At 41.5% G+C, this 57,671-nt stretch carries 56 protein-coding genes and 1 pseudogene (2 of these 57 only partly in view); 12 read left to right on the forward strand and 45 right to left on the reverse strand.

Features of this window, described 5'->3' with window-relative positions; genetic code table 11:
• The 4 genes in view from DW152_RS05405 to DW152_RS05420 are tightly spaced (at most 26 nt apart) and all read right to left on the reverse strand, a layout consistent with a single transcriptional unit that may run on beyond the window.
• On the reverse strand, positions 1-123 hold the start of the coding sequence (locus tag DW152_RS05405; RefSeq protein ID WP_021860414.1) for an ATP synthase subunit C. 312 nt of this gene lie to the left of the window's left edge; 123 of the gene's 435 nt are visible here — the first part of the coding sequence; it begins with the start codon at positions 121-123; the stop codon falls past the left edge of the window.
• 26 nt (positions 124-149) lie between these two features.
• Entirely contained in the window at positions 150-2,090 is a 1,941-nt protein-coding gene (locus tag DW152_RS05410; protein ID WP_021860415.1) for a V-type ATP synthase subunit I, read from the reverse strand.
• Positions 2,087-3,136 carry a V0D/AC39 family V-type ATPase subunit gene (locus DW152_RS05415; RefSeq protein WP_021860416.1) on the reverse strand — a complete coding sequence of 350 codons (1,050 nt, stop codon included), beginning with the start codon at positions 3,134-3,136 and terminating at the stop codon, positions 2,087-2,089. The genes DW152_RS05410 and DW152_RS05415 overlap by 4 nt, the downstream gene beginning before the upstream one ends.
• 3 nt (positions 3,137-3,139) lie before the next feature.
• The gene (locus tag DW152_RS05420) at positions 3,140-3,451 is read right to left on the reverse strand and encodes a hypothetical protein (protein ID WP_021860417.1); all 312 of its coding nucleotides are present in this window, start codon (positions 3,449-3,451) and stop codon (positions 3,140-3,142) included.
• Between the two features lie 175 nt (positions 3,452-3,626).
• On the opposite strand from DW152_RS05420, the gene trmB reads away from it, so the two are divergent.
• The 4 genes from trmB (at position 3,627) to DW152_RS05440 (ending at position 7,046) form a co-directional block, all read left to right on the forward strand.
• Entirely contained in the window at positions 3,627-4,307 is a 681-nt protein-coding gene (gene trmB, locus DW152_RS05425) for a tRNA (guanosine(46)-N7)-methyltransferase TrmB (protein ID WP_021860418.1), read from the forward strand.
• A 250-nt stretch (positions 4,308-4,557) separates the two neighbouring features.
• Positions 4,558-4,881, forward strand: coding sequence for a thioredoxin family protein (locus DW152_RS05430; protein WP_021860419.1), 324 nt, complete (start codon positions 4,558-4,560; stop codon positions 4,879-4,881).
• Positions 4,882-5,066: 185 nt separating this feature from the next.
• Positions 5,067-6,107 carry a DUF1002 domain-containing protein gene (locus DW152_RS05435; protein WP_021860420.1) on the forward strand — a complete coding sequence of 347 codons (1,041 nt, stop codon included), beginning with the start codon at positions 5,067-5,069 and terminating at the stop codon, positions 6,105-6,107.
• 42 nt (positions 6,108-6,149) lie between these two features.
• Positions 6,150-7,046: a ribokinase gene (locus DW152_RS05440; RefSeq protein ID WP_021860421.1), complete on the forward strand. Its 897-nt coding sequence runs from the start codon at positions 6,150-6,152 to the stop codon at positions 7,044-7,046.
• A 567-nt stretch (positions 7,047-7,613) separates the two neighbouring features.
• On the opposite strand, the gene glgB is transcribed toward DW152_RS05440, so the two are convergent.
• Together glgB and DW152_RS05455 are read right to left on the reverse strand one after the other, a co-directional pair.
• Complete coding sequence (gene glgB, locus DW152_RS05450; RefSeq protein ID WP_117537471.1) at positions 7,614-9,524, reverse strand: 1,4-alpha-glucan branching protein GlgB; 1,911 nt, start codon at positions 9,522-9,524, stop codon at positions 7,614-7,616.
• A 137-nt stretch (positions 9,525-9,661) separates the two neighbouring features.
• Positions 9,662-12,817: a hypothetical protein gene (locus DW152_RS05455; protein ID WP_118288160.1), complete on the reverse strand. Its 3,156-nt coding sequence runs from the start codon at positions 12,815-12,817 to the stop codon at positions 9,662-9,664.
• Between the two features lie 1,276 nt (positions 12,818-14,093).
• Between DW152_RS05455 and DW152_RS05460 the strand changes: the two genes are divergently transcribed.
• Positions 14,094-14,651, forward strand: a complete 558-nt coding sequence (locus DW152_RS05460) for a biotin transporter BioY (protein ID WP_021860424.1) — start codon at positions 14,094-14,096, stop codon at positions 14,649-14,651.
• Between the two features lie 255 nt (positions 14,652-14,906).
• On the opposite strand, the gene DW152_RS05465 is transcribed toward DW152_RS05460, so the two are convergent.
• From DW152_RS05465 to DW152_RS05515, 11 genes are all read right to left on the reverse strand, one after another.
• Entirely contained in the window at positions 14,907-16,820 is a 1,914-nt protein-coding gene (locus DW152_RS05465) for a beta-propeller domain-containing protein (protein ID WP_118288128.1), read from the reverse strand.
• Positions 16,821-16,838: 18 nt separating this feature from the next.
• The gene (locus DW152_RS05470; RefSeq protein WP_021860426.1) at positions 16,839-17,333 is read right to left on the reverse strand and encodes an RNA polymerase sigma factor; all 495 of its coding nucleotides are present in this window, start codon (positions 17,331-17,333) and stop codon (positions 16,839-16,841) included.
• A gap of 182 nt (positions 17,334-17,515) precedes the next feature.
• Entirely contained in the window at positions 17,516-19,795 is a 2,280-nt protein-coding gene (locus DW152_RS05475) for a hydratase (RefSeq protein WP_118288129.1), read from the reverse strand.
• A 153-nt stretch (positions 19,796-19,948) separates the two neighbouring features.
• The gene (locus DW152_RS05480) at positions 19,949-21,061 is read right to left on the reverse strand and encodes an ABC transporter ATP-binding protein (RefSeq protein WP_118288130.1); all 1,113 of its coding nucleotides are present in this window, start codon (positions 21,059-21,061) and stop codon (positions 19,949-19,951) included.
• Between the two features lie 27 nt (positions 21,062-21,088).
• Complete coding sequence (rsmI, locus tag DW152_RS05485) at positions 21,089-21,925, reverse strand: 16S rRNA (cytidine(1402)-2'-O)-methyltransferase (RefSeq protein ID WP_021860429.1); 837 nt, start codon at positions 21,923-21,925, stop codon at positions 21,089-21,091.
• A gap of 119 nt (positions 21,926-22,044) precedes the next feature.
• Positions 22,045-22,785, reverse strand: coding sequence for a tRNA1(Val) (adenine(37)-N6)-methyltransferase (locus DW152_RS05490; protein WP_021860430.1), 741 nt, complete (start codon positions 22,783-22,785; stop codon positions 22,045-22,047).
• Positions 22,775-23,686 (reverse strand): PSP1 domain-containing protein, encoded by a 912-nt coding sequence (locus tag DW152_RS05495; protein ID WP_021860431.1) that lies wholly within the window; start codon positions 23,684-23,686, stop codon positions 22,775-22,777. The genes DW152_RS05490 and DW152_RS05495 overlap by 11 nt, the downstream gene beginning before the upstream one ends.
• A gap of 4 nt (positions 23,687-23,690) precedes the next feature.
• Positions 23,691-24,680: a DNA polymerase III subunit delta' gene (gene holB / locus DW152_RS05500; RefSeq protein WP_118288131.1), complete on the reverse strand. Its 990-nt coding sequence runs from the start codon at positions 24,678-24,680 to the stop codon at positions 23,691-23,693.
• Entirely contained in the window at positions 24,667-25,254 is a 588-nt protein-coding gene (locus DW152_RS05505) for a guanylate kinase (RefSeq protein WP_118288132.1), read from the reverse strand. Before DW152_RS05505 ends, holB begins: the two co-directional genes overlap by 14 nt.
• A 190-nt stretch (positions 25,255-25,444) precedes the next feature.
• Positions 25,445-26,374 (reverse strand): hypothetical protein, encoded by a 930-nt coding sequence (locus DW152_RS05510; RefSeq protein WP_199663810.1) that lies wholly within the window; start codon positions 26,372-26,374, stop codon positions 25,445-25,447.
• Positions 26,375-26,512: 138 nt separating this feature from the next.
• The gene (locus DW152_RS05515; protein ID WP_118288133.1) at positions 26,513-27,205 is read right to left on the reverse strand and encodes a 5'-methylthioadenosine/adenosylhomocysteine nucleosidase; all 693 of its coding nucleotides are present in this window, start codon (positions 27,203-27,205) and stop codon (positions 26,513-26,515) included.
• A gap of 217 nt (positions 27,206-27,422) precedes the next feature.
• On the opposite strand from DW152_RS05515, the gene DW152_RS05520 reads away from it, so the two are divergent.
• A complete protein-coding gene (locus DW152_RS05520) occupies positions 27,423-27,668 on the forward strand; it encodes a TIGR03905 family TSCPD domain-containing protein (protein ID WP_021860436.1) in 246 nt (81 codons plus the stop codon).
• A gap of 119 nt (positions 27,669-27,787) precedes the next feature.
• Here DW152_RS05520 and DW152_RS05525 read toward each other — a convergent pair whose 3' ends face one another.
• The 3 genes from DW152_RS05525 to DW152_RS05535 form a co-directional block, all read right to left on the reverse strand.
• Entirely contained in the window at positions 27,788-28,396 is a 609-nt protein-coding gene (locus DW152_RS05525; protein WP_243059811.1) for a DUF4143 domain-containing protein, read from the reverse strand.
• Positions 28,397-28,788: 392 nt separating this feature from the next.
• A complete protein-coding gene (locus DW152_RS05530) occupies positions 28,789-29,295 on the reverse strand; it encodes a DUF6147 family protein (RefSeq protein WP_118288162.1) in 507 nt (168 codons plus the stop codon).
• 93 nt (positions 29,296-29,388) lie between these two features.
• A complete protein-coding gene (locus tag DW152_RS05535) occupies positions 29,389-30,432 on the reverse strand; it encodes a DUF4367 domain-containing protein (protein ID WP_118288134.1) in 1,044 nt (347 codons plus the stop codon).
• A 188-nt stretch (positions 30,433-30,620) separates the two neighbouring features.
• On the opposite strand from DW152_RS05535, the gene DW152_RS05540 reads away from it, so the two are divergent.
• Positions 30,621-31,694: an undecaprenyldiphospho-muramoylpentapeptide beta-N-acetylglucosaminyltransferase gene (locus DW152_RS05540; protein WP_118288135.1), complete on the forward strand. Its 1,074-nt coding sequence runs from the start codon at positions 30,621-30,623 to the stop codon at positions 31,692-31,694.
• Positions 31,695-31,780: 86 nt separating this feature from the next.
• Here DW152_RS05540 and DW152_RS05545 read toward each other — a convergent pair whose 3' ends face one another.
• Both DW152_RS05545 and DW152_RS05550 read right to left on the reverse strand, forming a co-directional pair.
• The gene (locus DW152_RS05545) at positions 31,781-32,326 is read right to left on the reverse strand and encodes an RNA polymerase sigma factor (RefSeq protein ID WP_118288136.1); all 546 of its coding nucleotides are present in this window, start codon (positions 32,324-32,326) and stop codon (positions 31,781-31,783) included.
• 109 nt (positions 32,327-32,435) lie between these two features.
• A complete protein-coding gene (locus tag DW152_RS05550; RefSeq protein ID WP_118288137.1) occupies positions 32,436-32,843 on the reverse strand; it encodes an HIT family protein in 408 nt (135 codons plus the stop codon).
• 86 nt (positions 32,844-32,929) lie between these two features.
• On the opposite strand from DW152_RS05550, the gene DW152_RS05555 reads away from it, so the two are divergent.
• Positions 32,930-33,682 (forward strand): sensor histidine kinase, encoded by a 753-nt coding sequence (locus DW152_RS05555; protein WP_021860443.1) that lies wholly within the window; start codon positions 32,930-32,932, stop codon positions 33,680-33,682.
• On the opposite strand, the gene DW152_RS05560 is transcribed toward DW152_RS05555, so the two are convergent.
• From DW152_RS05560 to DW152_RS05610, 11 genes and pseudogenes are all read right to left on the reverse strand, one after another.
• Positions 33,632-34,246, reverse strand: coding sequence for a rhomboid family intramembrane serine protease (locus tag DW152_RS05560; RefSeq protein ID WP_118288138.1), 615 nt, complete (start codon positions 34,244-34,246; stop codon positions 33,632-33,634). The two genes, DW152_RS05555 and DW152_RS05560, sit on opposite strands and share 51 nt — an antisense overlap.
• A 104-nt stretch (positions 34,247-34,350) precedes the next feature.
• A complete protein-coding gene (locus DW152_RS05565; protein ID WP_118288139.1) occupies positions 34,351-35,118 on the reverse strand; it encodes a DUF6382 domain-containing protein in 768 nt (255 codons plus the stop codon).
• Positions 35,096-35,521 carry a TadE family protein gene (locus DW152_RS05570; protein WP_021860446.1) on the reverse strand — a complete coding sequence of 142 codons (426 nt, stop codon included), beginning with the start codon at positions 35,519-35,521 and terminating at the stop codon, positions 35,096-35,098. The genes DW152_RS05565 and DW152_RS05570 overlap by 23 nt, the downstream gene beginning before the upstream one ends.
• Positions 35,522-35,557: 36 nt before the next feature.
• Complete coding sequence (locus DW152_RS05575) at positions 35,558-36,031, reverse strand: hypothetical protein (RefSeq protein WP_021860447.1); 474 nt, start codon at positions 36,029-36,031, stop codon at positions 35,558-35,560.
• Positions 36,019-36,717, reverse strand: coding sequence for a pilus assembly protein (locus DW152_RS05580; RefSeq protein WP_243059813.1), 699 nt, complete (start codon positions 36,715-36,717; stop codon positions 36,019-36,021). Before DW152_RS05580 ends, DW152_RS05575 begins: the two co-directional genes overlap by 13 nt.
• A 187-nt stretch (positions 36,718-36,904) precedes the next feature.
• Positions 36,905-38,287 (reverse strand): DUF5702 domain-containing protein, encoded by a 1,383-nt coding sequence (locus tag DW152_RS05585; protein WP_243059815.1) that lies wholly within the window; start codon positions 38,285-38,287, stop codon positions 36,905-36,907.
• 9 nt (positions 38,288-38,296) lie between these two features.
• Complete coding sequence (locus DW152_RS05590; RefSeq protein WP_021860450.1) at positions 38,297-38,473, reverse strand: Flp1 family type IVb pilin; 177 nt, start codon at positions 38,471-38,473, stop codon at positions 38,297-38,299.
• A gap of 77 nt (positions 38,474-38,550) precedes the next feature.
• Positions 38,551-39,735, reverse strand: coding sequence for a hypothetical protein (locus DW152_RS05595; protein WP_242992919.1), 1,185 nt, complete (start codon positions 39,733-39,735; stop codon positions 38,551-38,553).
• Between the two features lie 20 nt (positions 39,736-39,755).
• Positions 39,756-40,157 carry a type II secretion system F family protein gene (locus DW152_RS13805; protein ID WP_442873190.1) on the reverse strand — a complete coding sequence of 134 codons (402 nt, stop codon included), beginning with the start codon at positions 40,155-40,157 and terminating at the stop codon, positions 39,756-39,758.
• A 316-nt stretch (positions 40,158-40,473) separates the two neighbouring features.
• Positions 40,474-41,670 (reverse strand): annotated as a pseudogene (locus DW152_RS05605) (CpaF family protein); the annotation flags it as partial.
• Complete coding sequence (locus DW152_RS05610) at positions 41,663-42,580, reverse strand: hypothetical protein (RefSeq protein WP_118288143.1); 918 nt, start codon at positions 42,578-42,580, stop codon at positions 41,663-41,665. The gene DW152_RS05610 and the pseudogene DW152_RS05605, both read right to left, overlap by 8 nt.
• A 330-nt stretch (positions 42,581-42,910) precedes the next feature.
• Here DW152_RS05610 and DW152_RS05615 point away from each other — a divergent pair, with 330 nt between their 5' ends.
• Positions 42,911-43,642, forward strand: a complete 732-nt coding sequence (locus tag DW152_RS05615) for a 4'-phosphopantetheinyl transferase family protein (protein WP_118288144.1) — start codon at positions 42,911-42,913, stop codon at positions 43,640-43,642.
• On the opposite strand, the gene DW152_RS05620 is transcribed toward DW152_RS05615, so the two are convergent.
• The 7 genes from DW152_RS05620 to DW152_RS05650 all read right to left on the reverse strand — a co-directional run bounded on the left by DW152_RS05620 (position 43,627) and on the right by DW152_RS05650 (position 49,322).
• Complete coding sequence (locus tag DW152_RS05620; RefSeq protein WP_021859863.1) at positions 43,627-43,836, reverse strand: pro-sigmaK processing inhibitor BofA family protein; 210 nt, start codon at positions 43,834-43,836, stop codon at positions 43,627-43,629. The genes DW152_RS05615 and DW152_RS05620 overlap by 16 nt on opposite strands.
• 133 nt (positions 43,837-43,969) lie before the next feature.
• A complete protein-coding gene (locus tag DW152_RS05625) occupies positions 43,970-44,458 on the reverse strand; it encodes a deoxycytidylate deaminase (RefSeq protein ID WP_021859862.1) in 489 nt (162 codons plus the stop codon).
• A gap of 17 nt (positions 44,459-44,475) precedes the next feature.
• Complete coding sequence (gene upp / locus DW152_RS05630) at positions 44,476-45,105, reverse strand: uracil phosphoribosyltransferase (RefSeq protein ID WP_021859861.1); 630 nt, start codon at positions 45,103-45,105, stop codon at positions 44,476-44,478.
• Between the two features lie 63 nt (positions 45,106-45,168).
• A complete protein-coding gene (locus DW152_RS05635) occupies positions 45,169-46,221 on the reverse strand; it encodes an L-threonylcarbamoyladenylate synthase (protein ID WP_318532596.1) in 1,053 nt (350 codons plus the stop codon).
• 11 nt (positions 46,222-46,232) lie between these two features.
• Positions 46,233-46,973, reverse strand: a complete 741-nt coding sequence (locus tag DW152_RS05640) for an N-acetylmuramoyl-L-alanine amidase (RefSeq protein ID WP_318532597.1) — start codon at positions 46,971-46,973, stop codon at positions 46,233-46,235.
• Between the two features lie 79 nt (positions 46,974-47,052).
• On the reverse strand, positions 47,053-49,005 hold the full coding sequence (locus DW152_RS05645; protein ID WP_243059819.1) for a glycosyl hydrolase family 18 protein: 1,953 nt from the start codon (positions 49,003-49,005) through the stop codon (positions 47,053-47,055).
• A gap of 68 nt (positions 49,006-49,073) precedes the next feature.
• On the reverse strand, positions 49,074-49,322 hold the full coding sequence (locus tag DW152_RS05650) for a hypothetical protein (protein ID WP_021859857.1): 249 nt from the start codon (positions 49,320-49,322) through the stop codon (positions 49,074-49,076).
• Between the two features lie 433 nt (positions 49,323-49,755).
• Here DW152_RS05650 and DW152_RS05655 point away from each other — a divergent pair, with 433 nt between their 5' ends.
• Complete coding sequence (locus tag DW152_RS05655; RefSeq protein ID WP_186856085.1) at positions 49,756-50,580, forward strand: adaptor protein MecA; 825 nt, start codon at positions 49,756-49,758, stop codon at positions 50,578-50,580.
• A 94-nt stretch (positions 50,581-50,674) separates the two neighbouring features.
• Here the strand turns inward: DW152_RS05655 and DW152_RS05660 are convergent, their stop codons facing one another.
• Entirely contained in the window at positions 50,675-50,881 is a 207-nt protein-coding gene (locus DW152_RS05660) for a DUF1858 domain-containing protein (protein ID WP_117537434.1), read from the reverse strand.
• A 510-nt stretch (positions 50,882-51,391) separates the two neighbouring features.
• Positions 51,392-52,258: a C40 family peptidase gene (locus DW152_RS05665; protein ID WP_118288147.1), complete on the reverse strand. Its 867-nt coding sequence runs from the start codon at positions 52,256-52,258 to the stop codon at positions 51,392-51,394.
• A gap of 270 nt (positions 52,259-52,528) precedes the next feature.
• Here DW152_RS05665 and DW152_RS05670 point away from each other — a divergent pair, with 270 nt between their 5' ends.
• Positions 52,529-52,930, forward strand: coding sequence for a Fur family transcriptional regulator (locus tag DW152_RS05670; RefSeq protein ID WP_021859853.1), 402 nt, complete (start codon positions 52,529-52,531; stop codon positions 52,928-52,930).
• Between the two features lie 126 nt (positions 52,931-53,056).
• Entirely contained in the window at positions 53,057-53,599 is a 543-nt protein-coding gene (locus tag DW152_RS05675; RefSeq protein WP_021859852.1) for an NADH peroxidase, read from the forward strand.
• Between the two features lie 159 nt (positions 53,600-53,758).
• Here DW152_RS05675 and DW152_RS05680 read toward each other — a convergent pair whose 3' ends face one another.
• From DW152_RS05680 to DW152_RS05690, 3 genes are all read right to left on the reverse strand, one after another.
• Positions 53,759-55,747, reverse strand: a complete 1,989-nt coding sequence (locus DW152_RS05680) for a right-handed parallel beta-helix repeat-containing protein (protein ID WP_118288148.1) — start codon at positions 55,745-55,747, stop codon at positions 53,759-53,761.
• An 83-nt stretch (positions 55,748-55,830) separates the two neighbouring features.
• Positions 55,831-56,991, reverse strand: a complete 1,161-nt coding sequence (locus DW152_RS05685; RefSeq protein ID WP_118288149.1) for an AI-2E family transporter — start codon at positions 56,989-56,991, stop codon at positions 55,831-55,833.
• 135 nt (positions 56,992-57,126) lie between these two features.
• Positions 57,127-57,671, reverse strand: the 3' end of a protein-coding gene (locus tag DW152_RS05690; protein WP_118288166.1) for a cation-translocating P-type ATPase. Its footprint extends 2,014 nt past the window's final position; the window shows 545 of its 2,559 coding nt (coding positions 2,015-2,559); the start codon falls outside the window, past its right edge; its stop codon occupies positions 57,127-57,129.

Genomic DNA, 57,671 nt, shown 5'->3' on the forward strand with positions numbered 1-57,671 from the left:
ATTTGCTCCGATTGCTTTTTTATAGCGTTTTTTCGACTGCTCGCCAAGCAGATAATACCCAAATGGTATGATGATACTCAGAATCAAAGTTGCGATCAGCAGTAATTTTACAGTCAGTGTCATAATAATATCCTCCTATTTTCCAGATCTTAATGTTCTTTTTTATGTTGATCAAATGGTTTAAACTCTCTTCCGGTTCCTTTATAAAAACGGCTGAACATTTCATAATATTCCAGCCTGAGTACCTGGATTCCTACAATCAGTCCCTCTAACAGGCACACGATCACATTGCCGAGAATCACGCCAAAGATATTCACGCTTCCGCTCTCCGCTCCAGACAACATCAGTACAACTTCCATGATCGCCGCATGGCTGACTGCAAATGCACCGATTCGCACATAAGACAATGTATTGGAAAAATAACTCAGCATCGTTTCAAATAATTCAAAAAATCCCTGCACAAGAAACATCACTTTTCCCTCTTCGAGTTTCTTGTGATTATGCTCCACAAGATTCGTCAGAGGTTCTTTAAATACAAACAGGATGACCGGTATGCCAAGACAGATTGCCAGTAAAATATTACTCGGCGTCTTATGTCCTGTCATATACAGAACGATTGTCAGAATGATACATCCGTAAAATATAAATCCCGCCAGCCCGTTATTGGAAAATAACAGATTGCCTCTATCATGTGCTTTTATCGCATTGATCATCTGGAACAGGATCACCAGCAGGTTCAGTCCCATGCCAAAGGCAACCGCCACAATAAATACCGTATTCAGCTGCCCGATAAATGGCAGATTTGTCATAGCTTCTACCGGTTTCAACCATAGTGCCGGTATCACATCTTCAAAACCAAATACACTTCCAAACATAAATCCAAATGCCATTGAGAAAATACCTGCAACCGATATAATTCCCGCGAGATTTATCTTCTTCGTCAAATACAGGATTCCACCAATTGCAAACAGGCAGAAGCCCTGTCCCACATCTCCGAACATCGCGCCGAAAATAAATGTATAAGTAAGTGCCACGAACATTGTCGGATCCATCTCATCATTCGCCGGAAGCCCATACATCTGTACAAACATCTCAAACGGTTTGAAAAGCTTCGGATTCTTAAGTTTTGTCGGCGGTTCACCGAAGAACTTCTCTCTGTCTTCTTCCACTACAACAAATATCTTATCATCCTTTTTCGTCTCTTCCAGGAATTTAGCGACATCTTCTTCGCCCATCCATCCGCACAGGATGTAATACTCTTCCTTGTTGTCGCCTTCCTCAATTCGCGCTGCCATCTTACGCACATCAAAGATATTGCACAATTCTTCCAGACGCTTCTGCGCTCCTAACAGTTCTGCCGCATGCTTTTCAACCAGCACACGGATACTTTGCTTAATCTTCTTGATCTTCTTTTTCGTTTTACCAATCTCTTTCTGTAATTCCTCACATGCCTGTGTCGGCGTTCCAATAAAATCTGGTGACAGGCTGATCCGCTCAAAATGAAGTGAATTAAATACAGAGTCTATTTTGCTCGCTTCTGGATTGGATGTAAAATAACATCCATAGACATAATTCTCATCCCTTGCTCCCTCTATAAATACTGCATTCAGATCATCAAATAAATATTTTTCAAGCCGATTAAAATAATCTACCAAAATCCGTCCAAACCGCACCTTCATATAGCGGTAACGCATAACTTTGTACAGATCCAGATCCAGCGGTTGAAACGGTGTCAATACATCCAGTCTTTCCCGTAAACTTTCTACTTTCTTTTTTAATAATTCTTTCTGTTCCTGCAGTTCCAGAAAATCATGATTCACTTCCCGGATCATTGCAAGCATCTCCTCCTGCGATGTCACTGCTTTCGGACAGATCTTGTCATCCTTGATCATTGCCGTAAACTGCTCCGCCTTCGCGAGCGGTTCCCGGTAAGGATTCAAATCTACAAATGGCTGCAGATTGTCCGTTGTCTTAAGCTCAGCCACTGCATTTTCCAACTGCATCTCATACTTAGAAAGATACTGGTCGCAGACACGGTCAATGTCTGTCTTCGGCCCGCTTATGCTTAAGAATTTCATCTTGACGATCATCGAATCACCCCTTTCATATATGCTAAAGTCTCTGTTGTTGTTAATCCGTAGCGAATACACTCAAACGCTGTCGTCAACTTTTTAATTTCTTCTTCTTTTAAAAACAGATATGTGCTGATCGATGCGATCGAATACGGCTCTCGCCTTCGGTCTGACAGGTACAACTGACGCAGGCAGTCCTGATAGATCTGCTCCATCGTCTTCTGTTCCTTCCCGATCTCATATTTCTTCGCATAATATGTTTCGTCCAGCCGATTTTGAAATTCCTCCACACTCGGTGTGTCTACCAGCATCTTAAAATCTTCCAGATTCAGCCGGTAATGGATTGGAATCGTAAGTGCATAAATATCCGGCGGCAGTAAATGATAATATTTCTTCGCACGGTATATCCACTGGATATTCAAAAGGTCAATCTTTGTTCCGCAGTCTCGCGTATAGATCTCCAGCTCTTTCTTCTTAAGCAGTCTGCGCTGTTTTCTCCAAAGTGTCGTAAAATAATAGAGATCCAGTGCAAGATCATAGTCAAACAACGTCGCTGCACCTGAATCTTTTATCTTAATGAGCGGTTCATAATACTCCGTACCCTGTAAATTATCTACCAGCTCGTCAATATTTCTGGACGTAATCATCTTGTCAATCGAGATCTGTGAATACCGGTCAAAAAAGTCTTTCTTGTATTCCAGATCAAATGGTTTTTCATAATGATTAAATACGATACGAAGACAGTAATTGATCAAATCCACTTCATACCGTTTCCAGTAAACTTTCAAAAACTTCTTCTGTTCCATTCCCGCAAACCGGAACAGTCTGGACCAGTCTGCATACAAAGACTGATACAGCACTTTCTCAACATTCCTTCGATGATAAAGTTTTACCTCCAGCCGGTTCATATACTCTGCATATGCCGGCTTTTCTTTCAGATACTCAATTACTTCCGGAACTGTCTTTTTGGATGCGACTTCCTCAAGCTCCTCTTCCGACAGAAGTTTCGCCTGCATCCCGTGGACTTTCGTGACAATTCCGCTGTAAGCCATAACATTTCCCATGTTCTATACCTCTGTGATATGTTCTAATATCTCTCTGGCATACGCCTCATGATTTTCTTCATATTCTTTTCGCAGTTCTTCCAGAAGCTTCTGGTTCTTCTCCCTCTGCTCCTCCATAACTGCATCCATTTTTTCTTTTGCCTGCGCACGAATTCTGGAAAGCTCTTCCTGTGTAGCCTGCTCTGTTTCCCGATCAAACACGTCTCGTTCATTTTGTATCTGATGTTCAATCTCCGCCTTCTGTTTTTCGGCATGTTCAACAATATCTTCTGCTGTTTTTTCAATTTCGCTCAACTGCTCTACTACAGAATCCATAATCCGCCTCCATTCTTTTTCCATATTTTTATGTATATGTTATATAATACTCTTATTTTTAGAAAAATCCATAGCAAATTTGACATTTTAAAGGACAAAAGTTAAACTGGAAAAGCACATGCAATATACATGAAAAAATGTATTTAATAAGGATAATATCAGAAAGGAACATTCTATGCGATTAAGAAATATACCCCGTGCGGAGAGCGTACTTGCCAATTCAGAAATGGTAATCAAAGATGAGCGACACTTCCGTGGCAAATGGAACAGCGAAATTTTTCACAATAATCATCCACTTCATATTGAAGTCGGTATGGGAAAAGGTCAGTTTATTCTGACATTGGCAGAGCAGAACCCAGATATCAACTATATCGGTATCGAACGTTATTCCAGCGTCCTTCTACGTGCTGTCGAGAAGCTGGAGGTAACATCCGATTCTTCATCCGAAGAAACAATCACACTCCATCTTCCGAATCTACGCTTTATCTGTATGGATGCCACAGATCTTCCGGAAGTTTTTGCTGAAAATGAAGTATCCCGGATCTATCTGAATTTCTCCGATCCATGGCCGAAAGCCCGCCATGCAAGAAGACGTCTGACATCTGCAGAATTTTTTGCCCGCTATGACAAGATCCTCATTCCGGATGGCACTGTCGAATTTAAAACAGACAACCGAGATCTCTTTGATTTCTCCACCGAACAGTTGGAAACATCCGACATCTGGAAAATGACCGCATGTACCTATGACCTGCATCATGATCCTGCCATGAACGAAGGCAATGTCATGACAGAATACGAGGAGAAATTCTCTTCCATGAAACATCCGATCAACAAACTGATTGCGGCAAGGAAATAAGCATATGCCTCTTGCACGTTCATCATACGCATTTTTTACTTTGTATCATATAATAAAGTAACAATAGTCTGTGCAGAGGTACACATTCATGAAACCGAAACGAAGACGACGGCACTCCTGTTTTTGTTTTACCAACATTTGCAACAGGCGCTGTCACAGACCATTCTCATGTCTTTTACATTCTTTCTGCGAAGTATGCCGGTACCTGAATACAGACACGGACTGCCATACGAAGAAAAGAGGCTGATTTATGAAGCATGTCACTCCAGCAAATTTTCCTGCTGTTATACACAATTCCGGCGTGCCGGTCGTTGTGATGTTTTACGCATCCTGGTGCACAAAATGTGCAATGATGAAACCAATTGCAGAAGAAATATCCGGCAAATACCATGCGCAGTATTTATTTATAGAAGTAGACATTGACGAATCACCACTCTTAGCCAAAACTTATACGGATGATCTCGTCCCGACATTTGTCTGCTTTAAAAACGGTACAGTTCTCGCCTCTTTCGGCGGACTGATTTCCTCTTCTATATTAGAAGAACGCCTAAAGGAAATCTTCAGAAAGAGTTAAGACGGATTTTCTTTGCAAACCAAAACGATTATGATACTATAATGATGCCAGCTCCCATATAATAATGGAAAAGATTGCAAAATCAATACATTTCTGCAGTCTTCTGGCATCATTTTTATTTAAACTCATTAAAAATACATCTGGTAATACCAGTCATAAAAGGAGGTACGGCAACAGCCATTATTATGAAAAAATTTAAAAAAATCATTCCACTTGCTCTGGCAGTTACACTTACATGTGCAAGTCTTCCGATGATCGCCAACGCAGACAGTTCCAAAGTTGTTACGATCGGGACAAACCTGTCAGACGACCAGAAGAAGTCTATGTATGAATATTTCGGAACAAGCAAAGACAGTGTAGAAACGATCGAAGTTACCAATCAGGACGAACGTAAATATATGGAAGGAATTGCATCTGAAGCTCAGATTGGTCACAAGACTTACAGCTGTTCTTATGTAGAACCAACTACAAGCGGCGGTATCCAGGTGAAGGTCGCAAACCTTACATTTGTAACCAGTTCCATGATTGCCAGCACTCTGACAACTTCCGGCGTAGAAAACTGCAACGTTGTTGCGGCATCTCCGATCGAAGTATCCGGAACTGGTGCTTTAACCGGAATCATGATGGCTTATGAGACTGCAAGCGGTGAGAAATTGGACGAAGGGCAGAAAGAAGCCGCTACAGAAGAGCTTGTAACTACCGGTGAACTTGCTGACGATATCGGGCAGGACAAGGCAACGGATCTGATGAACGATGTCAAAGAAAATGTCATTGCAAATGATATCAGCGACGAAGATAAGATTGCAGATACAGTCGATGAAAAAGCGAAAGATCTGGACGTTAATCTCACCGACGAGCAGAAAGATAAGATCGTATCCCTGATGGAGAAGATTTCCCAGTATGATTACGATGTCAAATCTCTTCAGCAGACGCTGAACAACCTGGAAGGCAAGAGCGAAGGTTTCTTCACAAAACTAGTCAATAACATCAAAGGATTTTTCGGCGGAAATGACAGCAATTCCGGTGGAATCATCAGCCAGACCAAAGATGATATTCTCGGAAGTGATGTTGTCAGCAACAGCACACTGGACGATATCAAAGACAAAGTTCAGAATGCAGATACTGAAGGCTGGTGGGATAAAGTCGTGAACTTTTTCAAAGGACTGACCGGAAGTGATTCAGATTCCTCAGACAGCAATTCTTCGGACGACAGTTCCTCCAACTAAAGTCACTGTACTTTCGATATTTTACAGACGGAGGATACAGGTATGAAAATACTGAATTTCGGGTCATTAAATATTGATCACGTATATAAAGTACCGCACTTTGTGAAGAAAGGGGAAACCCTTTCTTCCGAAGATTTAAAACAATATCCGGGTGGAAAAGGACTGAACCAGTCTATCGCCCTTGCAAAAGCCGGCATGTCAGTCTGGCATGCCGGAGTCATCGGAGCTGATGGACAATTTCTCTCTGACATTTTAACTGCTGCCGGAGTACATACAGAACTTCTGCATACCGACACAAAAACGCCAACCGGGCATGCAATCATCCAGAATGATGTGCAGGGAGACAATTGTATTCTTCTCTATGGCGGAACAAACCAGCAAATCACAACAATATATGCAGATGAAGTTCTCTCTCATTTTGGCTCAGGAGATTACCTGGTTCTCCAGAATGAGATCAATCAGCTCTCTTATATCATTATCAATGCGAAAGCCAGAGGCATGAAGATCATCTTGAATCCATCTCCAATGGATGCGAAGATTTTTGAACTTCCGCTGCATCTCATTGATCTGTTTTTTGTAAATGAGATTGAAGCTGCCGGGCTGATTAAGAGCAAACTGTCGGATGCTGATATTTCCGACAACGAAAAGCTTGCTTCCAGACTGCAGGAGCTTTTCCCTGAGAACGATTTTGTACTGACACTCGGCGAAGAAGGTTCTATGTATCTCTCTTCCGACACACAGATTTATCAGCCAGCCTTTAAAATAAAAGCTGTAGACACAACCGCTGCCGGAGATACATTTACCGGGTTCTTTTTATCCGGACTGTTACACGGCAAAAATATTCCTGCTTCGCTGGAACTGGCGTCAAAAGCATCTGCCATTACCTGCTCCAGAGCGGGGGCGGCTGTCTCTATCCCGACGATGGAGGAAGTGAAATAGCTAAGCGGTGACTCTATTCGAGTTTCTTTTACTTTTCAGAACCCTTCCCCGCTCATTCGCAAATTCGCGCGTCCCTCGCGCTTTTCCGCTGCTTCGCAGCTCTTTTGCTCATGTTCGGGGCGGTGACTCTATTCGAGTTTCTTTTACTTTTCAGAACCATCCCCGCTCATTCGCAAAATCGCGCGTTCCTCGCGCTTTTCCGCTGCTTCGCAGCTCTTTTGCTCATGTTCGGGGCGGTGACTCTATTCGAGTTTCTTTTACTTTTCAGAACCATCCCCGCTCATTCGCAAAATCGCGCGTTCCTCGCGCTTTTCCGCTGCTTCGCAGCTCTTTTGCTCATGTTCGGGGCGGTGACTCTATTCGAGTTTCTTTTACTTTTCAGAACCATCCCCGCTCATTCGCAAAATCGCGCGTTCCTCGCGCTTTTCCGCTGCTTCGCAGCTCTTTTGCTCATGTTCGGGGCGGTGACTCTATTCGAGTCACCTGTATAAAAAGAAGAACCGGATACTCACATGTAAACATGTGTATCCGGTTCTTCTTTTTATACTTGGTTCTGAATAGTTACTCTTAAAATTCAAAAACTGCTACGCCGTATGGTGGAAGTGAATATGCGAATGAATATGGTCTTCCGTCGCATTCCTGCTTCTGTGCTTTGTATACCTGCGGGCGTTTCTCACCCGTTCCACCGTATTTCTCTTCATCGCTGTTCAGCAGCAACTTATACTGTTTTCTCTTCGGAACACCGACACGATAATCTGCTCTTTCCATCGGTGTGAAGTTACATACGAACAACAGATTCTTCTTGCCATCTTTGGAATGACGCATGAAGCTGAAAATACTTCTGTATGTGTCATCAGCATTGATCCACTCAAAGCCACCAAATTCATGATCTGCCTCATACATCGCTTTTTTATTCTTATACAAATGCAGAAGATCACGTACCCAGTTCTGAATCGCCTGATGTTCCGGCTCTGCAAGAAGATACCAGTCCAACTCTCTCTCCTCACTCCACTCACGGAGCTGTGCAAATTCCTGTCCCATAAACAACAGTTTCTTACCGACATGTCCCATCATAAATGCATATCCGACTTTCAGATTCGCATATTTATCAAATCCAAGTCCCGGCATCTTATTCAACATTGAACACTTCAGATGTACAACTTCATCATGCGACAGAACCAGAATATAGTTCTCACTATATGCATAACTCATTGCAAATGTCATCAGATTATGATTATCTTTTCTGAAATACGGATCCAATTTCATATATTCTGTAAAATCATGCATCCAGCCCATGTTCCATTTCAAGCTGAATCCCAGTCCGTCATCTTCCACATCCCCGGTTACCTTCGGCCATGCAGTAGATTCCTCAGCAATCATCATTGCACCTGGATTACGGCCAAGCACAACCGAATTAAGATGCTTAAAGAAATCAATCGCTTCAAGATTCTTATTCTCTCCGTACTTATTCGGCACCCACTCTCCTGCATTCTTTCCATAATCCAGATATAACATGGACGCAACCGCATCTACGCGAAGACCGTCTATATGGAAGTATTCCACCCAGAACAGCGCATTGGCAATCAGGAAGTTCCGCACTTCATTCTTTCCATAATCGAAAATCTTCGTTCCCCAGTCCGGATGTTCTCCCATCCTCGGATCTGCATATTCAAACGTTGGGGTTCCATCAAAATCAGCAAGTCCGTGTGCATCTTTCGGAAAATGTGCCGGCACCCAGTCAAGAATGATACCGATATTATGCTGATGCAGATGGTTGACCATCCATGCAAAATCCTGCGGGGTTCCATATCTGGAAGTTGGTGCATAATACCCTGTCACCTGATATCCCCATGAACCGTCAAACGGATGCTCCGCAATACCAATCAGCTCCACATGCGTATAACCCATGTCTTTTACATATTTGACTATCTCTTTACCGAAATCCCGGTATGTATAAAATCCATCGTCCTCACACCCCGGATGTTTCTTCCACGAACCGATATGCGCTTCATACACAGACACTGGTTCTTTCTTATGATCCCAGTCTTCCCTGCGCTTCATCCACTGCGTATCCGACCATTTCAGCTCACTGATATCATGCACTCTCGATGCAGTTCCCGGTCGTAACTCTGCATAGTTTGCAAATGGATCTGCCTTGAAAATGTAGTCTCCCGTATAAGTCTCAATACAATACTTATACATCATATCTTCCTGTACCTTTGGTATAAAGCACGTATAAATTCCCAACGGCTCTTCCCGCTTCATCGGATTCGCCTGTGTATCCCATTCGTTAAATTCACCGACAACGGATACCGACTTCGCATGCGGTGCCCACACAGCAAAATACACACCCTGACGGTGTCCATCCTTTACTCGGTGCGATCCCAGCTTCTTATATATCTCGTAATGGTTCCCCTGTCCAAAAAGATACTGATCCAGCTCCCCGATCTCATATGTTTTTTTCTTTCTTTCAGCCATAATTCCACCTTCCCATACTCTTATGGTAATATATTTATTATACGTTAGAACAAGGTAAAAAGAAAGAGTTTTGACAAACATTATCTGTCAAAACTCTTTTTTCTCATTTATAGTTTGAATTTATTTTTATTGTCAAACTAAATTCTGAAATCCTCTTCTTTAAGGATGATCCGGTCTGCGTGATCCGTTCCTTTTCCAAAGACTCTTCTTGCAAGATGTTTTACATTTGCTTTCTGTGAATGAGCGATTGCTTCATCCATAATCTCTTTAACCTCGGCAACTGTTACGGCATGATCCTCTCTCTGCATTACATCGATTCGGCTGTACAATGCAAGGATTCCCATTTCATCCAGTTTATATCCATTTTCCTTCGCATATGTCTGACCGAATGTTACCAGCTCATCATTGATAAATACCGGCAGCTCCAGTTTTGAAGTAAACTTGCGTTTGAAATCCGGATTAGCTGTCATAATACGTTCCAATGGTTTTCTCTGATCTTCCAGTACAAACAGCATCTCTCCTGTCTTTCTTTCCATCAGATAGCTTAACTCTTCTACTGTTCTGGAATTTAACTTACCGGCTTTTTCGATAATGATCGCTCCACCACGGAGTTTCTGGATAATATTGGATAACTCTTTCTTATTCAGTGACTCTCCTGTTACAATTGCAACTTTACCCTGTTTCAGGTTACGCTGTTTCTGGATTGCTTTTACAATATCAACAGCAAGAACTGTCTTACCAGATCCTTTTCTTCCGATAACCATAAGGTTTCCTGTCTTGGAAGTTCCTTCTCTCTGTGCACGGCGGTCATTATCCAGAACTTCTACAATCTGCTCACTCATACCTCTGACTGGTACAAAGTAAGAGAATAACTTCTTCTGTTCTTCTGTAAGTCCGGCTTTCAGACCAATCTCACTTGTTGCATTTAAGTCATAACGACCGGTTACTACAAATCCTGTATCAAACGGAACTCCGCCACCTTTAGACTTCTTGATACGTTTCTGTATCTCTGCCTCTGAAGGCTCCTCGATCTCAAGCGCTTCACCGAGATCTGTATCATCATCTTTGTCATCATTGAAGAAATCATCCAGATCAAAGTCTTCTTCTTCAGCTTCTTCATAAGAAACCTCTTCCGGCTCATCTTCTGCAGATACTTCTTCCGGCTCTGCAAAATCTTCCTCTGCGAAATCTCCTTCTACGAAATCTTCTTCCTCCGCGGATGCTTCTTCAAAATCTTCTTCAGCAAAATCGGCTTCATCAAAGTCTTCCTCGCCGAAATCTCCTTCATCAAAATCAGCCTCATCAAAATCTTCGCCGTCTTCTGCGAAATCCTCTTCATCAAAGCCTTCCTCTGTGAAATCTCCTTCGTCAAAATCAGCCTCATCAAAATCTTCGCCGTCTTCTGCGAAATCCTCTTCATCAAAGTCTTCCTCGCCGAAGTCTTCTTCTACCGGCTCCTCGTCAAAGTTCTCTTCATCGAAATCATTTTCATCATATTCCTCATCGAAGTCTTCTACATATTCTTCTTCATTGTAGTCATCCTCAATAAAATCATCACCGTCGAAGTCATCTTCTGCTCCACCAAATACTGCATCTTCCAGATCTTCTTCATCATCCAGATCTTCATCCAGTACAATTTTTGAAGTCTTAGGTGTTGCTGCTCTGCTTTCAAGCTGCTCTACTAAATCTAAAATATCGTCTGGCAGACGCTGTGTATTTTTCTTTTCTTCTGTAACTTTCTCGTCCGGCTTACCCATTGTCTGCTGTTTTGCAAGTCGTTCTGCTGCCTTTTTGGCTGCTTCCTGGATAGCGGCTTCTTTTTCAGCTTCTTTTCTGGCTCTTTCTTCTTCAGCCTTTCTTCTTGCTTCTTCCTCGGCACGCTTTCTTGCTGCTTCTTCTTCAGCCTTTCTTCTCGCTTCTTCCTCGGCTTTGCGCTTTCTCTCAGCTTCCTCTTCCGCTTTTCTTCTCGCTTCTTCCTCGGCACGCTTTCTTGCTGCTTCTTTTTCTGCCGCTATACGCTTGCGCTCTGCCTCAGCCTCAGCAGCCTTTCGCTCCAGTTCAAGTCGTTCTGCTTCGCGGCGTTTTCTTGCTTCTTCTCTTTCTTTTGCAAGACGCGCTTCATCTTTGACTTTCTGCTCTTTGATTGCTTCTGCATTTGCTTTCTGCTTTTCTTCCCACTCCTGCAGGATCTCTTCAATCTTCATCTGTCCGCCAAGCAGAAGTTCTTCTTCCTTCTCAGCCATTGCCTTTTCTTCTATATTGATCTCCTGTACCGGATCACTTGCAGGTTCCATTGTCTCCAGCGGAACATCTTCTTCTGCAACTTCTTCCGGCTCTGCTTCATAAGCTTCCTCTGCAACTTCTTCCGGCTCCGCTTCATAAGTTTCCTCTGCAACTTCTTCCGGCTCCGCTTCATAAGCTTCCTCTGCAACTTCTTCCGGCTCCGCTTCGTAAACGTCCTCTGCCGCTTCTTCCGGTTCTGCTTCATAAGTTTCCTCTGCAATTCCCTCCGGCTCTGCTTCGTAAACCTCCTGCTCCACCGCTTCTTCGGTAACTTCTTCCGGTTCTGTTTCGTAAGTTTCCTCTGCGACTTCTTCCGGTTCTGCTTCATAAGCTTTCTCTTCTTCGACCGCCTCTTCTGCCGCACTCTCTTCCGGCATGTCCTCTTCTTCGCTCTCAGCATCCTCTTCGTCAAATGCCGGTTCCGGTCTTACTCCGCCAGGTCTGCTATCATACTTCTCCTGCTGAAGCGGAGTCAGCGGTTTGTATTTCATCTTTAATTCCATCGCCTGATATACATATTTGCCTTCACTGAACCACAAGATCAGATCATCACATTCTTCCAGACACTTCGCTGTCATTCCTACCTCGTGATACAATAATGCCAGTTCATATGCCCATTTCTCAACATATTCAGATTTCTTGAAATCTTCCAGCGCACGAATCTGTTCTTCCAGATCAGCTCCCTGTGTTTTCAGAATCTTATATTTCAAAATATACTGATTCGGATCACGCGGTGCCACTTTAACAAATTCTTCATAACAGTCAGAAGCTTCCTGTGTGTCCTCCAATTTCAATGCCAGAAGACCTAACCGGTATATAACTTTACGGCTTCCAGGTGCACGGTCATATGCCAGGAACAGCACATCCCTGCTCTTCTGATACTCTCCGTTACATTCGTAAATCTCACTGACGGTATTCAACATGGATGCATTTTTTACTCTGCGCCAGTCAATCGTATCTGCGATCTCCATAGCTTTTTTATACTGCTTCTGCTCCACGTATTCGAGCATCTGCTCGGTCTTAACCCGATATTCATATTTATCCAAATTTCTCACCTCAAAATTTAATTATATTTCTACTATTTTACTATATTTAAAGATGATATAAGTTTAGCATATGGTATTAGCATTGTCAAAATATACGCTCTATTTGTTAAAAAAATATTACAAAAATGTAACATTAAAATAGCCATTACAGTCGTTCCTGATTGCAATGGCTATCTTATATTGAATTTTATCATATTTATTATTATATTAAATCGGAGGAAATATTATTACCAATTCCCGTAACCTTTTCCTTTCTATTTTTAAGGATGAGTAAGGGGTATGTATAAAATGTTTCTTTACACATTTTATAACTTCACATAAGTTTTACTCGTTTTTCTTCTATCTGTGGTATTTATTTCCAATATGTCTGTGCAGATGTAACTCTTTATTCTATCTTCCGGTTTCTTGACATCTCCGATTTTTTTCTTCCATTCTAATCTTACCGGATTCTAACTTCTATGGTAAAGGCTTATTTTTCGGGAATCATTCTCTGCCATACCACTAACATATTGAATTGATGAATCGATCAAACTGTCCAACGGAATAAGCCTCCTTTACATGAATTTCCAAATCTTCAAATCTCTCAAATGTTATTTCGAAAATCCTTTCTCGTCAGATCTTCTTTTATTTGATTTTTAGATTTCGTATCTCTTTTGGATTGACTTTATAATAGCACCGCGCTTCTATTTTGTCAACACTATTTTTATATTTTTATTATATTATTTTATTTCATCTTTGTTATTTTATTATTATCTGTCAATTCTGACTTTTTATTCATGTTCTTCTGATACATAGCATAACATTTTCAAGCCATAACAAACAGACTCAAAATCATCATCTCTGTACTCCTCTCCTATATAATTTGCAGCTTTTTCTGCCGTAACTTCCACGCTCACTGCCTCATCCTCTGCGCGCTCCGTCTGCGTGACATGCCGTTTTTTCAGTGTGAATAACCAGGCAATTTTATTGAAAGTGACCGATATCTATATCAAAATAAAAAATGCAATCCACGCTGTGTCAAAGCTTCCAGAATCGGGACGTTTCATTAAACTGGATATGTATTTAAATGATGACAAATTCGATGTGCTTGTCAGGGAGTGATTTTATGACATCTTTCGGTTCTTAATTGTTAACCTTTATATTTTTATAGTTGACATTCCTTGTATCTACAATTATAATGACTTTGTTAAATAAATGATTATTGTACGAACAAACTCACATCACAGAAAGGACTTTTTACATGGAGACATCAACTACTAAATCAGCTTTTACTACAAAACGTATGGTAGAGATTGCTTTGATCACTGCCGTTATCTGTATTCTGGCACCATTTGCTATTCCAATTCCAGTCAGTCCGGTGCCGATTTCACTGACAAATCTGGTTATATATATCGCTGTTTTTATTCTTTCCTGGAATGATGCACTTTTCAGCTATATCATTTATCTGCTTCTCGGAATTGCAGGTCTGCCTGTATTTTCCGGTTTTACCGGTGGACTTGAAAAGCTTGCCGGACCGACTGGCGGATATCTGATTGGATTCATTTTCATGACGATAATCGCAGGAATCGGTACTAACAAATTTGGCGGCAAAAAGCTTCCGGCTGTTCTTGGCATGGTACTCGGTCTTGCTGTTGCTTACATTTTCGGAACTGCATGGCTTGCTTACCAGATGCATATTTCTTTCATGGCAGGATTATCTGTCGGCGTGCTTCCGTATCTTGCCGGAGATGCTGTTAAGATCATTATCGCTATGATTGTAGGACCGATTTTAAGAAGCCGTCTGTCTGCAATAAAATAAATCGATTTAGCCAAATCTTAGCCCTATAGAGCCCCAACAGAATTTGCAATTGGCACTTTCATCCGGAGCCCAAACAGAGAAAACCTCCGACATATCGGTTCCTTTTTCACCTCATGTAATTCAGGAATCCTTTGCCGAAGGTTTTCTTTATTTTTCATATCTGCTATTTACATATTATAGGATTAAAATTCTATTTTTTTGTTGCAACAGTATGCAGCACCCAGTCAACAATTATATTTACAGCGTAAATTCCGTTTACAACAGACAGTCATCAACTTTCTTATATGTCTTCAGGCTGTATGCTTTCAGTACATTTCCATGGATTACATATAGACGGTCTTTAATATATATACCTCTTGTCGATAACGCATCACTTCCATAAATCTTTTCCTTCATATTACACTGAAATCCCTTTTCTTCTGTATAGCTGAATAAATAATACATTTGTCTGTTTTCTCCTCCTGCCGGGAAGCCGATTATATTTTTTCCCACGTCAATAAGCGCCGCTTTATAATCCCATTCCACATCTGTACTATAAACATCTTTCAGTGTATACTTATGTTCCTCTTTCACATTTTTTTTATCGGAAATATCAAAAATGGACAGCTTCACACCATCTGTTACATCACCTTTCTTATCTACATTCATTCCGATGCCAAGAAGCTTATCTTCTCCATAGAAATGCAGGTAATTGGAAAATCCCGGTATTTTTAAGCGCCCAAGGATCTTCGGATTCTTCGGATTAGATAAGTCTACCGAAAACAGCGGATCCGTTTCTTTATAAGTAACAAAATATCCTGTATCTCCTAAAAATCTTGCAGAATACACGCGCTCGTCTTTCGCAAGGTTTGTAATCTTTCCGGTCAGCTTTAATTTCTGATCCAGGACATAGACCGCATTTGTCTTACCTCTCGTCACAACCATGCGGAGATATCCATCGTATTCATCAATCGAAAATGAATCATTCAGATATCCTTTGAATGTCTTCTGCGCAACAACCGCCAGTTTTCCTTTTTTGTAAGATAGTTTACGGAGTAATGTCTTCTCCTGTTTTCCGTTGCCAGTCCATTCTTCTTCATAATAGTAAATATTTTTGTTGCTTACATATGCGTCTCCGCCTTCTGAAAAAATAGCTTTGCTGTCTGCGATCTTATCCGGCTGTTTCAGATTAATTGACGAAACAATTTCATACATGCATCCTTTTGTTCCTTCCGGTAAATAAATATCTTTCGCCTTCATCAGATCGCCATCCACATATGGAATATAAGTGGACGGGTGCTTTTTCTTCCATTTTTCCGCTACCCAGTAATTTGAGAAAATATACAGATACCCGTCAGAAATTCTTGAAAGCTCATACTCACCGTTCTGTGATACTTCGCCCGCTTTCTTTGGATGCTTTTTATCCTGTACATCATAAGTTACTACTCTGGTTCCTTCTGTTTGTTTACTTATTAAAGAACTCTTGGTAACATCTTCCACATAATCATCATCCGATGAATTACTGCATATCATTACCACTTTTTTATTTTTTTCTGTCAGGTAAAATTCCTCGATAGTTTCATCCTTCGGTGCCTTAATCTCACTGATTTTTTTCATATTTGTTTTCGTGTCTACGATAGAAACATAGTCTCCGCCATCCTCTAACACATAGAGATAACGACCATCCGTCTTTGCCACGTCTGCTTCATCTACACCTTCCTGACGCACATTCGTATTTGAATAATCTCCTGTCGCGTCTGCGCATGACTGTTGTTCTTTTGTGCTTCCTTTGGCGGTTTCCTCTTTCTCACTCGCTTCTATATATTTACGGATTTCTTTGTAGCTTTTTGCATAATATTTCTGGTTTTCCTGATTCCCCTTATTTACCGAACATTTCTCAACAGACTTTGCCACTACACCATCCGAAGAATCAGCGCTGTTTATCACAGCAGAATCCGATTTTACCATTCTCGTCCGATTCTGGTATACTGTGATTCCTGCCACCAATACAATACAGGCTGCTGCCGCACCCACGAACTTCCACTGTCTGCGTCTTTTTCTCCTGCGTTCTTCCCACGCACACTGTTCCAGTTTTTTCTTCATATTTTCCGGTTTCAGGCTATCCGGAACTACTATATTTTCGCTGCCCACTTCTATCTTATACAAAAGATCCTGTTCTCTTTTCTCCATATTGCACGCTCCTTTTCCCTACGCTAATATACATTCCATCTTTTCAAGTCCGCGGCTTCTCTTAGACCGTACCGTATTGGCATTCAGCTTCAGCATTTCGCCGATTTCTTTGCTGTTATATCCACCAAATACAGACAGCGCAATGATTGTCTGCTCTTCCTCAGACAAATGCAAAAATGCACGTTGCACATCTACGGATATTCCATAATCCGGATGTCCGGTTCCAAAATTATTTCTCTCCGACTCTGACGACTCCATATCCTTCTCCATACGAAACTTTCTGCTTCTATTTTGCAGTTTCTTCTTACATGTGTTCGCCAGTATTGTAAACATCCAGCTTTTAAAAGCCTTCTCATCCCGGAGTTTCCGGATGTTCTCATACCCGGAAAGTACCGCATCACTCACCGCATCCTCTGCATCCTGTTCATTTTTCATCATACACAATGCAAATCGATACAAATCTTTATAAATCTCTTCATACATCCGCGCGAACGTATCCACATCACATTTCATAAATGACCTCCCTGTTAGATACTGTTTCCATCATCGATGAATTATTTTCCACATATATTAGAGGAAAACATGTGGAAAAGTGTTGCATAAAAGTTGGAAAAAAGGTTAACGCTGAAAAGGGGACGGGGATTTTCTAGAAAATCCCCGTCCCCTTTTCAGCGTTTTTTATTCTATCCACATACTTATCCACGATAGTAGTTGATAAGACATCCTTTCAAGATAATTTCTCTCTCCGCATCTGTCATATCTCCAAGCTTCAAGCGAATCTCCTTAAGCTCATCACCGACTACATATGCCGTTACATCTGCTGCTTTCTCTTCGATCACTTTGCGGATCTCCGGCACATAGATGTAATCGCCATTCTTGAAACTTAAGTTCTTGTCATTCTCTTCTGTGAGGAATGGAAGCATACCCCAGTTGATAAGGTTGGAGCGATAACGTTTGGTTGCATATTCATTTGCAATGTTCGCCCAGCCACCAAGTACTTTCTGGCAGGATGCTGCCTGTTCTCTCGCAGAACCGTCTCCCGGTTTTACAGCGAAGATTGTACTTCCGATTCCGAGGTTGCCTTTTCCGACTTCCGGATATTTTGTATGTATCACATCCATAACTGGTTTTAATTCTTCTAATTCATCCAATGGACATTTTCCTGCTTCAATTGCTTTCTCCGCTTTCTGCACTTCTTTGGCTCTTCCAACGTAAGCCGGATCTTTTCTGGACAGTGTAAATTCTGCAAGTCCTAAAGGATTCGAACGGTAAGAAGAAGTCTCTCCGGATGGGATCAGCTCATCTGTTGTTGTTACCGGATCGTGGATCTCGGATACTACTTTCAAGAGCAGATTCTCCGGAAGTGCTGCCATTGCCGGCCAGTCTTTGATATTCGGTCCAAACTGGATCTCTACCGACGGATCGGCTACGCCCTTACTGTCAAATACACGGTTTGCATAAATCTTCTCATCGAAATGATAGGTCTGTCCTTTGTATTCGACATCCATATCTGTTGCAGGTGTCAGGAAGCCTTTGTTTGCCGCTGTTGCTGCAATTGATCTTGCGTCCATAAGTGCAACGGATGCAATCTGTCCGTTCTGTAACTTGGAACCTTCACGGTTCGGGAAGTTTCTTGTTGAGTGACGGATAGAAAATGCATTGTTTGCCGGAGTATCTCCTGCACCAAAGCAAGGTCCGCAGAATGCTGTCTTCACAATCGTTCCTGCCTCCATCAGATCTGCCACTACGCCATTCTTCACAAGTTCCATATAAATCGGTGTACTTGCCGGATATACACTGAATGTAAATGCATCTGCCCCTATGTAGTGACCTTTGATAATGTCTGCTGCCGCACAGATATTTTCAAAACCACCACCGGCACATCCTGCGATCAGTCCCTGATCTACATATAATTTACCATTTACAACCTTATCCTGCAGAGAATAATCTACTGCCCCGTCCAGGCTTACCAGTGCTTTCTGCTCTACATCATGCAAAATATCTTTTAAGTTTGCATTCACTTCATCGATTGTGTAGACATTCGATGGATGGAACGGCATCGCGATCATTGGTTTGATCTCGCTTAAGTTCACATATACCATACCATCATAGTAAGTAACTGCTCCCGGATTCAATTCTTTATACTCTCCCACTCTTCCGTGGATCTCATAAAATTCTTTGATCTTTTCATCTGTTTTCCAGATAGATGACAGACATGTCGTCTCGGTTGTCATAACATCAATGCCAATTCGGAAGTCTGCACTTAACTTTTCTACACCCGGTCCGACAAATTCCATCACTTTATTGTTTACATAGCCATTTTTAAATGTCGCTCCAATGATTGCCAGTGCCACATCCTGTGGTCCGACACCTTTCATCGGCTCTCCATCCAGATAGATTCCTACTACCTGCGGCATCTTAATATCATAAGTTTTATTCAGAAGTTGTTTTACAAGCTCCGGTCCGCCTTCACCCATTGCCATCGTTCCAAGCGCTCCGTAACGGGTATGGCTGTCCGAGCCAAGGATCATCTTACCGCCGCCTGCAAGCATTTCTCTTGCAAACTGGTGGATAACAGCCTGATGAGGCGGTACATAAACTCCGCCGTATTTCTTTGCACAAGTCAGTCCAAACATGTGGTCATCTTCATTGATTGTTCCGCCTACTGCACACAGTGAGTTATGGCAGTTTGTAAGTACATAAGGAATTGGAAAACGCTCCAGTCCTGAAGCTCTCGCTGTCTGGATAATTCCTACAAATGTAATATCATGAGAAGTCAGTTTGTCAAATTTAATCTGCAGCTGCTCCATATTGCCGGAAGTATTATGGTCTGCCAAAATATGATAAGCCATTGTCTGCTTTGCTGCTTCTTTCTGATCCGGTGTCTGTCCGGTCTTCGCTCCGACTTCTGCAGCCGATTCTACAATCTCTGTTCCGTTTAACAGATATGCGCCTCCATCGTATAATTTAATCATGTTCTGTCTGTCCTCCTAATCTTTCCTGTACTTCATATGGGCTGTTCTCTCTGACACAACCGCCCCTTTTGTTACACGCTCTTCCATTTTAGCATAGTAAAGTATAAGTGTCTAACTATTCACTGAAAAAGTACAATCCAACACAATCTGACCTTAATTAGTGATCGTCTTTTCTGTATCTTTATCAAATACATGGATTTTATCCGCATCCAGAGCAAATTTTACAATATCTCCGGTTCTTGCGGCTGTCTTCGGTGCTACTCTCGCCGTCATATTTGTTCCTTCATATTCAAAACACAGGAAAACTTCCGCTCCCACCATTTCATATACCCGGATTTTCGCTTTCAGAGCTGTATCCTGTGAACTTTCAACAAATTCCGATTCGTCATGCAGATCTTCCGGACGGATTCCAAGAACAACGGTCTTTCCATCGTATCCACCGGCTTTTAATTTCTCTGCCTTTGTTTCCGGCAGGCGAAGTTTCATTTCTCCGATCGTCAGATACACATCGTCGTCTTCCACCTGGCACACCGCATCCAGAAAATTCATCTGCGGCGATCCGATAAATCCGGCAACGAACATATTATCTGGTTCTTCGTATAATTTCTGCGGTGTGTCTACCTGCTGGATCACGCCGGCATTCATAACAACAATTCGGGTTCCCAGAGTCATCGCTTCTGTCTGATCGTGTGTAACATAAATAATCGTTGTTTCCAGACGCTGATGCAATTTAGAAATTTCAATCCGCATCTGTCCACGCAATTTTGCATCCAGATTGGATAATGGTTCATCCATCAAAAACACTTTCGGGTTGCACACGATTGCTCTTCCCATCGCTACACGCTGTCTCTGTCCTCCTGATAATGCCTTTGGTTTCCGATCAAGGAGTTGCTCCAAATCCAGGATTTTTGCAGCTTCTTTCACCATCTTATCTATCTGGTCTTTCGGCACCTTCCGAAGTTTCAGTCCAAATGCCATATTTTCATAAACTGTCATGTGCGGATATAACGCATAATTCTGAAATACCATAGCAATATCCCTGTCCTTCGGCTCTACATCATTAACAACCGTATCTCCAATTTTCAATTCTCCGGAAGTAATCTCCTCCAAACCTGCGATCATACGGAGTGTCGTGGACTTTCCGCATCCTGATGGCCCGACAAAAATCAGAAATTCTTTATCCTTTATTTCCAGATTAAAATCTTTTACCGCCTCAAATCCATTTGGATAAGTTTTGCAAATATGCTTCAATGATACTCCTGCCATCTTTCTCCCTCCTGTACAACCTGCACGCTACAGCAGTGCCTGGTAAATGTCTCTTTTGCTCACGCCACGGTCTTTTGCCACCTTTTTCATGGCGTCCTTTTTATCTATTCCCATTTTCAGGTAATGTTCCATATGGTCTTCGATGCTCATCTCTTCCCATTTTGCAGTCTCCTGCTCACGGATCTCCTGTCGGCTCTTTCCTTCCAGCACGATCACACACTCGCCCTTTGGTGCATTTTCTTCATAATAAGCAAGTGCATCTGCAAGCGTCGTCTTGAATACCGTCTCATGCTTCTTCGTCAACTCTCTGCAAATGCTGACATTCCTGTTCCCCAGTGTCTCATTTAACAATTTCAGTGTTCGCACAAGCCGGTGCGGTGCTTCGTATAAGATCATTGTTCTCGTCTCATTTTTTAACTCTTCTAATATGTCCTGACGTTCCTTTTTATCGGTGGGGAAAAATGCTTCAAATGCAAATCTTCTCGTTCCCAGTCCTGAAATGGTAAGCGCGGTGATACATGCAGCCGCTCCCGGAAGTGCCGTCACGGTCACACCCGCTTCGTGACACATTTTCACAAGCTCCTCGCCCGGATCTGAGATACCCGGTGTGCCTGCATCCGTGATAAGTGCAATATCTTCGCCTTCCAGTAATCGTCTTACAAGATAATGTCCCTTATCGATCTTATTATATTCATGATAACTCGTCATCGGTGTCTTTATTTCAAAATGATTTAGAAGCTTGATGCTGTTTCTCGTATCCTCCGCCGCGATCAAATCCACTTCGCCCAGCATCCGCACTGCACGAAATGTCATATCTTCCAGATTGCCGATCGGCGTTGCACATAAATATAAGGTTCCTGCCATCTTCTGTCTCCTTTTTTAATTATAAATTTTTAAATTGAATCCATACAATCGCTGACTGGCAATTCCAGTAAACTTCTCTATCATTCGCCCGGCAGAATCACTTATAAATGACCTGTCGCCTATTCACCTGCGTACAGTTTCAAAAGTTCTTGTGTATAACTGCCATCTTTTTCATATACGATCAACGGTGCCTCCACTGTCATTCTCGGATTACCGCCTTTTCTTCCCTCGATCAGAACCATATTTGGTTCTTTGTCCACATAAGGATATACCAGCCGCATTCTCTTCGGCTCCAGACCATAGTTACACATCTTCGTCATGATCTCCGGCAGTCTGAACGGACGATGCACCATATAAAAACGGCCTTTTACTTTCAGCACTTTCGCACTCTGAGCCAGAACATCATCCAGTGTACACAGTGCTTCATGTCTTGCAATGTACAGTGCTTCTTTTTCATTTTTCAGACCATGCTCTCCGATCATATACGGCGGATTTGTCGTAATAACATCAAAAGAGGCTGGTCCGAATTGTTCCGCCGCCTCTTTTATATCTCCTGTTACAATATCTATCTTGTCTTCCAGACTGTTATACGCTACGCTTCGCCTTGCCATATCTGCACTCTCCGGCTGGATTTCAAGCCCGGTGTAATGCTGTCCCTTATATTTTGCATGTAACAGAATCGGCAGGATGCCCGTTCCCGTTCCCAAATCCAGCGCTCTCTCATTCTTCTTTACATCTGCAAATGCAGATAAGAGCACCGCATCCATTCCGAAACAGAAGCGTCCCGGATTCTGCAATATCTTATACCCTTTGATCTGCAGATCGTCCAGCCGTTCTTCCGGTTTTTGATTAATTATCATCTAACTTAGAATCTCCACGTTTTCCTTCCAATGCCTTAAGCTCTGCCATCTCTTCTTTGGATAACTTCTGCTCTTTCTTCCGGCGTCTTGGTTTAAATTTTAATTCGGTTGCTTTGTACTCACGAATCTCTTTTTCATCATTGTCCAGCGTAACAACTACTTTTACAAGCTGACGCAGGACATTCACGGACTGTACATCCCCTCTAAGCCCTTCTGGTGTTGTCACATGATCTCCATTAGATGGTAAATGACTGTTCAGCTCTTCGTAAGTCTCTTCCTCATTCGTCAGACAGCACATCAGTCGTCCGCACACACCTGAAATCTTTGTCGGATTCAAAGAAAGATTCTGCTCTTTTGCCATCTTAATTGATACCGGCGCAAACTCTGATAAATAAGTGTGACAACATAACGGACGTCCGCAGATTCCGATTCCTCCACGGATCTTCGTCTCGTCTCTTACTCCAATCTGACGTAATTCAATTCTCGTACGGAACACACTTGCCAGATCTTTGACCAGTTCACGAAAATCGATTCTTCCATCTGCTGTAAAATAAAACAGCACTTTATTATTGTCAAATGTATACTCCGCATCAATCAGCTTCATCTCCAGACCGTGTTTGCGGATCTTCTCCAAACAAATGCCAAAAGCTTCTTTTTCTTTGTCTCTGTTCTTGGCATCCTTCTTCTTATCTTCTGCGGTTGCAATACGGATCACCGGCTTCAGTGGCTGCATGATCTTGTCATCCTCCACTTCCTTTTCTCCGGTTACAACCGTACCAAATTCTACCCCGCGGGCAGTCTCTACAATTACTTTATCTCCGGTTTGTATATTCAGCTTTCCCGGTGCAAAGAAATAGATCTTTCCCGCTGTTCTGAATCTTACACCTATTACTTTTGTCATCGTACTAATTCTCCTTTATCGTAAGGAATAAAAGCTCCATAACCAGATCGAAGTTTACATTCGCTTTCAATCTTGTCTTTGCTTTTTCCAGACTTTCTAAAATCAGTTCAATTCCCTCATAGGAACTCTTCTGTGCCTGTTCCTTAATGTATTTTATCTGGTCTTTGAATACCACTTTGTCCAGATCTTTCGTTGCTTTGTACATTAGGACATCACGGTACCAGATCATGATAATATCCAGATAATCTGTGATTTCCAGTTTGTATACAGAAATGTGGCTCACTGCATCCACAATCTCGCTTAACTCCATCTCATGAATATACTTAAGGAGCTGGATTGCCTCCTCACGGATCTCATTAAAATGATCGGAATTTGCCAGCATGATTGCTTTGCCCATGTTTCCCTGTGCAAATGCAGTACATACTTCCGCTTTGTAGTCCGGAATCTCCAGATTCTCCATCAAATATTTTTTGATCAGTTTATCTTTGATATAACGAAGCTTCAGCATAACGCATCTGGAATTGATCGTCGGAAGCAGAAGTTCCGCATTCTCTGTCAACAGTAAGATTACTGTATACTTCGGCGGTTCCTCGATTGTCTTAAGCAGGGCATTCTGTGCCTGCACTGTCATCTTGTCCGCCTCCGGGATAATATAAATCTTATATGGTCCCTGATATGGTTTGACATCGATCGTATTATTCACTTGAACACGGATATCATCTACACTGATCGTATTCGGCTTGTCATGTGTAACCGTAATAATATCCGGATGATTCCCACTCTCTGCCTGCTTGCAGGAATGACAGTGATTACACGGCTCCGGTCCGTGTTCTTCACATAGAAGTGTCATGGCAAATAATCTCGCCAACAGCTTCTTTCCCGATCCACGCTCTCCATTCAGAATATACGCATGTGAAACGCGATCCTCTGAAATTGCATTATGCAGATATTGAATAATGTCTTTGTGGCCTACCACATCTTTAAAACTTCCCATTTTGTATTTCCCCTATAATTTTTTCTAAACATTGTACCTTATCATCGTTGTAATAGCGTCGGGCGATGCCTGCCTCTTCCAGATTCTCTTCGGAAAAATCCTTCTGATCTGCCAGAAATCTCCGGCACATCTCTTCATATTTCGGCTGCTCCTGCTGCCGTTCCCGCGAAAGTGCCCGCGAAAGCCGTTCACCATCTTCCACTTCTATATAGATTGGAACCAGATTCTCTGCTCCATAGCACTTCTTCATTCCGGCATAGGACTCCAGTGTTCCGATAACCAGATAATCATATGCCGCAAGATTTATCTGTCCGTCTTCTATTGTAGCATATTTCCACGCTCCATACACGGTATCATAAGTTCTTTCTTCAATTATTTTTCCGGCTTTCTCAAATCGCTCCAGCTCTTCGTCCGTCACAAAATGATACTCTATGCCTTCTTGTTCTCCCTCCCGGATCGGGCGGGTTGTATAGAGCACCAGTGTCTTAAGCTTCGGCAGTGCTTTCAATACTTCTTTGTATAAAGTATCTTTCCCGGAAGAACTCTTGCCCATCATATAATATATTTTACCCATGTATTTCATCCTCAATACTCTCTGCATGACCGGTCTGTCCGGTTATTATCCGTATATCTTTGGACATGCATACTCTCTTCATAATTTTAACAAATCACGGAAATTATAGCAAGTTTTAATACGTTATAATAGGGTGTCGCCAGATAAGTCCTACCACACCCCAAATGTTGTTCCTTGCTGCAAAGTTCGCTTACGCCATGAATTCTTCCAGAATCTGTCGGATCAGGACATCCTTGTCCACTGACTTTTTCTCTTCTTTCTCTTCTTTTTCTGCTTTCTTTTCTTCCTTTTCCCTCAGGATATTCTCTTCCGGCGAATCCCCTTTCGACAGTTCTTTCCGGATTGGGGTAACTGTAGCGTTTGCTGCCACTATATTTTCATTTTCTGGATATTTATTTGCAAATGTCTCTGTACCTGCCGTTCCGGCTTTCTCCATCATCATATCTGTACACGTCCCCACATTTTTTTCTGCAGACATGTCCACTCCTACAACTGAACTTTCTCCATTCACTTCCATATTCTTGCTCATACTAACATCCACACTCGCTGCGACCACTTTCTCTTTCATTTTCTGGCTCTCTTCCTTCTCTTTCCGGTAAGCCTTTTCATACCGGTGCAAACAGATATTTTCCAGATAGTCAACCATATAGTTTCTTGCTACCTGCAGCTTATATTTTTCATCTGTTGTCAGATGAAAAAGAAACACAAAAATTCCTGCACCGATCCCAATTGCGCCTGTCTTAAGTACCACATCCGTCATTCCGCCATCCTGCACATACTGAAGTCCTGCTCCGGTCACTCCGCAGCAAATACATAAAACTGCCGATATCCGCTCCATTCTCCGAAGCGTATGTAAACGTATCCCCAGCACCCGGTATTCATACAGGTACTTATCCACAAAAACGCCTACATTTTCCACCTTCTCACTGATCATACAGGCATGCTCAAATTTCGCCCGCACCAGCCGGATAAACGGATGTGTACTTTTATTCATATTTCCCGCTCCATACACCAGTTTTCTGAGCGTCGCATCGACCACACATTTACTCCCGATCCCCAATGCCATAAACACTCCCGCAATTATCAGCAGCACTTGTTTTTCTACTATCATTTTCAACATAAAAAAGCCCTCCTTTTCTAAGCATTATAATTGAAATCTTAGAGGAGGGCCGAAAATTCGTTCCCCAGTATTCGACATGCATCTGTCGCATACTGTCCGATTTTCTTTTCTTATGTCACAAAATAATTTCTGACTTATTTACATAGATGTCAGCATTTCCTGTACAAGCTTGATATTACGGGCAATTGCCATCTTTTCAAACTCCGGATAGTCAACATGTGCGCTGTTGTCGGCTTTGTCCGAAATAGCACGAATAATGACATACGAAACTTTGTTCAGATATGCGGCATGCGCAATCGCAGCCCCTTCCATTTCTGTACAGTAAGCATGGAAATTATTTACAATCTTATCTTTTGCTTCCTGGCTTGCAATAAACTGATCACCGCTCGCCACCGTTCCGACAAATGTATGAATATCCGGATTTACCTTTTCATTTGCCGCTTTTGCAAGCCTGATCAGATGCTCGTCTGCCGGGAATGCCAGTGTATCCATACGCGGCACCTGTCCAATCGGATCACCAAATTCTGTCGCATCCATATCGTGATGCAGTGCTTCTTTGGACACTACAACGTCCCCGATATCAATCTTCGCGTTCAGTGATCCCGCAATTCCCGTGTTGATCAATGCGTTTACGCCGAATTTATCTACCAGAATCTGCGCACAGATTCCTGCATTTACTTTACCGATTCCACTGCGGACAATCACAACTTCCTTCCCGCATAAAACGCCTTTACAAAATGTCATAGATGCGTACTCTGTTACAGACTCGACCTGCATCGCTTCTTTTAATGCAGCGACTTCTTCTTCCATTGCTCCGATAATACCTATCATAATTTCGTTCCTCTCTTCATAATTTAAAAATAATTTTATTATAATCCTGCCTTGTATTCTGTATAAAACAGAAAATGCATACTCATACAACCTGAGATTTCAGTATAACACAGGAACGGTTAATTTTAAAAGATTTCCTGTAGCTTTTCTTTTCCAACTCTGTTATAATGCGCATTGGATACTTTCATCCACATTAATATATCAGGAGGTAATTACCATGGATTATAGACCAACCGGTGTCTGTTCCCAGTTAATTCACGTTGAACTTGACGGAACTACCATCAAAAACGTTGAATTTCTCGGCGGATGCAACGGAAATACAAAAGGACTCAGCAGTCTCGTTCGCGGAATGGATGCTAACGAAGCAATTTCCCGCTTAGAGGGAATCACCTGCGGCAGCAAAGCAACATCCTGCCCGGATCAGCTTGCACATGCGCTTCGCCAGGCATTAAACGAGAACTAGGACATCCATCCTGCTTTATTAAAAACTTAAACAGCATTTTTTTACCAGCCATTCTTCGAAAAAGACAGCATTGATTCGTTACTTTTCCGGAGGGTGGCTGGTTTTCTAAATGATATTCTCTAAATTCTGTTCGCAAGCCCACTAAGATCCAGTTTATATATTGTATTTTCCATCTTCTTCTCTTCCAAAAACATAATCATATAAATCGGCATATAAACTTTCCGTCCGACAGTCTCAACATTTCCTTCTGAGAAAATATATCCTTCTGAAATCTGATATTCCTCACATTCCAGCACGTTATTTAACGCGGAATGACGTTTATAATCTTTTCCCGATTTAATTTCCAACGGAACTACTTTTCCATCCAGTTCTATTACAAAGTCCAGTTCTCCTTGCTTTTTGCTATTAAAATAATATTCTTTATGCCCTTTTGCTAATAGTTCCTGTGCGACCATATTTTCAAATAGTGCACCATTGTTGATGGCTTTATCTTTATTTAATATCGACATTTTCACCTGATTTGAATACCGGCTTGTCAGCAATCCTACATCCGAGAAAAATAATTTGAACAGATTGCGGTTCTCGCTTATCACCAGCGGAAGCTTCGGTTCACTGATATTATATACAGGTATCGCAACTCCTGCATCTTTCAGCCACAGGAAATCATTTTCAACATCATACATGATTTCATCCATTTTTCCAACCCATTTTTGGCTATTTTCATCCACTTTTCCAACCTGTTTTTAGCTGTTTTCATCCACTTTTCTAACCTGTTTTTGACCGTTTTTATCCACTTTACAACTTTTTGCGAATTTTCCATCAAAAAAGCTGCCATTACGGCAGCTTTTTCGCTTATCTTTTCACTTGTCTTTTTTCAATTTTAGAATCTTATGCGGGGACTGCGCCGAACGCCAAGCTTCCAATAAGTCCTAACTTTGTTTGCATGCGGTTGAAAAACTCGGTAAACTGAAATATTCTCTTTCTTTTAAAAATATTATTGACAGTTTCTTCAGACGCCTTTCCACTCAGCGCCCGGCGCAGTCCCCGCATTGCACATGTTCCTTTGTTAAATTAGTTTTTGGTTTCCTTATACTTGTTTTCTTTATACTTATTTTCTTTTTTAAAGCTCAAGGATACTCTTTTTTTCAATAAAAACACCGTTTGTAAAGCTACTGCTTATATCCTCATTAGCTGAATGTACACATCGAACCCGGTAATACCAGTCCCCTTCAACATCCATCTGTTTCCATGAGGATAGATTATCTGTATTTTCATCAAACTTCTGCCAACTTTCATAAAATTCCCATTCTGTAGCACCTTCCTTGGCACGTTCCACCATAACCGCTACACCAATGCGCTCTACTGTATGCGATGCTATTGTTGATCCTCCTGCATATAACTTTTCCGGTCCCATCCTCCGAATTTTGGAATATCCAGTCATCAAATCTTCACCACGCATCACTTTTACTGGCGTTGTACCTTCAGCTTCCTCTTCATGAGTCAGATATGACTCACCAATCTTTTTCTCACCTTCTGCTTTTACTGATAATGTACTGTTCCATATTAAACAGGTCAGCATTAACATTACCAGTAGAAGTGAATATCTTTTTCGATTCTTTTTTTCCATCAGCACCTCCAATCTCATGTATCCTCCATGTTCTCCTCATATCCCATCCTCTATATATAAAGACACATAAGTCTGGAAAAACTGACGCGTATTTTAAGAAAAATATAATTTTTTTAAAATATTATTAAAATCTTTTTTCGGCATTACGCCTGTCAGATAATACCTAACACCTAAATATTTAAATTTTGCAACATATCTTTTTTCTTTAGATTTTGATACTTTATATTCATGTATACTTATATTTACTCCATTTACTTTCTCCATGTATTTTCCTACTTCTATATCATCCACATCTATTCCCATAGAATTATTTGATTGTGTCATACTAATTGTATACAGAATATTTTCTTCTTTGTATTGATACATAATTTCAGAAATCTGTGCCCTCTTTTCTAACTTTGTCCATTTATACTTGAAACCATCTGGACGATCTATAATTCTCACCGGCTCAATTCCCAACTCATCCTTTATTTTCTGGTATGCCTTTTCCTCATTTTCTTCTTTAATCACCAAATTATCTTTATTTGAATCCACCTGCTCTACTTCTCGACTGCCGACATTTCTCTTCATCATCTCCATCACCCGTTCAGGTCCTCCAAAGCTGGTAACTCCGATTCCGCCTGCAAGCAGAACTATAACAACTGCTGCCGCCACCCGCGAAAGATATGCCTTTCTCCTGGAGCTTTGCTTTTTCTCATCTGTTCCGGCACTCAGCTCTCCTTCTTCTGTCTCCTTGTTTGCTCCGAATCCTGTTTCTCCTTCTTCCGTCTCCTTATCTGCTCCGGCTTTCGGCTCTTCCGTTTCCTTATCTGCTCTGACTTTCGTCGCTTCCGTTTCCTTATCTACCCTGACTTTCGTTGCTTCCGTTTCGTTATCTTTGCCAGATTTCCGATTCTCTTTTTCTATCGTTTCCATTCCGATTTTCAAGGCTTCCTGATACTCTTTCGGCAATTGCTCGCAGATTTTCTGCACCTCACGGGCATCTATTTCTTTCTGGATATTTTCACGTATTCTTTCTTTCTGTTCATTGGTCATCGGCGGAAGATTCGCTGCTGCTACGTTGCGCCGGATCTCATCAGCTTCCCGCTCCAAATCATCCAGGATCATCCGATCAAATGGATCTTTGCTTTCTTTCATGTTTTTCCTGTTCCCTTTCTCTCTCAAAAATCAATGAACTTTTTTCTTTCTCTTGACCTATTTTCCCTGTAACGTATAATATATAGGTACAGAGGTCTGTCATGTTTTCAGACCTGACATCAATTATAGTACATTTATTATATAGTATAACTACCACAAAGGTAAATGCTAAAATCTGGGAGGTCACTATGAAACGAATTATTTTAACCGGAGGCGGTACGGCAGGTCACGTTACTCCTAATATTGCACTGCTTCCTCGTTTAAAAGAATTGCAATACGATATCCACTATATCGGCTCTTACAACGGAATTGAGAAAGAACTGATCGAGCAGTTTGGAATCCCATATCACGGGATTGCAACCGGTAAGTTAAGACGTTATTTCAGCGTTCAGAATTTTACAGATCCATTCCGTGTTCTCAAAGGTCTTGGAGATGCAAGGAAACTTGTCAAGATCCTGAAGCCGGACGTTATTTTCTCCAAAGGTGGATTTGTATCCGTACCTGTTGTTCTGGCTGGTAAGAGTTGTCATGTTCCTTCCATTATTCATGAATCTGATATGACACCGGGACTTGCGAACAAGTTATCCTTTTCCGCTGCAACAAAGATTTGCTGCAATTTTCCGGAGACACTTCGCTATCTGCCGGAAGGCAAAGCGGTTCTTACCGGATCACCGATCCGCCAGGAACTGTTAATCGGTGATAAGTTCAAAGCCAGAGAATTTCTCGGTTTCACATCTGACAAACCTGTTATCCTCATCATCGGCGGAAGTCTTGGCGCTGTTGCAGTCAACAATGCAGTCCGTGCCATCCTTCCACAGTTATTGAAGAAATATCAGGTCATCCATCTGTGCGGTAAAGGACGTCTTGATCCTACACTGAATCACTTAGATGGTTATATGCAGTACGAATATATCAAAGACGAACTGAAGGATCTGTTTGCAATGGCAGATGTTGTTATTTCCCGTGCCGGAGCGAACGCTATCTGCGAACTTCTTGCTTTACATAAGCCGAACATCCTGATCCCACTTCCGGCAAGCGCCAGCCGTGGAGACCAGATCCTGAATGCCCGTTCATTTGAACGCCAGGGCTTCAGCGTTGTTCTGGAAGAAGAGACGATGACAAACGAGAGCCTTCTGGCAACGGTAGATCAGGTATATGAGAACCGTCAGAAATACATCGATGCCATGAAGCAGTCCTCTCAGCAGAACTCTATCGATACGATCATCGATCTGATTGAATCGGTCAGCCGCAAGCGTAAATAATAGGTATATAAAAAGCAGGCCATACAGGCAAATTCCTGTTGCGACCTGCTTTTCTTATACCTTTTGTCCTATAGATTAGCCTTTTCTTATGCCTCGTCTAAATAGCGATATCTCTTCTCGTAATTTTTACGAATCCATTTCTTCGCACGATATAGCATGCTGTGTAACACTTCCAGCGAAATGCCCATCTCACGTGCCACTTCTTTCTGTGGCTTTTCAAGCAAATAGACCGCCATTATGGCATCATACCAGCGTTTATTTTCCTCAAATAATCTCAGATAGATTTCATCCGCCAGTTCTTTTCGCTTTGTCCTGTCAAACTCAGTCATATAACATGTTTCCAGACTGTCTCCGACTTCATTATCATACAGAAGTTCATCTATCAGTGTTTCCCGTGCATAATCTCTTTTGTAATTTAATGCCATGTGCTTTGTTGTTATTAAAAGCCACGAATTCACGGACTGCATATTCACGTTATCCATATTATCGTACAGCTTAATAAATACACACTGCGTAATCTCTTCAGCCTGATAATGATTTTGGGTGTAATAACACGCTGTACGATACACATATTCAAGATTAGATTCATAAATTGCATCAAACGCTTGTTTCCCAATTGATCGTACGTTCATACACCTCACCCATCTTTCCTTTATAACTATAACTTATCCTTTGTTGCCTGCTTTTTATGATACCTGCAGATTATTCTGTAACGTACACACATTCTCTGCCTCTTGTATCTTATTTTATCTTAGACAGGATATCTTCCTTGTCCTCATCTGTAAGCTCGCCCATCTTCCAGCCAAGACCTACCTCATCGCCTTTGTTTCTCGGAATCAGATGCATATGGAAATGAAATACTGTCTGTCCGGCAGCTTCTCCGTTATTCTGTACAATGTTGTACCCATCACATCCAAGAATGTCTGTCATCTTAGTGATCATCTTTTTCGCCAGTACGAGTACTTTTGATGCTACAGAATCATCCAGCTCATACAGATTCGCATAGTGTTGCTTTGGAAGGATCAGTGCATGTCCTTTTGCAGCCGGGCTTGCGTCCAGAATCACACGAAAATCCTCATCCTCATATAAAGTTGCTGTCGGGATCTCCCCATTTGCCAGTTTACAAAAAATACAATTATCATCTCTCATAATGTCTTCTTCCTTTCTATAAATGTAATTGATTATTTTAACCGCCAATGCTAAACTGAGTAATCAGAAAGGAGGCGGTAAGTATTATGTTTACGCAGACAGACTACGACAAATTACAACAGATCATGGCAGAAAGCCCTGAGAAAAAGGAACTTCTCACCCGACTTCTCTCCCATCACCGTATGGAGATCAGTACCATCAGTCATGAAATCCGCAACCCGCTTACGCTGGTATACAGTAACCTGCAGTTTCTGGAAAATGAATTTCCTGAACTTCTTCCCTCGAAGCACTGGAAGAACATGCACCAGGATGTTGAATATATGAAACAACTTCTGGAGGAACTCTCCGATTTTAATAACGGAGACCGCCTGTCTCTTCAGTCACTCGACACGAATACCTTCCTCCGGAGTGTTGCTCTTTCTTTTGCTACATCCATCCTGGATACCGATATTCAAATGACTTCTAAAATTCCGCCTGCGCTTCCGGTTATTCAGGCTGATCCGGTAAAACTGCGTCAACTGTTACTGAATCTCTTAACAAATGCAAAAGCTGCTGTACTCAGTCCGGCTTTGAAAAACCCGGAACAGCTTCCTTCCATTTTTCTGGAAGCCCGTCTTGCAAAACAGTCTCTTGTAATCGAGATCCGGGACAATGGCTGCGGTATCACATCGGAACAACGTGATAAGATCTTTGAGCCATTCGTCACTTATAAAAAAGATGGAACCGGTCTTGGCCTTGCGCTGGCACGGAGAATTGCCACGTCCCATGGCGGAACACTTACTGTCTCCTCAGTCCCAGGCACTTTCACGGTATTTACGCTTTCTCTTCCAGTACAATAACACTGCAAGAACGAGACCGGATATCAGACCACCAATGTGTGCGAAATTATCCACACCGCCACTGGTAAATCCATAGTACAGACTCAATATGATCATAAATAGAATGCCGCGACCGGTAATCGTTCCAATCCGGCCGCGGTTACGAATTGCTACATATAAAATTGCTCCCACAATCCCGAAGATTGCGCCGGATGCGCCTGCGGATACCGCATAATCACCCGTTTGCATATCCCAGAGTGCTGATAAGATATTCCCACTCAGCCCACTTAAGAAATATATGATCAAAAACTTAATCTTTCCAATCTCACCTTCCAGATTCCATCCTATAACAAGCAACATTACCATATTATTCGCAAGATGATCGAATCCAAAATGCATAAACATGCTCGTAAACAATCGATAGTATTCTCCACGATTTATAATATAAGGAATATACATGGCTCCATGTCCAAGCATAAACTCCGCATCCTCGGTCATTCCTTTTGCTGTCAGTACAAAGAATACAATAATATTTGCCAGAATCAATAAAACTGTACAGGGCGCTTTTTCCTGTTTATATCTCATTTAGTCAGACCACACTTTCAAATTATCTGATATCTTTTCTTGAGTATAGCATATATTACATATAAAAATCAAAATTTCTTTTACAATTCCATCCATAATTGTATCTATAATTCTTCCTCTTCAATATGAAGATCATCCCATTCACCCCAGCGTGGCTTCTTGTGTTTTCTAAGGAAACGCCTTACCGGTGTCCACAGATTCTCCGTCTCTTCCATGATCAGACTTCCCATCTCCTGCTCTGCGATCCAGTCATGTTCTCTCGTATCATACCGCACTTCCTCTTTTTCCCACAGATTCCTCCTGTTTTGCACCTCCTTTTTCTGTATCTCTCTGTCCTCATTCTCTCTGGTTTCTTTTCGCTCATCCTCCTGATAGAGAATCTTTGTCATAATCTTATCCAGGCTGTAATTTTCTTCCATCGTCTCTCTATGCAGAAAAAAGATCGTCTGTACACTTTCCTCATCCTGATAATCTGCATGTTTGACAAAATACTCCGTCAATTCATGCAGGTCTTTCCATAATTCCGATGTCTTCTGTGGATAATAGCAGAAATAAAACTGCTCCTCCTCATAAAAAATATATTCCGGGTTTAATAATATACAATGAATGTCCAACAGATATTTTTGCACTTCCTCAAGCGCCATACTTAAACATTCCAGAAATATTTTTATGTCTTTCGCACTGATTTCATTTCGCTCATACATTGCCCGCATAGAAATCTTGCCGCTCACATTATAATCATAGCAACTTCGCCCGTTAAATCCTCTACCTCTCACCGGCAATATTCCTATAATTTCATTACTCATCAGCATACGCATCTGATAATCTTCTTTGTATTCTGTCTCTTCCTCAATTGTTATTTTTCGCTCCATTTGCCAATTCCTCCAGTTTCTTTTTCTCCCGGATCTTCCTTTCCGGTTCTGTAACGGCAGCACATTTTCGGACCGCTACTTTGAATTTTCCTTTTTTCGCGGTTACCGTCACTTCTATTTCTTCTTTTCCGACGGTTACATTTGCTCGACTCGTTGGAAATAAAACGCATTTTTTTCTTATCCGCTCTCTATATAATGCCTGTAATTTTCCTGCTTCTACGCCATCTTTTTCCCTTGCTTTTGTACTTCCGACCACTGCTGTCTCATATGCTGCCGCACCAAGAATATTTTTATCATGATAGTAAAAAACCGCCAAAATACACCCCATGATCAGAAATAATATCATCGGCATTAAGAAAGACATCTCTACGGTCATGCTTCCTGATAATTTTCTTCTTTTCACACTTCTGCCTCCTCTCAGCTTTGTCTTCTCCCAGCTCTATTTCCAACTGACCAGATACAATATATATCCACATGTCAGAAATGGATAAAAGGGAAGTGCATACTTACGGGAAATTTTCTTCATCCCCACAGTTCCTTGCGCCATACCCTTTCCCCGGATACTGTAATAACTAAGTAACACGACCGCAGCCAGTGCGAGAAGAAAAAATGCACCAGAGAGTACAATCAGCAATTTCCAGATTCCCAGATAAATTCCAAGCAACAGAATCATGATGCTGTCTCCATATCCTATTCCTTCACCTGTCAGTCTGCTAATCCCAAGGAAGCATAATCCGACTGCAATTCCACCGCCAAGAATCCAGACATTACATTTTCCATAGCATATCTGAAAAATGACTGCTCCAATTCCCGCTGCCGCAAGAAGCTCTCCAGACACTTTCCGATATAATAAATCCGTAACAGACATACCTGCCAGAATCCCAAGGCAGACCATCTGACTTATTTTCCACATTTTGAACACACTCCTTTTCCTGCTGCCTCCGACACCGGAATGGCATATACTGTACGCTTTAGTCCACTGCACAAGACAGAACTGTGATACCGGTTTCCATAATTGGTAATAAATACCGATCCTGCATTTGCCGGATGACAGTGCTCGCAAGGATGATACTTTCCACCACTGCTGTTGCGCAGAGTATCCAGTTGTCCATTTGACACACTCTTAATCGTCAGATCCAGATAAGCACAGTGATAATCCCTGTGGTAAACCATTCCTGTTTCTGTGATATATACCGTTTCTTTCTGCTGATCTCCAAATCCTTCTTTTTCATAACCAGTCCACACCTTGATCTTTAATTCCACACCACATGTAATCGTAGGGATGGAAAACATCGGAATTGGAACACGAATCCTGTATTCCGCCTGTAGATTCGCAATTCCTGTCCGTATTGACATCTGCGAATGACTGCAGTCGATTCCTGCACTGCCACCTTCCACAATACTTCTCTCTAACCGATCAGCACCGATTCCTTCAATCACTTCCTTTTCCAATTGCTTCGTCTGCATAAAAGGTTTTATGGCATATTCCTGCGCTGCCCTTTTTCCTGCGTACTGCAGTCCGCTTCGCACTGCCGTCTGCACTGCCATCATCTCCATCAAATACAAAAGACAGACTACTGCAAGGAAAAATATCGGCACTGCTATAGCCGCCTCAACTGTGATACTTCCTTTTCGAGAGGTGAAGACAGATACTCTTTCAGACGATGTCCGTTCGATAGGTCTTAAGGGGAGTTTATAATTTTTTATCATGGCACGAATCCTTCTCCTTTCTTCGTTCTATGAAAAGTTTTTCTTTATTTGTCCGAAAGAGCATCTGTCTTCACCCCTAGCGATATCCATAGTAAGTTGGAAACTGATAAGTAATCCCACGCCGCAGTTTACAGGTACTTTTCATTTCTATCTTGCTGATGCACTGGTCTGCACGGAAGAAAACAAGTCCGAACCGCCCCCGCAATGTACCTTCGATCATATCCAGTGCGCGAAGTCCTAATTTCTCCTTACTCGTGAGAAATAACAACATGCGCACATAGTCCCGGTATCCCAGTCCTTCTTTGCAGTCTTTTCCATCATTCAAATCTCCGTCTTCACCTAATTTCAACAATCCTGCCAGAGATAACTGCCAGTTTTCATCTGATTTGACAAGCGGTATCTTCCTTCCTCCCAGCAGGCTTCGTATATCTACAAGCGACTCTCCATACGCCCATGCAAGAAGAATTACCTGCGCTGCCGCCTCTGTTACCGCCGGAACTGCAAGAACCGCACAAAGCGATAATGCCATCGCCTTCGCTTCTGCTTTTTTTGCAGCATTTCCCTGCAAATATATATAATTAGGAACAAAACGTAACATCAGCAGTTTCTTTACAACAGCTTCCAGATTCTCCCGGTCGCTTCCTTTTCCTTCCAGAAAATACTCCAACTGGTAATCCAGCAGGTCTCCTTTCTGTCCTGCTTTTGTTGCATCAGGGAAATGTTCCATCAGATATTCTCCCAAAAGCAGATGATCTAATTTTCCAATTCCTTCCGATACATCCGAGAAGTCACCATAACCCTCTCTTTTCCCTCTGTATTCCAGTGTGTCCGCCAGGTTCATCTGCTTGTTAGATACTTCTTTTCCTTTCGGCATCACCAATTCCGGAAGAGACGACTTTTTAAGACCTGCTACATGGGCAATCGGATTATCTTTCTCTGGAAGTTCTCCTTCATTTTCTTCTAATAACTGATCCAGTTCTCCCTGCTGTTTCTTCTCATTTTCTTCGTATTTTCCCGCTTCTTCTTCCTGTGTTTTCCAGTCTGCGCTTTTTCCTGTCAGGTCTTTCACTTTATCCATTCCATACTTCTCTTCCATATAAACCGCCACCTGTTCAAGAAAAGGTTGTCCGCCATGATCCGTCAAAAGGCTGAGCCGTTTCACAGACTGTTCCATTCCTTCAGCCCCATAAAATTCCAGCCGTTTCTTTATATTTCTTTCGCCATACGTCCCTGTTTCATAAGTTGCTTCCAATGCAAAAATCTCATATTCATCCAGAAGTTCTTTCTGATACTCTGCAAATACGGACTCCATTGCCCGGTTCATATCCGCACGCCTGTAATTTTTTGCCATCTGTACGGAGGCACTTTCCATAATGCCCCCGACAAATGATATAAACAGAATAAATATCAGGCTAAGATAGGCTGTCACTTCTCCTTTTTTTGCACCTGACACCATCATTCTATCCTCCTATATTCCCGAACTTTCGCTGGTGATCTTCTCGAAAATCGTCTCTACCAGACTGGTCAGCTGTGATTTGAAAATTAAAACCAGACCGATCAGCACGACCAGAATTAAAATAACCTCCACTACACCAATTCCGTCTTCTTCCTGTAAAACCTGTTTCAACCGATACCATCTCCACATAATTTCCGCTCCTTTTTATATTTTCATTTTACTTTTGTATCCCTTTTTCTTTCACACCATTTACATTTTAAGTATACCTACAACTGCACCGACAAAAATGCCGGTACGATCACAATCACCAGAACAACTGCAAGCATCAGGAACATTGGAAGTAACAGCTTTGTTCCTGTTTCTTCTCCTGCTCTCTTTGCGTGGGCTTTCCGTTCTTCCTGCGCCTGTATGGCTTCTGTTTTCAGCAATTGTCCCAGTCCTTTTCCACCTTTACGCAGATTCTGTGACAGCAGTGCGCCGAGTCGTATATACTCCTGCCTTTCGCATCTTCTGCCGAAACGCTCATAGCTCTCTGACTCCATGATGCCGCTTTCCATCTCATAACAGGTCTGTTTCATTTCTTCATATACAAAACGTTCACCCCAGACTTCTCTCTGTGCTTCATAATCTGTTACAATCTTCCACCATGCCCGTTTTAATGTCATTCCTGCCCCTAAATACAGCGTCAGTTTGTTCAGAACTTCCGGGTAATCCAGAAGCATCTGCTTCTGCCGTTCTTTTTTCGCTTCATCGTCTTTCTGTTTCTCCAGTGCACACAAAAGCACGCCCGTAAGAATACCCATCACGATTACGATCAGTCCCCGGTAATCCATCTCCCGGTAATATTTCACCGCTTTCTGCCCTAGTGTCTGTGGCAGGACAAAACGTTTCTTTTCCCGTGTCTCTTTTTCTTTTTCTTCAATTTTCTCTTTCAGTCTTGCTGTTTCTTTTTTATTTCCGCTGAGTGACTCCGGATAGATCACTGCAGCACAACTGTATCTTGCCTGTTCCATCCGGTCTTTCGTATAAGTCAGTACTGCATGAAGCTCGATCGGCGTACCGTCTGTCCGAACATGTTCTTTCTGGATCTCACCATATACATTCATAACCTTGTATTCCGATAATTCCCAGCTTATCTCCACCGGTTCTCCTTCCAGCGTTGTCATCAGATTAAGGTCCTGTTCTACATGATCCAGTGATTCATTTTCTCCCGGCATCTGTTTCTCAATTTTTCTGATACAGCGCCGGAAAAATTTCTTCATATCCTGTTTTGTATATTCCTGTTCTCCAACTTCAATTTTCAGTTTTTCTTTCTGTGAATCGCCGATAACCGCTTCCAGATCATGCATACTGCTTCCTTTCCCGGATGGGTTTCTTGTCAACCCATCTTTCATCGCTGTCCTTGTCTGTCCGAAATCCACCGCCAGAAGTGTAAGCCCCAGAATGAACATGCTCACAGCAATACCCACGCTCAGACTTCGATATCTACCATTTTTGCACCAAGCACGTATGCGCCGGCATAGATTCCCAAACATACAGACATCACCCCGATTCCTAATATATTTCCATACAGGTAAGACATAAATTCCGGAAAACTCAGCCGCATATAAGCGATAATGGCATAGGGAATGATCGACATTACTTTATATTCATATTTCTTTGCCGCAAGAAGTGTTTCGATCTCCCTCTTTACCTCTATTTTTCCGCTGATCTGATCCACAGTGTTCCGAATGATCGCGATCATATCTCCACCACTTTTTTTCGCTGCTGTAAATACAACTGAAAAATTCCGTACATCTTCCATATCTACCTGCCTTGCGAACTCATCAAATACCTGTTCCATCGACATACTAAGCCTCAGTTTTCTTGTCATGACTGCCAGTTCCTTAGAAATAACTTCCTCTTTGGGATAGACCATCATTAATTCTTTTTGCGTCTCCCGCACTGCGTTTTCCACTGAATATCCTGTGTTCAGTCCCGCGGCGAGACTCTGGATCATCTCTTTGAACTCCAAAAGAAACACCTGTTGTTTTTTCCTCACGCATTCCTTTTTCTTCATCCGGTAATACAGAATTCCGACCGGTATCAGAAACACCACTGCCCAGATTTCCCGATAATAGAGCCATGCAGTCAGTGCAAGAAGCACAGCTGTCTGCCCTGCCATTTTCATTCGTTCTGCCGGTTTTACAGCCTGCTGCCAGTAATTTTGTGATATTTTCAAGCTCTCGTTCTTTTCTCCAGATCCCCTGAATCTTCCCATGTACTTCTCCTGTCTCTTCAAATGTATATAATGGTTTCAGTATCACTTCTCCGGCTTCGTATCCCATCACTTCTGTAACTGCCAGCAGCTTCCTGCTCTTATCCCGCAATCTTCCCAAATGGACAATGATATCAATCCCGGACGCAATCTGTCTTCTGACCGCCGGAAGCGGAATATCCATTCCCATTAATACCATTGTCTCCAGTCTTGCGAGCATATCCTTTGGACTGTTCGCATGTCCGGTACTAAGGCTCCCGTCATGTCCGGTGTTAAGTGCCTGAAGCATATCTATTGCTTCCGCCGAGCGCACCTCACCGACAATAATACGATCCGGTCGCATACGCAACGCCGATTTGATCAGATCACGGATCGTAATCGCTCCGTTCCCTTCAACATTTGCATTTCTGGCTTCCAGACTGACTAGGTTGCTTACATCCTGTATTTTTAACTCTGCGTTGTCCTCAATCGTAATAATTCGTTCTGTTTTGGGTATATATTGAGATAATGCATTTAGAAATGTGGTCTTCCCGGAACCGGTTCCTCCACTGATAAATATGTTATATCCTGCTACTACAAGCATAGCAAGAAATTCTGTAACTTCCTCGCTAACGGAATCCCATGCAATCAGCTGCTCCATTGTGATTGCATCTTTGGGAAACTTACGGATCGTTACGATCGGTCCGTTCAACGCAACCGGCGCAAGCACGACATTCACTCGGGAGCCGTCCGGCAGCCTCGCATCTACGATCGGTGATGCTTCATTGACGATACGGTTTGAACCCGCCACAATCTGCTGTATCACATCTTCCAGTTTCTCCCTGGACAGGAAATGTCTCTCTGCTTCATACAGCTTTCCATGTTTTTCATAGAAAATGCTCTGTACTCCATTGATCATCACTTCAGTAATCTCATCATCCTCCAGAAAATCCTGTAAAAGATCCAGTTTTCTGAACGCATTAAACAGTTCCTTTCCAAGCGCTGTCCTTATCTTCAGCGGAATATATTCTTTCTGCCCGGCTTCCTGTAATACCTGATAAATAATCCCGGTCAGTTCTTCATCTTCCACTTCTCTTGTCAGATCCAGTTTTTCAAGAATCCTCGCATGTAACTGTTCCGCCTCAATCATGTACATCCTTCCTTTTGATTTTCTGCAATACATCTTCGTAACCCAGAAGCGTAAGTTCCTGTTCAAACTGCCGGATCTTCGCCTGTGCATAACAGTCCCTTATCTCCGGAACATGTACTTCTGTACACACCCGCAATAACTGATATACCTGTGGGAGTCCTTCATCAATATCAAGTACGATCATCTCATAAATACTCTGTTCTGCGATCTTCATAAGCAGATCTTTCCATTCCTGTACACTTACTGCCTTTACGTCTTCTGCGACCGCCATTGGATGTACATAATCCAGATGTCTTCTATGCTGCACGATCGTTGTAAGAAATAAACCAAGATTTCCTTTTTCCTGTCTCGCATAATACAGAAGATCCGACAACGTCTGTCCTTCTCCTGCAAAATGTCCGCCAATACCACTATACAGTTCCAGGTTGAGATATAATACATTCGCATTCACTGCCAGTTCTTCTCCAAGCTTTAATGCATAAGACGTCTTTCCGATCCTGTGAACCGGTGAATACACGCCGATCAGTCTCACTGCCTGCTTTCCTGCTGCCTGTCCGAGGAGAATATTTTCCGACTCCTGAGCATCAACATTTTCCAGAAGCAGCTTTACGATCTTCTCTCCCGACTGATATTTATATAATGCCGTCTCATCTTCCAGAACCTGGCTGTTCCCTGCACCGGTCAGCATAAATTTCTGCTCTGCCGGTACTTTCTTCCGTTCTTCTGCTTCGTACTCTGCTGCCACAAATAAAATCTGTATCTTCGTTCTGTCTGCAATTTCCTGCACTTTTTCTATCTGGTTATACACCTGCACTTCCATGCCAAATTCCTTTTTATGCATCAGATAATAAGCAAGTGCCTGCGCATATCCTTCTTCCGGATCACATATAATTAAATTCCCGTTACTCACATATGCCTGCCTCCTGTGTAAAAACACTTCTTCTACGCCCGCTTTCGCTGCGATTTGATACTCTTATGGACTTGTTGCACTTCATTGAATCCTACGCCGATACGGCATGAATTACTTAGAATTATTATTTTCAACAGATCAACACAAGTCTTAGATTTGACTTGTAGGACGATTATACTCTACCGGTTATTTCCTGTCTATCCTTTTTTCTGAAAATTTCTATCTTTGTGAAACTCTGCCAAAATTTCGTCCTTCATTTTCCTTAAAATTCTATACAAATTTCACATCAAAAGATATAATACTAATAAAAAACAGTCAGGAAATAACAACATGAATATAAATATTTTTCACTTTTCAGATTTATCTTCGGCAGCTTTTACCCTGCCAATGCAGACGATAGACGTCTGGTTTTTTAAAACAGAAGATTTCCCACCAGATGCACAGGATACGCAAATTCTTTCCACAGAAGAACGGAACCGGATTGCCGGTTATTCACAGGGGAAAGACCGTATCCAGCATCAGACTGCGCGCTTTCTCTTACGTCTGTTGCTTGGAAAATATCTGCACATCGCACCGGAAGAACTTGTGCTTCGTACAGGCACACATGGCAAACTTTATCTGGATTATGATGCACTTACAGTCAGAGGTCTGGGACATCTGCCACGGCTTTCCTTTAATCTCTCTCATTCGGAAGAGCAGATTGCGTTTGCATTTTCCTTTTCTTCCCCGGTCGGTATCGACATCGAAAAAATACGTGAAAATGCACGCAGCAGCCACCTTGTCCACCGTTTCTTTCACCCGGATGAAGAACTGCGATTCGCACATTTACCGGAGTGGGAAAGTACACAGCTTTTTTTCCGTTACTGGACGATACGAGAAGCATTTTTAAAAGGAATCGGAACCGGATTTACCATTTCCGCAGATTCCTTCCGTATTGATGAGATCGATTCAGATTCCGGTCTGTACCAGCTCACAAAATATCCGCTCTGGCGGGTTCAGGCACTTCCGGCTCCGGATAAATATTTCTGCAGTGTCGCCTACTGCGTTCAGAATCCTCTATAAAAAGAAATTCCATATAATAAAGCAACTCCCGGTGTTCCAAGTACACCGGAAGTCACTACTGTCACCGGGTTCATTCCAACCCGGATGTCAATTCCTCTTGCGTTTAAAAACTGATTTACAAAAAAGATCAAGGCTGTTCCTATCACAGCTCTGACTACAAAATTTACAAGCACCTGCGTCCGATATCCCGGCATATGTAATTCCTTCTTTCTCATTTTATGATATTAAGGTTGTTCTTCTTCCAGTATATCGTCCTTTTTTAAGTTTTATTCTTAAAAGATGCCCTACGAATTGTTTCGTATTCTCACAATTCTGTCATCCTATGCTTTAAAGCTCCAGCCGCACCTCACGGTTCGTCCGGTGATATTGATGATAACGAACTCCCGCTGCATCAAACATCCGCATAGATGCGCACACGGACGGCGTTCCCTTGTACTTGTTGCTGTCGTAAATCACTTCTTTGATCCCCGCCTGAATGATCGCTTTTGCACATTCATTGCACGGGAATAAAGATACATATAATTTTGCGCCTTCCAGACTTCCGCCACGGTAATTGAGTATCGCATTCAATTCACTGTGAACCGTATAAACATACTTGGTCTCCAGCGGATCGTCGCCTTCTCTTACCCATGGAAATTCATCATCTGAACAGCCGGTAGGAAGTCCATTATATCCCATAGATAAAATCTTGTTATCCTGACTTACAATACAACATCCCACCTGTGTATTGGGATCTTTGGAGCGTCTTCCAGACAGAAGCGCAACCCCCATAAAATATTCATCCCAGCTGATATAATCTTCTCTTTTGCTTCCCATCTGCCATCCTCCAACAATTATTTTGTTCCGAAAATACGGTCTCCTGCATCGCCAAGTCCCGGAACAATGTATTTATGTTCATTCAGACGCTCATCCAGTGCACCGATATAAACATCTACGTCCGGATGCTCTTTCTGCATACGTTCTACACCTTCCGGTGCTGCAATAATGCACATAAAACGGATATGTTTTACGCCTTTGTCTTTCAGCATCTGAATAGCAGCCACACTGGAACCGCCTGTAGCAAGCATCGGATCTACGACAAATACTTCTCTCTCATCGCAGTCTGCCGGTAATTTGCAATAATATTCAACCGGTTCATAAGTATCCGGATCACGGTACAGGCCAATATGTCCAACCTTTGCAGTCGGGATCATGCTTAACATTCCATCAACCATACCAAGACCGGCTCTTAAAATCGGAACAACTGCCAGTTTCTTTCCACTTAATTCTTTACCCACCATTTCACAGATCGGTGTCTTGATTTTTACATCCTGAAGCTTCAGATCTCTTGTTGCTTCAAAACACATTAATGCAGCAATCTCACTGACGATCTGACGAAATTCCTTTGTTCCTACATCCTCTTTGCGGATGCAATTGATTTTGTGCTGGATCAATGGGTGATCCATAACCTGTACTTTAGACATGTTTTTCCTCCTCATTTGACACTTGTTCTGATTTTAAAATATCAATTTATAATATTGATTTGTTTAAACCGTTATGACATGATGTCCTGCCGCTTTTAACAAACGGTTCATAATCGCGCTTCCGATTCCTTCGGTATCAAAAGATTCGCTGTAAATATAATCGACCTGATCGGCATCAAATTCCCGCAGAATGGCAAATAAATGAACGGCTATCGTAGACTCGTCTTCCCTGGTTCCGATAGACTTCACATCTCCACAGATATAATTAGCTACACTCTCTTCGGTTCCAATGATACCAACTTTATGTCCGGCTTTCACCTGCTCTGCTGCCAGTTCATTGATCTTTGAAATAACCTTTGACATCTCACCTTCTACAATGCTTAAGTCTGCTTTCGGCGCATAATGCCGGTACTTCATCCCCGGTGCTTTCGGCCGTTGGTTCGGCTTAATGACCGCCTTATCAACTGTCACCTCGCCAATACATGCTTCCAGCATCTCCTTTGTAATCGCACCCGGTCTTAAGATCATTGGCGGTGTAACCGTCATATCCAGAATTGTCGATTCCAGTCCGATAGAAACCGGTCCTCCATCCAGTATCATATCAATTCTTCCGGTCAGATCCTCTTCTACATGCTCTGCCATTGTCGGGCTTGGTCTGCCTGATGTATTCGCACTCGGTGCTGCAATATATCCACCGCCCACATCAATCAGCGCACGCGCTACTTCATCACTCGGCATACGCACAGCTACAGTATCCAGCCCGCCTGTCGTTCCATACGGAACTGCTTCGCTCTTCTCAAAAATCATCGTCAGCGGTCCCGGCCAGTATGCATCTGCGATTTTTTTCGTCTCCTCCGGAACATTTTTTGTAATTTTTTCCAATGCACCAAGATTCGTAATGTGTACAATCAGTGGATTATCGGAAGGTCTTCCTTTTGCAGCATAAATCTTCTCTGCTGCCTTCTCATTCAACGCATCTGCACCCAGTCCGTATACTGTCTCTGTTGGGAATGCGACAAGTCCGCCTTTTTTTAAAATGGCTCCTGCCATCTCAATACTATCTTTATCCAATTGTCCTTTTTTTACTCTTTTTATAATCGTTTCCATGTGTCTCATTATACTACACTCTATTTCTCCATACAAGTTACGATTCCATTTACAATTGCTTTCGCAACATCGTCCTGATATTCCGGAGTTGTCAGTTTTTTTGCTTCTTCCGGGTTACTTAAAAAGCCACATTCTACAATAATTATCGGCACCTCCGTCCGTTTCAGCAGATAATAAGTATCGTTTGCTTTCGCCTGTCTTGTATTTCCGATATCTGCTGCCCGCAATGCTTCCTGCATTGTCTTTGCAGCCTGTTCACTCTCTGCCGAATGGCGGTAATAAAACACCTGCGCCCCATGGATTCCGGCGTCCGGGTAACTGTTCTGGTGAATACTAACTGCAAATACCGGCTTTTCCCCGTTGATTTTTCTTACCCGTTCCCGCAGATCCCGGACTTTTTGTCCTGCATCCGATTGATCATCCAACATCTGATCATCTGTTCTTGTCATGATTACTTTTATTTTCTTCTTTTTCAGCATTTTCTCTACTTTTAAAGCAATCTCCAGATTAATCTCTTTCTCTTTTTCTTCATGTACTCCGATCTTTCCCGGATCACTTCCGCCATGCCCGGCATCCAGCACAATCACCTGCGATTTTTTCTCTTTTTCTGCCAGTTTTACAATCTCTCCTGATGCATATTTTTCCAATTTTTTACTAAGCAGTACAAGTACCATAAGCGCCAGAAGAATCAGTATAAATTCTATTTTCTTCCCTGTCGCATCCGTCATATGCCGGTTCTTTCGGATATTTGGAAAATGCAAAAAAAATACCTCCAGCCAGACTTTATTCTTCATAATATATGTCTGTCGGAGGCATTTTATATGTTTATTCTCTCAATATTTAATTTACATACTTCTGGATCAGTTGCCAGATATCTGAATTTTCCTGTCCGAGTGCCCATTCAGCTGTACCTGCAAGCTTATTCTTCTTCATGAGCTGAAGCTTGTACTCCATAGACTTCTCATCTTCCAGCCAGATGCTGTAAGTCGTATCTCCGGAAGTCCAGCTTGCGAAATTCTGCTTCGTCTCATCATCCCATGTCGTCTTGACACCGGCTTCTTTGACTACAGCCTGTGCACTGTCCATACCAAGTGCCTTGCTTGTTACTTTGTTGGTATACTCTTCGTTCGCTGTACCTGCATCTTGTGCAAGTTCATCTTCCGTTTTCGCTCTTACTTCCCACAGACGCGTGAAAAATGGAATTCCGCTGATCACTTTATTTGCCGGAACTTCTTTTAACGTCTCAGAGATTCCCTCTTTTACATAATTATAAGAAGAAACAGAACCGGCTTCCGGTGATCCTGCAAAATGTTCGTCATAACCCATAATGATAACATAATCTGCTACGATTCCCTGCTCTTTACGGTTATACTGCATGTTATAGCCCTTCGGAACATAATTATCCACGGATAATACCAGACCATTCTGTCTGCATCTTACAGATAATTCGCGGATAAACTGAATATAATGTTCACCACATTCTTTTGATATCTTTTCAAAGTCAACATTAATTCCGTCAATTCCGGTCTGCAATGCCTCTGCAACCAGTTGATTGATCAGCTTCTCTCTCCGTGAAGTATGGCTTAATAATTCATAAGATTCTTTCTGCGAATTGATTCCTCCGTCAAAATCTCTGACGGTCGCCCACACTTCAATATTCGCTTTATGTGCATAGTTCACATAATCTGTCGACGAGATTGACTTTATATTACCTTCCGTATCTGCTACATGATACCAGGTCGGCGCAAGTGTTGTAAGCCCTTTACTTTTTGCTATCTTTTCAAGCACTCCGTTATTAGCGGAACTATTGGTTACATTGTGCCATGCCAGGTTAATCTTGTAATCTTTCTTGATACTGGTAAATTTCTGTTCGTTAAATTTTCTGGTTACATTCTTGGTCTCCGGTGTCCTGAGTGCACTGTCTTTCACATAGCCGATAAATCCGTCTTTTGTGCGGACTTTCTCCCATGATCCTTCGTTTTCAATAATCGTAACTGTATCATCTTTGCTGACCTCTGAAAGGATCGGACTCTTCACACCACCGCGGTAACGAACCTGAGTATCCTTCTTAACCTCGGCAACTTTCTTCTTGCCCCAGTCGCTGACGATCATTACACGGCTCGGATTGTCATATACCTCATACTCAATGTTTGTATATTGCTGAACAAAATCAAGCGCAATATAAGCTGTATTTCCTTCTGTCTTAACAATGACATATTTCTCGCTCTTACGTTCCTTGGACACCATATAGTCTTTGCTTCCGACCTCGACTGATACCATGTCCTTCGGCAGTGTATACAATAAAATATTCTCATTCGGATCCCAGTAAAATCTGCTGTTTACATAATCCCTGATCACATCATACTGCACATAGAGCTTTCCATCGGATATCATACCATGCGGATCCACGACCTTATTATTTACTGTGATCGCCACCTGGCCTTTCTTTTCTATTCCATAATATTTATTCAGATCCGCTTTCTCCTTGGAAGGGCTGTATTTTTTCCACAAAAATGTCCCTACAACGGCTACGATCAGTAATATCAGGACGACACTCATCTTAATGATAAGATTCCGCTGTCTTCTCCGTCTGGATTGCGGTTTTCTTCTTACCAGTCTTCTGTTTCCGGAAATCCTTGATCTTCCGGAATTTCCTGTTCTGCCGGAAATCCCTGGTCCTTCTGAAGCGCTACTTCTTCTGCCCGCAACTGGCGTTCTGGCACCATCCTTGATTCGTCTGCCTGTCAGTGAGCTGCCTTCCGGCTGCATCGGCTGCATATCTTTTTCTTCCATGCTGTACCTCCTGTCAGACCTTATTATAGCAAAACAGATGTGCCCCGTCATTATTTATTTGACAAAATCTAGTTTGAGGGGTATTCGTGTTCCGAAATTCGTTGATCCACGTTGTTAAAACACAGCTCCTTGATGTCTCCTTTTTCATTCAACACATAATCTCGCATATACACTGAGTCTTCCCGCATAATATGCGCCTGCACGACTTGCATAGGGCTTGCGGGCAGACCATTCAGCAATATATGAATCCCTTCTTTTTCATAATCTGTCAACTCAGAAAACAGACTATGAACCTGCTGTTCCTGATGGTCTCCCATGGATTCCTCCTTCTCAATGCCCGTTCCCATATAATAACTACGGCTGCATATACCAGAGACTCCAAAAGAAAATGCTGTAATTGTGATACACTTTTCTCCTCCTGCAGCTTAAACCAAAAGACAGTAAGGCATTGTATTCATTTACATAATAGATTGATGTTGATCTTAATTTCTGTGATAATGTCTGTCTGAAACGACGTTCGATAATGTTATTGATCTGTTGATAGTTTTGAAATAAAGATGCTATATCAGAAAAGTTAAAAAAATTTCCCTCCTTTGTTCTAAGAATGTAGCTATTCGGGAAAACTATCTTTTAGTAACGTCATTATAGCGGACAGCTTTTTAAAAAGCAAGTCCTTTTTTCATTTTATATTTATTTTATTTAACATACAAAAAATTCTATGCTATACTAAACTAGAAGGAAGTGATGAATATGAAGATTGAGAAAATAAGTGACAATCAGATACGTTGTACTTTAACACGTGCTGACTTGGCCGAACGCCAGCTTCAATTGAGCGAACTGGCTTATGGAACCGAAAAAGCAAAATCACTTTTCCATGATATGATGCAACAGGCAGCCTTTGAATTTGGATTTGAAGCCAACGACATTCCTCTTATGATCGAGGCAATTCCGGCTTCTTCCGATTCTATCGTGCTGATAATTACTAAAGTAGAAGATCCGGAAGAACTTGACACCAGATTTTCTAAGTTTTCTCCGTCACCGGCGGGTGAGAACGATACTAAAAAATCCGAAACAGTGAATAAGCTCGAAGGAGCAGAGACACTTCTGGACCTTCTTGGCAAAGTAAAAGAGAAGATGGATGTAGCCGAAAGCAGGGACAAGACAGATTCTCCGTCCGATGCACAGGCAACAGATTCTTCTGCCAGAACAGATTCTGCAAATGTAGCTTCTGCCACTGACGAGAACTCCGAAAGCAATGTAGCTGCTGAAGATTCTCCGGTAGCAAAGATTCGCTTGTTTTCATTTGCCACAATGGACAATGTGCTTTTAGCATCTCGTCTTTTGAACACGATGTACACCGGTTCCAACACCTTATACAAAGATCAGGCAGAAGACCTTTATATTCTGGCATTATCCCAGTCTGAACATTCTGCTAACGATTTCAACCGTATCTGTAATATGCTGACAGAATACGGTACTTCCGAGAAGACATCCGGAGTTATCCTTGCTTTTCTCGAAGAACATTGCGAAGCACTTGTTGCAGACAATGCAATCCAGCTGCTCGCAGCTATTTAATTGTACATCCCACAGATTACAGTTTGAATATGGAATTTTAAGCATGAAAAAAGCAGTTTTCGATAATTATCGAAAACTGCTTTTATATTCTGGCTTATTGTGCAGCCAGAAATGCATTAATCTTTTCTACTAATAAATCGCTGTCGATTCCGTGAACCATAGCAGCCTCAGCAAGACTTTCTCCCTGAGAAGCCGGGCAACCAAGACAGTGCATTCCAATCTCCATAAGGATCGGAGCTACCTCCGGGTTCATAGCAAGAACTTCACCGATTGTCATATCTTTAGAAACCTGTGCCATCATGACACCTCCTTTTCTCTTCAGTGGTATTTATTATATCCGTTTTTCTTCATCATGTAAACATTTTCAGGGGATTTCCTCGTGTAATTCCTCGTGTAAATTCCTCTTCTGGATATTCTCATTTCTTTCCGCTCCCATTGTATAAACATTTTCCTATAATTTACTATTAATATTTGACATCTTAAATGTCAACATTTTTGCCGAGTTTTTTCGACAAAAATCGAATTTTATTATAACTCCACAAAACATTCGTTCTTTTTTTAACATAAAATAATCCCCCGTTTTCGATGTGAATAATGTGGATAATGTGGATAAATTGCAACAAAGTACGATTTTTCCACCTTTTTTCAATATTTTGATGTGGATAACTTGGATAACTTTATTTCGTCGCTTTTTTCAAAATATGACATTTTTGTACAATTTGCTATTTCTGATTTTTTCCTTTACAGAACAAAAAAAAGGTGAAAGAAATTATTCATTTCTTTCACCTTTATTGTCTTACATTTTCATAATTTATAACAATCTTCTTACTGTTATAATATTAGCATAAGTAGCCGACAAGATTCCGATTCCCCGCGCCCGGTTAATCGCATTTACAATCTGCCCGTTTCCTTTATAAATTCCTACATGTCCATTATAGCAGATAACATCTCCAGGTCTTGCATTGCTGTAGCTGACGGCTCTTCCCGCACTGCGCATCTGAGACGATGTTCTTGGAAGTTGTATACCGAAATGCTTATATACCGACTGTACAAACCCCGAACAGTCAGCACCATGTGTAAGGCTTGTACCACCCCATACATAAGGATTTCCGATAAAACGGCTGGCATACTCCACAACCGCCTGTCCACTGCCTGCTCTGCCACCGTCCGCATCGTTCGTTTCGACTGTACTTGCTTCCCGCTGTTTTGCCAGGATTGCTTCTTCCTCTTTTCTGGATCTCGCATAATGAAATTTTTTCATCTCTTTTGCTTTTTTTTGGGCTTTTTTTCCTATTGTAATATATTGTGAATATACATATCCGGTTACATCACCAGATTTGATCTTCGTCCACTCTCCTACCGGACCTTTTATTTTCGCTGCATAATCCGGATAAAGCTTGCCGACCCACTTGCTTTGCTTTGTTGGTTCACTTCTTATATAAAGAAACGAATGAACATTCGCAAATGCCATATCTGAATACTCACCCTTCTCTGTTGGAACCAGATACTCTTTTACCTGTACTTTATGATCAGAAGCATCATAATCATTCAAAACTTCCTCTATCCCTGCACCGGGTAAAACAGAATCTGTATCCGCAGCCTGTACTTCCGGAGAAATTCCCATCACAAGGCTACTTATAGTAACTAAGAACAATCCTTTCTTAAGAACAGAATCCATAAACTCCCTCCTTTATGTTTTCTTATCTTTTGTAAATATTACAGAATTGTTACATATGTTACGTGATTATTATATCATCAAACGCAATCATGTCAACCTTATTTACGCTTTTTTAAGCTTCTATCACACTACAGTATTTGATATACTACGACATTTCCATGTAGTATTTTGTTACAAATTGTTACATTTTCAGATTGCTTGTTGACAATCTTGTATCATTATCTTATACTAATTATAATAATTATTACTATTATTGAAAGGAGATTGCTTATGGCTACATTAAAATATAGCAGGCAGCGAGAGTGTATCAAAGAATATCTTATGCATACAACGGAACATCCTACTGCAGATACTGTTTATGAGCATGTAAAAGAAGAATTTCCGCGCATCAGCCTTGGTACCGTATATCGCAATCTGAATCTTTTAGCCGACATGGGCGAAGCACTCAAGATCACTACGCTGGATGGCGGAGATCGTTTTGATGGATGTACGAAGCCACATTATCATTTTACCTGCACTTCCTGTGGTGCAGTCATTGATCTGGATATGGATGTAAAGTATTTCCACGAGATGAACGAAGCTGCAGGTAAGAACTTTGATGGCTTGATAGAATCTCACACAACATTGTTTTCTGGTATTTGTCCAGCATGCTTCAAAAAAGGCAAAAATTAATGAAAAAAGTTAATTTAATGATTGACATTTTTCAATAAGTATGGTAGATTAATATCAGTAACAATTACTAATATTGATATTGCAAAACACAATAAAAATTAATTATAAGAAAAGGAGATCAACATTATGAAAAAATTTGTTTGTACAGTATGTGGTTATGTTTACGAAGGAGAAGCTGCACCGGAGAAATGTCCAGTCTGCGGAGTAGGTGCTGACAAGTTCAAAGAGCAGACAGGTGAGAGAGAATGGGCTGCTGAGCATGTAGTAGGAGTAGCTAAAGGTGTAAGCGAAGACATCCTTGCTGATTTAAGAGCAAACTTCGAAGGAGAATGTTCAGAAGTTGGTATGTACCTGGCAATGGCAAGAGTTGCTCACAGAGAAGGATACCCGGAGATTGGATTATACTATGAAAAAGCTGCTTACGAAGAGGCTGAACACGCTGCTAAATTCGCTGAGCTCCTCGGAGAAGTTATCACAGACAGCACTAAGAAGAACCTTGAGCTCAGAGTAGACGCTGAGAACGGTGCGACAGCTGGTAAATTCGACCTTGCAAAACGTGCAAAAGCTGCAAATCTGGATGCAATCCACGACACGGTACACGAGATGGCAAGAGACGAAGCACGTCACGGAAAAGCATTCGAAGGACTGCTTAAGAGATACTTTGGCTAAGCTACAAGCCGAGTAAGGATAAAAATAAAGACGCTGGGAAAGGATGTACTTACATCAAATCCCAGCGTCTTTATTTTTAGGCTTATTGGGCGACAGCCCTACAGCGACGACGCGTTTTTCGCGTTGGAGCTGGCTCGGCGTAGCGCATTCCGAATGGCTTTACAATTTCATCGCTTTCGCAGAACTATACATCTGCATTCCCTTCACTTTCTTATAAGAAAACACCTTCACATAATATGTCTTTCCTGCTGCCGGCTTTTTCATAGAAGCAGATGTCTTCTTGGCAGATAAGGATACACTTTTCACACCCGAAACAAGTTTCGGATCCGTGCTGTACTGCACTTCATATCCTCCTGCACCGGATACTTTTTTCCATTTCACAGTCATAGAAGTCTTACTTCCGGATTTCTTTGTTATCTTTGGCGCTTTTGATGTTATTCCAGACGTCTTACCACCAACATAAACCTTTTTCTTTACACCACTCTTATATGTGTTCTGATAAATCTTTCCTTTTGCATCAGAAGATACAAATACTCCATATGGTACTCCGGAGATTGTATTTCCACTAATATTGGCTGTTGATTTTGTAATATGTACTGCATGCTCTTTTATATTACTGATCACATTTCTGGAAAGCTTTCCGCAGGTACTCTTATTAAACATCTGTACACCATGCTGTTTACAGCCGGAAATCTGATTATTTGTAATAATCATTGATGTACTGTAATTCTGTGTAAACACACCGCTTCGAGCCATATTTTTTATTATATTAGAATTTGTAGTAATTCTTTTTGATCCTAAATCTACAAATACGCCATCATATTTCTTCCTTCTTGGATCTTTAGCATAATAATTTTTTCCTGTAATTTTATTACCTGTTGCCTCACTATCCTGTACATCCATCATATGGATACCATGTCCGGCTGTAGTAATTACATTATTTCTTACTTTTACTCCACTAATATAATAATCTTTTTTCGGGATTGTTTTATTTTTCTTATCTTTTTCTGTAGTACTAACTTTTCTGCCGTAAACTTTAACTCCGCATACTTCATCACTGTATTTCGTATACTTAATCGTCATACGGTTGTTTTCAACAACCATTTTAGCATTATGGCGAACCTGTCCTTTGTAAACTTTCTTTCCATCAAAGATTGTAGACATTACCGAACTGGAAAGTGGTTTAAAATATTGAATTAACACACCACCGCCACAATTTTCAATGACATTATTTTTTATCTCACAGTTATAATATGTTAATGCAATGATTGCTTCTTCCTGTATATTTTTAAAAATATTTCCCATAATCTTAATATTTTCATGGTAAGCGCCATTAAGAAGAGTATGAGTACCTACTCCACGTGGTACATTCTGGAACAAACAATTCGTAACTTCCACATTTTTCATTGTTGTTCCATCCAAATATGTACTTTTATAAATAGATGTATCACATGGAATATCAAACTGCAAAGCTTCCTGTTTTAAATTGCCACTGCTTTTTCTCCTTGCCAGATCTTTGAACGTACATTTATTAACTTTCAGTCCATCAATTGCAGCAAGTTCTACCTGATGTGCACATCCTCCACCTGATACTGTTACATTTTCCAGTTTAATATTCTTTGCATGAAAAAGACGAATCAAAGAAGAATCACAATTGCTATTTCCGTACCATTTTCCACCTATAATAGAAATATTTTGGAATCCGCTATATCCTTTACAAGCTGAACTTGCATTAAAATCTGAATGTCCTTTATAAGTACCATTTGTTCCTGTCTCTATCATATTACTGGATGTTCTTGAATAAGTAAATGTTACGCCTTCCGTCAGATCCAGTGTCGTATTGCTGTAAATATGTAACGTGGAGCTCAGCTTATAGCTTCCTGCCACCACCTTTACTGTAACCGGATTGCTGTCTGTAGCTGTATCTCTTGCCTCTTTTAAAGCATTATCTAATTCCCTTGCTATATCAGATCCATTCTTTGCACTTACAGTAATGACACTGTCATCCGTCTCTTCTGCATCCTGTACTGCAATCTGATTCTCTGTATGAACTTTCTCCTGCGCCTGACTTTCTACCGGATTCATGCCAATCGTACATGCCATGGCGATCATTCCTGACAAAAGCACTGTAATTACTCTCTTCTTCATAAATACCTCCCAAATTACTACTTTGGAGTATATTATATCGCATTATTTCTGCAAAACCAATGTCTCAGACAATCTTTTTCCTGCTAGCGGATCTTCCCCGGATCGATCTTATTTTTCTTCAATTTTAAATATACAACTTCCCGAAACAATGCATATAGCACAGATACAATCGGAATAAATATCAACATTCCTGTAATTCCCATCAGACTTCCCCCGACACTAACCGCTGCAAGTACCCAAATAGACGGAAGCCCCACTGAATTTCCAACAACATGTGGATAAATAAGATTTCCTTCTATCTGCTGCAATACAAGAAACAGTACGATAAAAATAGCTGCTTTTGCCGGATTTACCATAAAAATAAGTAAAACTCCTATTCCACACCCAACAAATGCTCCAAATATCGGAATCAGTGCAGTAAATGCTATCACAATTCCTATCAGCAATGCATAAGGCAGACGGAAAATTGTCATTGCAACAACAAACATAGAACCTAAAATCACTGCCTCCAGACATTGTCCTGTCAGAAAACTGGAAAATGTCTTATATGTCAGAGAACATACTTCAATTATTGCCTCTGCACGTCCTTTTCGTACAAAAGCAAATAATACTTTTTTAGCCTGGATTTCCAGCTTCTCTTTTTGCAAAAGGATATAGATAGCAAATACAAATGCGATAAAAAATGTTGTGACTCCACTCACGATACTTTTTGCCGCTGTTATTGTGGAATCCAGCACACTTCCGGCACCATTTTTAAAGAAACCGATTCCGGTATTCATAATCTTATCCCAGTCAAATTCAATATTATTCACAATGTTCATAATTTCCTTATTATTGTGGAAAACTTGTTTTGCCCATGCCTGTACATGTGGAAGAAATATCTGAACATTTTTCCCTAGATTTGAAAAAGTATTTCCCAGTTGTGGAACTAAAACAAACATCACCGCAGCTACAACTCCAAATACAAAGATCAATACAAGAATCATACTACACGGTCGTGCTGCCTTTTGCATGTAGCGTTTTCCTTTTCTTTTATCCTCTGAAAATAAATGTCTTTCCACAAAATTCATCGGGACATTTAACACAAATGCAATTGCTCCGCCTAAAAGAAAAGGAATGAATATATTTAATCCTTTCAATAGCACTTGCAATACCATATTAAATTTCCACAAGCAGACAATTACAATTGCTGTAAACAAAATTAATTCTCGTATTTTTTTCATATTCTCCCGGTTTAATTCCATATAATTTCTTTACTCCTTATGTTCTTTACTTTTGCGCTCCTAAAATTTTCCTTCATTCCATAATCTCTTTTATACACACAATCTGCCACCGACACCTTTCTCCGAATGATAAAGCAGCTAACAGTGATATGAAAATTAAACTCGTCCCACACGAATTAATTTTAGTCCCTGTATAACCGGTAAATTAAGCAATGCCAGACCGTATACTATCAATAAATGCTGCCAGTCTAATGCTGCCACCTGGAAAATCCCATGTAATCCAGGGATCATTAATACTCCTGTGATCAATAGCAATCCCATTCCAAATGCTCCGATCAGATATGGATTATTAAAAAATTGCTTTGTAAATAAAATTGGTTTTCTGGATTTACAATTAAATCCATGTATCAGACGGCTGGTACACAAGATTCCAAATGCCATTGTACTTCCAAGCAGAGCGCCGCTCTCACTATAGCCAATAAAATATCCCGTCATCGTCATAATTCCAATAACCAGACCTTCTACACTTATATCTGTGAGAAATCTTCTATTCAAAATTGACTCCTTCATTGGTCTTGGTTTTTCTTCCATCACTGCTTTTGTGTGCGGCTCCAACCCCAGTGCAATTGCCGGAAGGCTGTCCGTAAGCAGATTGATAAAAAGTAAATGAACCGGTGCAAATGGGACTGGTAAATTAACAA

Origin of the sequence: Dorea sp. AM13-35, assembly GCF_003473885.1 — a bacterium.
Taxonomy (GTDB): Bacteria; Bacillota; Clostridia; order Lachnospirales; family Lachnospiraceae; genus Dorea_D; species Dorea_D hominis.

Bases quoted from the DNA above. Each gene is read 5' to 3' on its own strand.
- DW152_RS05480 (WP_118288130.1), bottom strand. From the start codon at position 21,061: ATGGCAGGAGTATCATTGAAGCATATTTGCAAAACTTATCCAAATGGA.
- holB (WP_118288131.1), bottom strand. From the start codon at position 24,680: ATGGGAAGTTTTAAAGATGTGGTAGGCCACAAAGACATTATTCAATAT.
- DW152_RS05460 (WP_021860424.1), top strand. From the start codon at position 14,094: ATGGAGACATCAACTACTAAATCAGCTTTTACTACAAAACGTATGGTA.
- trmB (WP_021860418.1), top strand. From the start codon at position 3,627: ATGCGATTAAGAAATATACCCCGTGCGGAGAGCGTACTTGCCAATTCA.
- DW152_RS05420 (WP_021860417.1), bottom strand. From the start codon at position 3,451: ATGGATTCTGTAGTAGAGCAGTTGAGCGAAATTGAAAAAACAGCAGAA.
- DW152_RS05465 (WP_118288128.1), bottom strand. From the start codon at position 16,820: ATGGAGAAAAGAGAACAGGATCTTTTGTATAAGATAGAAGTGGGCAGC.
- DW152_RS05475 (WP_118288129.1), bottom strand. From the start codon at position 19,795: ATGATTAAATTATACGATGGAGGCGCATATCTGTTAAACGGAACAGAG.
- DW152_RS05520 (WP_021860436.1), top strand. From the start codon at position 27,423: ATGGATTATAGACCAACCGGTGTCTGTTCCCAGTTAATTCACGTTGAA.
- upp (WP_021859861.1), bottom strand. From the start codon at position 45,105: ATGTCTAAAGTACAGGTTATGGATCACCCATTGATCCAGCACAAAATC.
- DW152_RS05645 (WP_243059819.1), bottom strand. From the start codon at position 49,005: ATGGAAGAAAAAGATATGCAGCCGATGCAGCCGGAAGGCAGCTCACTG.
- DW152_RS05620 (WP_021859863.1), bottom strand. From the start codon at position 43,836: ATGCCGGGATATCGGACGCAGGTGCTTGTAAATTTTGTAGTCAGAGCT.
- DW152_RS05655 (WP_186856085.1), top strand. From the start codon at position 49,756: ATGAAGATTGAGAAAATAAGTGACAATCAGATACGTTGTACTTTAACA.
- DW152_RS05510 (WP_199663810.1), bottom strand. From the start codon at position 26,374: ATGTTGAAAATGATAGTAGAAAAACAAGTGCTGCTGATAATTGCGGGA.
- DW152_RS05660 (WP_117537434.1), bottom strand. From the start codon at position 50,881: ATGATGGCACAGGTTTCTAAAGATATGACAATCGGTGAAGTTCTTGCT.
- DW152_RS05575 (WP_021860447.1), bottom strand. From the start codon at position 36,031: ATGTGGAAAATAAGTCAGATGGTCTGCCTTGGGATTCTGGCAGGTATG.
- DW152_RS05415 (WP_021860416.1), bottom strand. From the start codon at position 3,136: ATGGGAAATGTTATGGCTTACAGCGGAATTGTCACGAAAGTCCACGGG.
- DW152_RS05590 (WP_021860450.1), bottom strand. From the start codon at position 38,473: ATGTGGAGATGGTATCGGTTGAAACAGGTTTTACAGGAAGAAGACGGA.
- DW152_RS05625 (WP_021859862.1), bottom strand. From the start codon at position 44,458: ATGGGAAGCAAAAGAGAAGATTATATCAGCTGGGATGAATATTTTATG.
- DW152_RS05540 (WP_118288135.1), top strand. From the start codon at position 30,621: ATGAAACGAATTATTTTAACCGGAGGCGGTACGGCAGGTCACGTTACT.
- DW152_RS05650 (WP_021859857.1), bottom strand. From the start codon at position 49,322: ATGGGAGACCATCAGGAACAGCAGGTTCATAGTCTGTTTTCTGAGTTG.
- DW152_RS05680 (WP_118288148.1), bottom strand. From the start codon at position 55,747: ATGAAGAAGAGAGTAATTACAGTGCTTTTGTCAGGAATGATCGCCATG.
- DW152_RS05515 (WP_118288133.1), bottom strand. From the start codon at position 27,205: ATGATAGGTATTATCGGAGCAATGGAAGAAGAAGTCGCTGCATTAAAA.
- DW152_RS05440 (WP_021860421.1), top strand. From the start codon at position 6,150: ATGAAAATACTGAATTTCGGGTCATTAAATATTGATCACGTATATAAA.
- DW152_RS05560 (WP_118288138.1), bottom strand. From the start codon at position 34,246: ATGAGATATAAACAGGAAAAAGCGCCCTGTACAGTTTTATTGATTCTG.
- DW152_RS05685 (WP_118288149.1), bottom strand. From the start codon at position 56,991: ATGGAATTAAACCGGGAGAATATGAAAAAAATACGAGAATTAATTTTG.
- DW152_RS05585 (WP_243059815.1), bottom strand. From the start codon at position 38,287: ATGATGGTGTCAGGTGCAAAAAAAGGAGAAGTGACAGCCTATCTTAGC.
- rsmI (WP_021860429.1), bottom strand. From the start codon at position 21,925: ATGGCAGGAACCTTATATTTATGTGCAACGCCGATCGGCAATCTGGAA.
- DW152_RS05455 (WP_118288160.1), bottom strand. From the start codon at position 12,817: ATGCTCGAATACGTGGAGCAGAAGCAGTATAAAAAAGCTATGGAGATC.
- DW152_RS05675 (WP_021859852.1), top strand. From the start codon at position 53,057: ATGAAAAAATTTGTTTGTACAGTATGTGGTTATGTTTACGAAGGAGAA.
- DW152_RS05495 (WP_021860431.1), bottom strand. From the start codon at position 23,686: ATGACAAAAGTAATAGGTGTAAGATTCAGAACAGCGGGAAAGATCTAT.
- DW152_RS05615 (WP_118288144.1), top strand. From the start codon at position 42,911: ATGAATATAAATATTTTTCACTTTTCAGATTTATCTTCGGCAGCTTTT.
- DW152_RS05565 (WP_118288139.1), bottom strand. From the start codon at position 35,118: ATGGAGCGAAAAATAACAATTGAGGAAGAGACAGAATACAAAGAAGAT.
- DW152_RS13805 (WP_442873190.1), bottom strand. From the start codon at position 40,157: ATGACAAGAAAACTGAGGCTTAGTATGTCGATGGAACAGGTATTTGAT.
- DW152_RS05490 (WP_021860430.1), bottom strand. From the start codon at position 22,785: ATGATAATTAATCAAAAACCGGAAGAACGGCTGGACGATCTGCAGATC.
- DW152_RS05505 (WP_118288132.1), bottom strand. From the start codon at position 25,254: ATGGGTAAAATATATTATATGATGGGCAAGAGTTCTTCCGGGAAAGAT.
- DW152_RS05430 (WP_021860419.1), top strand. From the start codon at position 4,558: ATGAAGCATGTCACTCCAGCAAATTTTCCTGCTGTTATACACAATTCC.
- glgB (WP_117537471.1), bottom strand. From the start codon at position 9,524: ATGGCTGAAAGAAAGAAAAAAACATATGAGATCGGGGAGCTGGATCAG.
- DW152_RS05555 (WP_021860443.1), top strand. From the start codon at position 32,930: ATGTTTACGCAGACAGACTACGACAAATTACAACAGATCATGGCAGAA.
- DW152_RS05635 (WP_318532596.1), bottom strand. From the start codon at position 46,221: ATGAGACACATGGAAACGATTATAAAAAGAGTAAAAAAAGGACAATTG.
- DW152_RS05530 (WP_118288162.1), bottom strand. From the start codon at position 29,295: ATGGAAAAAAAGAATCGAAAAAGATATTCACTTCTACTGGTAATGTTA.
- DW152_RS05410 (WP_021860415.1), bottom strand. From the start codon at position 2,090: ATGATCGTCAAGATGAAATTCTTAAGCATAAGCGGGCCGAAGACAGAC.
- DW152_RS05470 (WP_021860426.1), bottom strand. From the start codon at position 17,333: ATGAAATGTGATGTGGATACGTTCGCGCGGATGTATGAAGAGATTTAT.
- DW152_RS05665 (WP_118288147.1), bottom strand. From the start codon at position 52,258: ATGGATTCTGTTCTTAAGAAAGGATTGTTCTTAGTTACTATAAGTAGC.
- DW152_RS05435 (WP_021860420.1), top strand. From the start codon at position 5,067: ATGAAAAAATTTAAAAAAATCATTCCACTTGCTCTGGCAGTTACACTT.
- DW152_RS05545 (WP_118288136.1), bottom strand. From the start codon at position 32,326: ATGAACGTACGATCAATTGGGAAACAAGCGTTTGATGCAATTTATGAA.
- DW152_RS05670 (WP_021859853.1), top strand. From the start codon at position 52,529: ATGGCTACATTAAAATATAGCAGGCAGCGAGAGTGTATCAAAGAATAT.
- DW152_RS05535 (WP_118288134.1), bottom strand. From the start codon at position 30,432: ATGAAAGAAAGCAAAGATCCATTTGATCGGATGATCCTGGATGATTTG.
- DW152_RS05550 (WP_118288137.1), bottom strand. From the start codon at position 32,843: ATGAGAGATGATAATTGTATTTTTTGTAAACTGGCAAATGGGGAGATC.
- DW152_RS05595 (WP_242992919.1), bottom strand. From the start codon at position 39,735: ATGTTCATTCTGGGGCTTACACTTCTGGCGGTGGATTTCGGACAGACA.